We start from the raw sequence: 57,671 nt of genomic DNA on the forward strand, positions 1-57,671 counted from the left end.
AGGCTGATAATAATAAGCTATATGTAGGTACAGAAGCTGGGCTTTATATAATGGATATAGCCGACGAAACTTTCGAAAAAGTGGAGAATACAACTGTCGATAATTTTAAAATCACTTATACTGTAACCACCATTTTTAAAGATAATAGAGGAAATATATGGATAGGAACTAATTCGCAAGGTATTTATACTTATAATCCCGAAAAGAATGAGTTGAAGAGGGTGCGGGTAAATGGATACGATTTTGACTCCAACATAGTATGGTCTATATACGGAGATGCCTCTGATAATATTTGGGTTGGTACAAGGCTTGGATTGCTCAGGTATAATTCAAATACTGGTTTTTTTGATCCGGTAGAAGGGTTATATAGCCTCTATGATAGCTCCGAGCATGAGACACAAACAATCGTCGAAGATGTAAATGGTGATCTATGGCTTGGAACATGGGGTAAAGGTCTGCGTTTATATAAAAAACAGTCAAATGTATATACCACTTTTCTGGGTTCAAATAAAGAACCTTCTGCCGTAACACGTATTATGGCTATTTGCCAATATCGGGACAATGCTCTTCTTGTAGGGTCAGACAATGGATTGTATATGTTCGATATTGAGAATAGAACATCCAAGAGAATCGATGTTCCTAATGCTTACCATAGTTTGAGTGATCAGGCTATCGGTTCAATCTACAAAGATAGGGAAGGAGGAATATGGATTGGTACTTATTCGGGGGGAGTAAATTACTTAAGTCCAAGTGCATTCTGCATAGAAACATATTATCCCGACATCTTATCTGGATCTTTATCGGGAAAAACAGTCAGGCAATTTTGTGAAGATGAAAATGAGAATCTATGGATAGCTACGGAGAATGGAGGCGTGAATTATTTTAATACGAAAGATCAAACTATCACTCAGCCGATAAAAGAATTGTATCATAACGCACATGCCTTATTGCTCGACGGAGATAACCTGTGGATAGGTACCTATGCAAGAGGTATTCATGTCTATAATACTAAAACAAAGTCTCTATCTGTATTCAAGCGTAGTCCTGATGGAAAGAACAGCATTAACGATGATGGTATATATGCCTTATATAAAACTAAAAAAGGAGATATTTATGTAGGAACTCATGCAGGATTGAATAAGTATGACAGAGATAAAAATATATTCATTAACATCGAACAAGCTTCGAAATTTATATACGATATAAAAGAAGATGACTTTGGTAATCTATGGTTGGCCACTTACGGTTCAGGAGTAATAAGATATCATATGCCGACTAATGAATGGATCTGTTACGATTCAATATACACTGATTGTAATCCATTAAAAGAAAGTAAATTAACCAATATTTATATTGATTCTAAAAAAAGATTACTATTTGCAAGCGAAGGGCAAGGTGTTTTCATTTACGACTATAAAACTGATAGTTTTAAGAATATATCTGAAACCGATGGTTTGCCTAACGGAGTAATATATGGTATCTTGGACGATCCGCAAGGCAATTGGTGGATGAGCTCTAATAAGGGAATCATCCAGATGAATACATCAGACCTGCACAATATAAAACTATATACAAGGGACGATGGATTGCAGAGTAACCAGTTTAATTATAAATCAAGCTATAAGGCCTTAAATGGAAAATTTTACTTTGGAGGAATCAATGGATTTAGTTCATTTTATCCCCAAGATCTCAATAAAAACAAAAATACCGTCTTACCATCAATAGAAATAACCCAGATTGATATTCTAGGTAACAGAGATAGGAAACTGAGTGAAGCCATACAGCAAAAATTAAACAAGCAACAAAAGATAATATTGCCCTATAACAAATCTTCTTTTTCCATATCTTATACAAGCTTAAGTTATATAGCACACTCGAAAAATAAATATGCATATAAGCTGGAAAGAACGGATACTGAGTGGAATTATGTCGGAAATAAACAAAGCGTGACTTATGTAAACTTATCTCCCGGCAAATATTTATTCAGAGTGAAAGGCTCTAACAATGATGAATTGTGGAATGAAGAAGGGGCAAAAGTAGAGATAGAGATATTACCCCCGTTTTGGTTATCTATTCCAGCCAAGGTTATATATTTGGCTTTGATTTTGGTTATGGCCTATTTAATTATCTCATTTTACATAAAGAAAAGTAGAGCAAAGCAAGAGAAACAACTGGAAGCATTCAAAACGGAGCAGGAAAAGTTATCTTTTAAATCGAAAATAGATTTCTTCACTACCATAGCTCACGAAATTAGAACTCCGCTGAGCTTAATCTCTGCGCCTTTGGAGGAGGTTGTTAATTCAGGAGAAGGAAGCCCTGAGACTAAAGAGAATATATTGATAATCGAAAAGAATTGTGACAGGCTGACTGAATTGATTAATCAGTTACTGGATTTTAGAAAAATGGATTCAACTCAGTATATTATAAATCCGACAAGAGTAGATCTGCGCCATCTTTTAACTGAATTGTACGGACGTATTAGTAAAACAGCTCAGAAACAGCATATTGATTTTATTCTCCAGCTTCCTCAAGATGAGCTTATAGTAAATTCAGATACAGATGCATTGATCAAAATAATAGGGAATTTGCTTACAAATTCGCTGAAATATACGAAAGATAAAATAGTCTTATCTCTCATAAAGAATGAGAATGCAACTTATTCTGTGTTTGTCGAAGATAATGGAAATGGTGTCTCTGATACCTATAAAAAACTGATATTTGACCCTTTTTATCAGGTGCAAAATGATAATGGGAAGATGGGGACTGGCTTAGGATTATCTTTAGCTAAAAAACTCGCTGAGATGTTAAACGGCAATATTACTGTAAAAGACAATGAAACTGGGGGAGCTACATTTGTATTTAATTTTTCAGATTTGCCTCTTTTATATCAACATAAATCAGAGTTTGATAGCATTGCTGCTGAAAAGGAAATCATAAAAAACAGAAGTACGCCGGAAAACAAAAACAGTATACTTGTTGTCGAAGATAATGTCGAAATGGCTTCATTTATAAAAAACTCTTTGAACAAAGACTATGTTGCTGATACCGCTTTCAATGCTGAGGAAGCCATGCTGTTATTAGAAGAGAACAGCTATGATATTATAATCTCGGATATTATGATGCCTGGGATAGATGGTATCTCATTTACAAAGAAATTGAAGTCGGACCTCAATTATAACCATATCCCTATCATACTACTTTCGGCTAAAACTGAAAATGCAGTAAAGATAGAAGGATTGCACTCAGGTGCAGATGTTTTCATCGAAAAGCCGTTCTCCGTTTCATATCTGAAGGCGCAAATCATGAGTTTACTTGAAAATCGGAGAACTGTGCTTGAGGCTTTTAATCGTTCCCCTTTTATTTCTTACTCTGCATTAGTCACTAGTAAAAATGATGAGCTATTTTTGAGCCAGTTAAATGAAGAAATTGAGAGGCATATCTCAGACGAAAATTTCTCTGTAGAGTCACTAACCGATATTTTCAACATCAGCCGCTCTCACCTGCAAAGAAAGCTCAAAGCAATAGCTGGTGCTACACCAGGTGATTATTTAAGGAATTACCGTCTGAGAAAAGCCTGTCAATTATTGTTGGAGACTGATATGAGGGTAAATGAGGTTGCATATAGTGTTGGCTTTAGTACAGCTTCCTATTTTACACGTGTGTTTCAGAAAACTTATGGCATTTTACCTAAGGAGTTTATAGCCCAACATACGAATAAAGCAAAGAAGTAATCACGGAGGATTCCGGGGGGGCACCGAGAATGGCACCGAATTGTTGTTAGTATTTTTTGGATGACCAGCGAAGAGGACACAAAAAAGCCCCTAAAATGTCCGTTTTAGGGGCTTTTTAACTGTAAATACAGTGTAGTTTGTGCGGATGATAGGACTCGAACCTACACGCCTCACGGCACCAGATCCTAAGTCTGGCGCGGCTACCAATTACGCCACATCCGCATGTGTAGCTTTTTTTGTTTAGCGGTGCAAAGATAGGAAGATTTTCTGATTTGGCAAATAATTCGACAATAAAGTTATTCACTTAAGATTTCGAATGCCTTTTCAATCAGTGGATCTTTCTTCTGTGATTCTATGTCGCCTTGCTCTATCCCTTCTTCCAGAATCTTATCCATATTTACGTATACATCAGGTTTTATTCCATCCTCCAATGACTTTCCATATTTATCAAAGTGGGGGCTGGCAGAGAAGCGGACGCTCCAACCATTGGGTAATTCTGATGAAAATGGTAGCCCTGATCCACCACCAGTCTGGTCGCCCAGCTGGATGATTCTTTTATCTTCGTTATCATTGTTTAAGCTGCGCATTACGTTAACAAAATCATTTGTGGCACTATAACATCGACGATTGGTTAGTATCACGACCTTTTTTTGCCAACGAATACTGTTGGAGGGTTCTAAATAAATGGGCTCCATCTCTGAGAAATCATTGTGTCCCGGACCTGTCTTATGTTGGATATATCCTGTTAATGCCAGTTTATCAGTGAACCGGGCGGCTATGCGTGAAGAATTGGTTAGATTACCTCCTCCGTTATCACGGACATCGATAATTAATCCATTGCAGATTTGTAGATAGTAAAGGACCTCATCCAAATTGCCGTCTCCAACTCCAGCACTGAAACTTTCATAACGTATGTATCCTATGTTATTGTCGAATATTTTATATTTAAGACCGGCGGATGTGCGATAGCCTGAATTGGCACTACCCAGATAATAGTTATAAAGAATATCTTCTCTATAATTCCAAGGGTAGCCCTGATACCATGCGTCGTAATAAGAAATACGACTGGCAGAAGATAGATTGACATGCCCGTCTTTCAAGATATAAAGCATTTGGCTTAGGATGTCGAACAGGTCATCATTGGACATCGACGGAATAATCAGTTTGCTGTACTCGTTATGAACAGCATCCCAATCAATGCCTTTTGTATCCAAGAAACAATACTGTTCGTCAATGATTTTCCATAGTTGTTCGAAATTACCTCTGGGATCATTGGCGTAGTCATCTTCCCCAATGCAACCGGTCAGCACCGGAAGGCAGCAGAACAGCCAAAGTATTTGTCTAATCTTATTTCTCATTATTAATTGATCTCTCACTTGAAGTTTCAACATTAAATTTTGTTCTCTTAGTATGCTCCAACCGATGAAGGAAGAGCAGTTCCTTTTTTATTTCGGATACGGTATAGGTCTTTCACAAATCCTACCATGAATACGTGTGAGTAGGTATGTGTCTTGATATTGTTAACGTTGGATTGCTGCAAATCAGCCAGGTAGCTGAAGCGCATTTTGGTATATCCTATCGGCAGGTCGACGGAGAGCATCTGTCGCAACGAAGGTTGATTGTGCAGGGAGGTAAATTTTATCACTCCACTCGAATTTCCCAGAGAAAATATTTCGTAATAAGATTGTCCGTAGTGGGGGGAGAACATCACTCCCATAACCGGCAGATTGACCTGATAGCGCAGTACTATCGGGTAACGTTTGATTTTTAGGTGCCAAATGGCCATTCCGGAGGCATCCAGATTGACGTATGCCCGTGCGGATGCCGGATTGTTGGTATTTCGGAGATTATAGACAAAGCCTCCGTTGACATCTATCAATCCTCCGGCCAATAATTTGAAATTCTCCGTCAGGCGAAACTGGTAGTGTAATCCATAGTTCCAGTTGACTAATCCGGAGAAGGTGTTATTGTTATCGGCGCGGTTGTGCGTATAGCCGATGTCGGCTTGAAAGAAGTTCTGCACAGACACATTTCCATCAAATAACTTGGTCATCCGAATCAGCTCACGGGAAACACGGAAGTCGATTCCTTTGTATTCCTGCGGTGAAAGATAGGTGTCGAAAACGTTCGTAAATCCGACACCATACATGGTGGCACGTGTTACATACCGATGGGGTTGCAGACTGTCGATCTGCGCTTGTAATCTTGTGCTAAGGGCGAACAGGATGAAACCTGTCAGCCCCAGGTATATTAGTCTTTTCTTCATCAGAATAATTTCATCTGCCCGGTGATCTCATCGATAATATCGCCTTCGCTCTTGTCGCTGTCTGGGTCCAGGTTTTCCGGTTCCTCTTCAGGAACTTCCTGTTGCTCTTGTGAGGGTTCGGGGAAGCGAGTTGGTTCAAGCTCATTGATCGTCTCCACTGCATAGGTCGTGATACGTTTTCCTTTAGCTTTGAAACCTTTTACAGCAATGAATTCATCTGCATCGATATTCAGTGGTTCCCGGAAACTGTCGTGTCCGCCAAATATTACTTCCAGGCGAGGATAGTACTCGTCGGTCAATAGGATCAGACGGTTGTTCTTATTTTCTCCCAAGTAGTTCTGTTTACGGTTGGAGGACTCAAAACAGAAACGTTTCAGATACGGATAATTCTGCTGGTCGGCATCGTAAAGCGCGGCAGTCCATATCTTGTTAGGATCGAACTTCTCCACGATGCTTACATTATCTTCATAGTGGTTGCTCAAGTCGAAGTTGGTAGTATAGAAATCACCGTTGTTCAGAACAATCAATATGCTGTCGTCGCTTTGGAATTCACCCAGATATTCACCTCGTCCGTCATAGTTGAGGCGGAGTATGTCACGGTCAAACCATACTTTACGTCCACCGAGCGTGGAACCTCCTTTTTGTTTCAGGGATATCTTATGTACCGGCAAGCGGGTAAGAATCACGCCTCGTGCCTGACGTCCCTTGATACTGACCTCACTGAAGTCATGCTCGAAAATGATACGGCGTACACGCGGATTCGGTTTCAATGTCACCTTGATGATTTCGGCTTCTCCATTCGGGTTGGCACTGAAATAGGTAATCCGTGATTCGGGAGTTCCCAGGGTGACATCATATTCGCGGTCGCGAACTACAGAGGTCACGGCGAAACGTTTTACGTATGTCGTTCCTTCTTTTCCGTCGCGGTAAGCTATATTGTAGATCGTACGTTTATCGTTCTTCTTGAATACATTGACATAGAGAACGTTTTTGCCGACGAATTTCTTGTCGGCAACAGGAGTAACGATATACTTACCGTCGCGGAAGAAGATAATGACATCATCGATATCCGAACAACATGCAACGAACTCGTCTTTTTTCAAGGCTGTTCCGATAAATCCTTCTTCGCGGTTGATATAAAGTTTTTCGTTTGCTTCTACTACTTTGGCAGCTTCGATGGTGTCGAAGTTACGTAGTTCCGTACGGCGCGGGAAGTTCTTGCCGTATTTGTTCTTCAACATCTGATACCAGTTGACAGTATAATCTACGATGTGATCCAGATGATTATCAATCTCGGCCACTTCTTCTTTCATTCTGGCAATCAGTTCATCCGCTTTGTCCGAGTTGAATTTCAAAATACGTCCCATTTTGATTTCCATCAGTTTGAGAATATCCTCTTTGGTTACTTCGCGGATAAATTTCGGATAGTAAGGCGTCAGGCGTTCGTCAATATGTGCACAGGCTGCGTCCATATCTTTGGATTGTTCGAACTCTTTGTCCTTATAGATGCGTTCTTCGATAAATATCTTTTCGAGCGAAGCAAAGTGCAACGCTTCCAATATTTCGTTTTTCTTGATTTCCAGTTCCTGTTTTAGCAGATCCAGCGTGTTGTCTGCCGACTTTCTCAGAACTTTGCTGACAGTGAGGAAATGAGGTTTGCTGTCATCAATCACGCAGCAGTTGGGTGAGATACTTACTTCGCAATCGGTGAATGCGTACAATGCATCGATTGTTTTGTCCGATGATGTACCAGGTGCCAAATGCACTAATATTTCTACGTTGGCAGCTGTGTTGTCGTCTACCTTGCGAATTTTGATTTTTCCTTTATCAACTGCTTTCAGGATAGAATCGATTACTGTTGAAGTGGTCTTCCCATAAGGGATCTCTGTAATTGCAAGTGTTTTGTTATCAATCTTGTTGATCTTGGCACGTATTTTCACTGCTCCGCCACGTTCTCCGTCGTTGTATTTGGCTACGTCGATTGAGCCACCTGTCTGGAAATCGGGATACAATTGGAATTCTTCCCCACGTAGATAGCTGATGGAAGCATCACAAAGTTCGTTGAAGTTATGCGGCAATATCTTGGAAGAAAGTCCGACAGCGATACCTTCCACTCCCTGTGCCAGTAACAATGGGAATTTCACAGGAAGAGTGACTGGTTCCTTATTTCGTCCGTCATAAGACAATTTCCATTCGGTAGTTTTGGGATTGAAGACAACATCTAGCGCAAACTTGGATAAACGTGCCTCGATATAACGGGGAGCAGCAGCACCGTCTCCGGTGAGAATATTACCCCAGTTACCCTGACAGTCAATCAACAGGTCTTTCTGTCCCAACTGTACCAGGGCATCCCCGATAGAAGCATCCCCATGAGGGTGGAACTGCATGGTGTGTCCCACAATATTTGCCACTTTATTATACCGTCCGTCATCCAGACGTTTCATAGAATGCAGGATACGACGTTGTACAGGCTTTAAACCGTCATTGATGTGAGGTACGGCACGTTCCAGAATAACATATGAAGCATAGTCCAGAAACCAATTCTGGTACATGCCTGTTAACTGATGTTTTACGCTTTCGTCCCGCGCGTCCGTCGGTTTGTAGTCTGAATGTTCTTCCGTTATCTCGTTGATTTCGTCACTCATAAAATTCGTATATACTATAATTTTAACGCATACGCACGCAAAAATACAAAAATAAAAGAGATTTCGATGAAAAACGATGAATATTCCGTGTGTTAAAAGGGTATAAATCAGCTTTACGGAAGGAAAACAGAAAGGCATATCTTATCAAAGACATGCCTTTCTGTAAAATTATAACCTGATGAAAAAACGAGAAATGGGGACATGATTTAAACCCGTATTTCCCAACCTTTTTCGTACTCTCTTCCCCAAAGCTTATTGGCTTCCAAATCGTTAAGAATTCGTCCGCTTCCCGGATCAATCTGTAATGAATGTCCAACACGTTGGGCAATGTTACCTAATTGTACTAACTGGGTACTGATACAGGCGTCTACAATTCCGGAATTTAACTTTGTTCCTTTACGAATGGCATCAAACCAGTTTCGGAAGTGGAAGGCATCCAACTTTTCGGATGGATTCAACAGATTGCCGGTCTCAAATTTTAAATCACTTTTTACCTCTTTAATTGTTTTCCCTTTTATATCTGCAATTTTATATTCATTGCCACCGCCAATGAAGAGAGTTCCGGTTTCTCCATAAAATGCGGTTCCTACTCCATATCCGTCTACCGGCATCGTATTACAACTACGTCCTTCCCATGAAAAAGATGCTTCGTCGCCAAATTGGAAGGTGATAAGTTGTGTGTCAGGAGTTTGCCAGTCGTCTTGAAAACGATACCGACCTCCGATAGAATCAACCTTTGTAGGATAATCCACACCTACCCCCCAACGGAGCATATCAACAAAGTGAGTTCCATTGTTGAGTGCTTCACCTGTTCCCCAGTTCCAAAACCAATGCCAGTTATAATGGATGAAATTATCTTTGAAATCTGCAACACGTGGGGCAGGACCTTGCCATAAATCCCAATCCAGATAATCAGGTACAGGAACAACTTTCCCTGTTCCAATGGAAGGGCGATTATTGACATACCAAGATTTGGCATATCTCACTTTTCCGATAGAACCGGATTTTATTTCTTCCATAGCTTTAATTACATTGGGAAAGGAACGGCGTTGGTTACCCACTTGAACAATCCGGTTATATTTCAAAGTGGCTCGAACCAACATTTCATTTTCTGCCGGATTATGACTGGTCGGTTTTTCCAGATAAACATGCTTTCCAGCCTGCATAGCCATAATGGCTGCTTTGGCATGCCAATGGTCAGGGGTAGCAATCACCACTGCTTCAAAATCGTTTGACTCTAACATTTTACGAATGTCTTTTTCTCCTTTGGGAGTACGTCCGGTAATTTTGTGGATAGCAGCCTGACATTTTTCTAATGCTCTTGAGTCTACATCACAGATGTAAGTAACTTCACAATCTGGTAGTTTGGCAAATCCTTGCGCCAAGGCCTTACCTCTCGAATTCACTCCAATGACTCCGATGCGTATTTTTTCGTTAGCTCCCAGAATATCTTGATAACGGCTTGAACCGAATCCTGGAAGTATGCTTCCTAATGAAAGCGCAGCTGTACCTGCTACTGTTTTTTTGATGAAATCTCTTCTTGTTGTCATAGTATCTATTTTTCTCCAAAATTAGGTTATTATTAGAATATGTGAATGAGTATTTCCGTCAATTCTCCTTCAAAAAACGTCAATCTCTTATTTTTTTCTTCGGAAAAGGTGGATTGAGAATGTTATGATTCCTCGGGGAATCCATAATATAAGATAGATGAAAAAACTAATCACGATGACATATCCGATTTGGGATACTATTTCAATCCATGGGCGGGAATAGACAATGATTGCAATAACATTGATGACAAATGCAAGCAGGAAACTTAGAAGGTAGATGTTCCTTTCTTGTTTTAACTTTTTTGATGTGATAATAATATCTTTCATGGTTTAGAATTTCATATAAGGTATTTTATATTCGTCGGGGAAGAGGATGTGACGTTGCTCATCCATTGCCTGATTTCCAAGTAAGCAAAGGACTGTAGAACAGTAAGCCTCTTCTACTATATTCTGTGCTTTCTCTCCAGTAATGCACGATTGACAGAAGGAGGACAGAATGATATCTGAACCGTCTTTATCTGCTCCGATCATACTTAATCCACTGTTAACGTGAATATCTCCGTCAATAATGAAATGTGGAGTGTATTCCATTTTCGTTTCCGGTCGCCAGCTGGGGCCTGCCGTTGGGATGGCGGCAAAAACTTTGTCTTTTACCTGATCGATTAATTGGCGGATACCCGAAGTAGAATGATCTTCTTCCAGGTAATAAATACCTTTAGCCATTTCCATCGTACCTTTGTGACCTAGAATCTGATCTTCCATACCATTGAACTTATTGGAAATCAAAGATTCATAGGCAATCTTGGTTCCATCGGAATATCGGTAAGTCACATTTACACTATCGTATACTTCACGACCGTCTTTCCAGTAAACAATATCACCCATTCCCATGATACTTACCGGTATTCTTTTAGCTGCCCAGTTACATACTTCCAATTGATGGCAAGCCAGTTCAGTCATTAGTCCACCCGAACTTTCTTTATATAATCTCCAATTGATTTTGCGCTCCAATTCCGGTGAAGGTACAGGACGACGCCAGTCTGCATTTCTGAACCAATGGCAGCGCATTCCTACCACATCTCCGATCAGTCCGGAATGAATCATTTGCATCCCTTTGATATACTTCTCGTCATACATTCGTTGCATACAAAAGTAGAGGACTTGATTGGTCTCTTGATATGCATCGTAAATTGCCTTGCATTCTTCTAAAGTACGTGCCATTGCTTTTTCGCAGAAAACATGTTTGCCTGCAGCCAAAGCATCCAGTACAATGGGGGCGTGCCAGTTTAGTGGTGTGGATATGATGACTCCATCGATATCTTTCGATTCCAGCAGCTTACGGTAGTCTGTATAGGACTTGGCATCCGGGCAAAGCTCCAATGCCTGCTGAAGATTGGGAGCATAATTATCACATACGGCAACAATTTGCGCGTGTGGAATTTCTTTGAGGTTATGAATGTGGTATTGTCCTCTGGAACCAGTGCCAATTAAAGCGATTCGTGCTTTTTCATGCTTGATCTCTTTTAGCTTTTCAGGGGTACAGGAAGTAAGCCAGGGAGTGGTCGCTAATAAAGCGGTCCCTCCGGCAACATATCCCAGGCTTTTTATAAATTGTCTGAGTCCTAAGTCTACTCCTTTTTCTTTATGTTCTTTCATATTATAAGTCATATATGGTTGCTTGTATATTTTTAAAATTCTCAGTGAGTAATAGTTGTTGTTCTTTATTCGCGATCATCCATACGGTACTTAGAATTTCAGCCTCTAACGGATCTGTAGATATGATAGAGCTTGCTTTTCGTTGTTCATTTAATAGACCCGTAAGTGGATTCATAATGTGTCCGGTATATTGAAGCGTATTACCGGAAGTGGATAATGTTGTATTTTTAAGATCGAATTCATTTAAAAGAGACTGATTATAAGGATTCAGAAAACTTACTCTCCAACTGTCTCCATAAGGATGATGTCCCATGCCCAAAATGGAGCTATTACCGAAATTGACAAATGCATGGTTGATGTTCTCTTGTTCTATGAGTTTTTTGATTTTCTTCAAAGCATACCCTTTGGCAAAACCTCCAAAGTCGAGTGAAATATCAGGAGATATAAAGGAGATACATGAATGTTCATGAAGTTGTATTTTGGAGAAGTCTTTTAATGTAATGTCGAATAAGTGTGAAGTGGTCTCATAATAGTATGAGCAAAGCTGTAAGATTGATTCCATCTCTTTGCTGATTTGAATCTTGCTTTGATAAGTATGACTATTAATCTTGGAAACTTCACTATGAGGATCAAAACGATTTAATATCTTATCCAATCGCTCCAGCTCATTGATGATATGAGTCCAAAGTCCGTTTAAACGTTCTGCATTAGAATGAATAAGCAAAATATCGAATCGTGTCCCCATGATATGAGGAATGAAGCCATGAAACATGGCTTCATCTTTATAATATTTACATCCTGTTTCTAACACCTATTATTTTATTTATTTTCTTTCTTTTCTTTCTTTGCCATTTCTACAGCAGTTGTAGTAATGTAATATTTGGTTAATGTATTTTCGTTCTCCCATTTCGGGATGTTTTTGTTACGTATATAATGCAGAAAAGCTTTTGCTACTTTACTGAAATGCTCTTCATGTCCTAGTCTGTATTCCTGTGGAATATCAATAAGGTAAGTTCCATTCTTTTTGTTTTTGACAGATAAGAACGGATAAGTTATTTGAAGTTGCTCCACTGTTTTTTGTAATTGAACTTCAAATGTCCGATTGTCAATGTCCGGTTCTTTCTGTATATATAGCTCTTTTACAAATCCATTCTTTTCATCTTGAACGATTTTTAAAGTGGCTTTGCTCCCTTTTTTTATGGAAGTAAATGTGTCTCCTCCGTTAGTGGGTGGAGTATAATTCCATGTGACTTTCATTCCTATGTGAATGCCTTTAATTGTAAAATTTAATGTTCCATTTGCTAATACTTCCAATTTGTTATTCTTTATATGTTTATCAAGATAAGAAGGAAAAGAATTCATTTGAGTTGATTGGCTGAACTCTGGTAGTGTGATTGAAGTGGGCCAGTGTGTAGCTTTAGTTACTTTTACATCCGACAAATAGTGGATAGCTTTGTCCGGAAAACACTGCCATTGTACCAGATCAATAAGGTGAGTGGTTACATCAGCAATACCTTCACCCTGTTGCGCTGTATCGTAATACCAGGCTGGTCTGATCAAAGGTTTACCGGATACATTTTTGAAGAAGTGATGAACGCTTTCCATAGTGATAGAAGGATTTTCCGGTGAACCTTGTAACAGTTCACCGAACAGCTCCTTTTTTTGTAATAGTTCTTTTTCTATGATGTTGAGAATATCATATCGTTCTGTCATCAAATCATATAAAAGAAGATCTTTTTCTTTTGCCAATAGGTAAGCCTCAACCAGTAAGTTGAAATCTTGTTGAGTGATAGCTAAAGGCTTGTCCGAAAGAACATTGTATCCTGCTTTGATAGACTCTATTATATAGTGTGTCTTTTTTTGATTGTTTCCTGCTAGAACAACAACACCCCCTCTCTGTTCGGCGAGCATTCGGGAAAAATAATCATCTCCTTTATGTACCTGACATACCCACGAGGTGGGGGCCTCTGCACGCTGATTGTAAGAATTGATACTTTCCATATATTGGTTAAGACCTGTTCCTTCAGGAGCATATATGTAAATTGTATCACTGATATCTTTCAGCGTGTCTTTTTGGAGTAAGCTGGCGTGAAAATGTCCCGGATCGAGAACGGTTAATTTTATTTTGTGAGCTCTGTTGGTGTCTGCTTCATTGACAGTCCGTTTTTTAGATAAAGAGCATGAAGCAACCGCCAATGAAAGCACTAAAAAAACGATGTTGTTGTATATGAGTTTCATTCTTTATTCTTACTTGTAAGCTTTAATTAACTTCTGTGCATCTTTCCAACCTTTTTGGTAAGCCTCTTTCAATGTAATAATTTTTCCATCTTGCTCTTTACTCATATTAGAAGCTTTCATAAAAGTGAATATTTCAATTGTTTCTTCTTTTGAAATAGGTGCAACTCTGGTTTGGAAGAATGTTAGGATTTGTTTAAGGAGTGCTTTATATCCTTGATATCCTCCAACGGTTACCGTACCTTTAGACGTAAAGGCTGTACCTCCATAAATCTGCGGTCCTTTGGTGATTCCCCGGAATGTGCCGATTCTTCCATCTTTCCAGCATCCCACTACAACATCTCCTCTGTCGGATGACATACGGTTGACAGATTTACATCCTGTACCCATAATAGTGTACAGAGTTTCGACCCCATGGATTCCATAAAAACCGAAATCTGGATGAGTAGGTTCCACTTTATGTGGGGAATAACAGTCTGCTCCTAAGATTTTACCTAATTCATCATTCCTCAATTTTTGATTTTGAGGGGTAAAACGCAGGGCAGAGGATGAAAAGATTGGTATGTTATATTTTTCTGCCATCTCATAGATAGCGATAGCCTCTCCTAATGTAGCTCCGATAGGTTTGTCTATGTAACAAATCTTGCCAGCCTTGAAGACTTCTATAGCCTGTTCAAGATGAAGCCGTCCGTCATTTGTTTCCAGAAGCACGCAATCTACTTTATCCAATAAGTCTGCTATAGAAGAGACGATTTCTACTCCATGAGCCTTAACTTTTTCAATATATTCGGGAATACGTTTATAGCTGGATTGAATTGTTTTAGAACCATACGGGTAAGCGGCTACTACCCGGAACCCTTTAGAAAAAGTCTCGTCTGAGCCGCTATTGATCAATTCTGTAAAAGCGGTAGAATGGGAAGTGTCCAAACCGATAATCCCTATTTTCATGTTTTTTTGTGCGTATATACTGGTACTGATTATCAGTAATACAAAGAAAAAAGTAATTTTGTTTTTCATGATTGGTTATAGATTTATTTGTTCTGCACTTTCGGCGTCCAAATATAATGAAGATTTTTCTTTTCTTCGTAATATACTTGCCGGACATTTTTTTGAAATTTCACCATAAATAGCTTGATATACTGCATGGGCCTTATTTTTAAAAGGTACAATACAAAACATCCATTCAGCTTCTAGCAAGGCAGGGATTGTTAGTGTCAATGCTTCTTTGGGTACTAAATCCAGTCTTTCGAAGCATTTCTCGTTGACTTGCTGTTGACGGCATATTGGATCGAGTTTCACGATTTTTACCAGTTTGGGATCATTGAAATCTGCTACATCCGGATCATTGAAGGCAATGTGTCCATTTTCTCCGATACCCAGACAGACAATGTCTACCGGATATTTGGTAAGTAGATTAGCATATCGTTTACATTCTTCTTCAAGACTTTTTGCACGCCCATTCAGGTAGTTTACTTTCTTGAAAGGAACTTTGTCAAAGATACGGTCACGGAGGAAATGACCGAAACTTTGTGGTGCGTCCGGATGAATACCGATGTATTCATCCATGTGGAAGGCATTAATTTTTGTCCAGTCGATTCGTTTATCCTGAACTAGATGATTTAAGAATTCATTTTGTGAGGGAGCGGCAGCAAAAACCATATTGATTTCAGCCTTTTCTTCCAAGAGTTTACAGATTCTATCAGCTACTTCTTTTGCCGCTTCGCTACCCATCTGTTGAAGAGTGGGATAAATCTTAACGGTCAGCAGTTCTTGTTGAAATACTTTGGTTGCTGATTCATTTACTATAGATAACATGACCTTCTGATATTGTGTTAATAATATGAATTTGATTGTCGAAAATGACGATATCGGCATCTTTGCCTACTTCTAGGGAACCTTTTGATGAATCTATGCGTAAGATACGGGCGGGGGTAAGTGTTATCATGCGAATAGCGTCGGTGAGGGGGACGTCAGCTAATTGTATCATAGTTCTGACCAAACGGTCGGTAGTGGCTACACTACCTGCAAAAGCTGAACGGTCCGGCATTTTTGCAACTCCGTCTTCAATTATCACTTTCTGACCATTAGTCAGACTTCCTAGAATGGATTCTCCATCCGGCATTCCTGCCCCTCGCATCGCGTCGGTGCAAAGTGCAGTTTTATCGGGTCCTTTGAATTTATAAACAAACTGAAGAAGCGGTTTGGGGAGATGTATACCGTCAGCGATGATTTCGACTGTTATATCATCAATCAAATAGGCAGCTTCCACTACTCCTGCATATCGAAAAGCATTTCTGCGTGTTACAGATGACATGGCCGAATATAAGTGAGTAACATGGGTATATCCGGCTTTGTATGCTTTTTCCACTTCTTCATAGATTGCGTTGGTGTGTGCGATGGAAGGGAGAATATGCTGCTTTTGCAACTCTTCCCCCATTTCAATAGACCCTTCTAGTTCTGGAGCAACGCTCCAACGTACAATATCCTGTGAAGTATTTATAATTTGCTTATATTCCTTCGGACATGGTTTTTTGAGATAATTAGGATCTTGTGCTCCACATTGGGAGGGTGAAAAATAGGGACCTTCAAGATGTAGCCCTATGAATTTAGCACCTTTATTGTTGAGGCTTTTTGCTTTTTGGTAAGTGATAAAAGTGTTCATTAACTCTTCATCACTACAAGTCAACGTTGTAGGTACCATAGCTGTTGTTCCGTACTTCGCATGAGCTTCTGCGATTTTTAGAAATGCTTCCACTGTTCCGTCCATAAAGTCATGTCCACCTCCCCCGTGAATATGCATATCAATAAAACCGGGAGATACATATTGCTGTTTCGCATCTATTATTTGATCGTCCGGGTTTATCTCGAGCATTTTATTGGTAACGATTTGTTCAATCTTTCCATTTATGCAGATCAATGCTTTACCGGTTTCTATACGGTCAGGAAAGATGAGTTGTCCATTTATAATGATTAATCTCTTCATTTTATGTTGTTTGAGGTTTATTCATTTGTTTTTTATTTCCATGAAGTAATCTTGTGTCCTTTAACTGCGAAGAATACAAGATAAAGGAAGCAGGGGATTAATACCCAGTAACCGATACGTAAATCGTATATTTCAGCAAAATGGCCGTAAACTAACGGTAGGATCGCATTTCCACAAAGTCCCATGATTAGTAGTGAAGAACCTGTTTTGGTAAATTTTCCTAATCCATGAATGGATAATGGCCAGATACCTGCATAAATTAGTGCATTGGGAAAGCCTAGTGCATTGAGAAAAAAAATGGAGGCATTGGCTTGGTGTCCGAAAAGAGTTACATTAAAGTCGGCCAATACAACTCCGAGTGAAAGGAATAATCCTGATATTGTACATATAATCAGTGCATTCTTCTGTGAGATATATTTCGGGATTACAATGATTCCCAATATATAACCAATCATTGTACATGCCAAAGTATATGAGGGAAATGCTTTTGCTTCCAGTAAATCCATACCCATAGAATTGGCATAATTGATAATCGTGTCAATGGCTATAACTTGTGTTCCTACGTGAAAGAAGATAGCTAGTGCCCCTAAGATGAGGTATGGAAAACCAAAAATGTTTTTCTGACTACTATGTCCGCTGTCTTTGTCGGCTGTTGCATTCTGTTTATCCGTATTAATTTCCGGTAAGACAGAATAACGGATACCGATTCCGGCTAATAAAAGTAGTACTCCTAGTATGGCGTACGGAACGATGACACGCTGTATCAGTTCGTCAAGCATGGCATTTTGGGTAGTTGCATCCAATGTGCCAGATTCTATCAGAGCAAAAAAATCACTGTCATCTGCTTTTAGAATCAGTGCTGCGAAAATGAGAGGAGAGATGATTCCGGCAAATTTATTACATATACCCATGATGCTGATACGTCGGGCAGCACTGTCAATCGGACCGATAATTGTCACGTACGGATTAGCTGCTGTTTGCAGGATTGCCAGACCTGTTCCTATGGAGAACAAACCGATCAGAAAGATTTCGAATTGTCGGGCTAAAGCAGCCGGAACGAATATGAAAGCTCCCAATGCGGTTAACATAAAGCCGTACATAATTCCTCGTTTGAAGCCTACTTTCTTTAACAATATTCCTGAAGGAACTGCCATTACAAAATAGGCAATGTAGAAAGCAAATGCTACAAAGTAGGATTCGAAATGTGTAAGTTCACAAGATATACGGAAATAAGGAATGAGTATGGAGTTGACCCAAGATATAAATCCAAAAATAAAGAACATTCCGGCAAGAATGCCTATTGAGATGTAGTAGGTCTTTTTATTTGAGGTATTATTGTTTTCCATTATTATAGATAAATTAGTTTACAGGTTTTTCTTATTTTCTATTTGCAAAGTTAGGAATGTAGAAGTGATGTTTTTAGAAGAAAAGCGAAAAGCTATATTCAAAAAACGTATTCTTATTGAAACAATTTCTCATTTTTTTAATTGACTATTTAAAAAATATATGATGTCATTGATATAATTAGTGGCAATATAATTATATTGTGCATGTCCTTTGCCTTCCAATATTTGGAGTTTGGAAATTGTGTCACCTATATTTTTCATCCGTTGTTGGATGGCATGTCCGTATTCAACACTGATAACATCATCACAGTCTCCATGAAATGTGAGAATAGGAGGTGTGTGGGGGGAGATCATATTTGGATTTTCCATAGCTCCCCAAAGATTAATAACTCCTTTTATCTTAATGAATGTAGGACATTCTACATAGGTTGTATGAAGAGCGGTTATTGCCCCAGCAGAGCCACCGCAAAGAAACACAGAATGAATATTCAGGTTGTATTTCGTGGCATTTGTTTTCAGCCATTCCAATGCACTTATTGCATCCAAAGAAGCGTTCTTTATAGATTGTCTGATAAGTGGATGAAATTTGTAATTGACAGGTATTCCGTTTTTCATTTGCGATTCACATGATATCCCTTTACGATGATGATATTTCATTGTGAGATAATAGTTTATTGAGATAACGGCAAATCCTCTTTGAACAATAGCTTTGCAAATAGGATTAAGCCCGTTAACTTCCACTTTATCTCCTCCAGTAAATCCTCCTCCATGTATGAATACAAAAACGGGGAATCCTTTTTCTGGTTTTTTTTTATCGGGTAGGTAAAGATCTAACAGTCTGTCGGAAGAATGGTCGTTGGGAGAAAACTTTTTTCTTTGCAGGCCGTAGCGGACATCTTTGATGACTGTATAAGTTTGAGGTGTTCCCTGCTGTTTTTCCGGTACTTCAGCTTTTGCCATAGACAAAAATGCCAATAAAAAACTGAATATACATAATATTGCTTTTAAATAGCGATTCATAATGGATTTGTTAATATAATCTTGATTTACTGTTTTTCTAGCGTGAAATTTTTCTGTAATCTAATATCGCGGGAAGATGCTCCAATCTGTATTGTAAAAGTGCCGGGATCTGCTTTCCAGCCTTTATTCTTAATATCATAATATTGTAGTGCGCGCTTAGTTAGTTTTATCGTTACTCTTTGAGATTCTCCGGGTTGTAACGCCACTTTTTCAAATCCTTTTAATTCTTTGACCGGACGTTGAACACTACATTCCGGTTGATGTACATATAGCTGTGCAATTTCCTGACCATATCGCTTACCGGCGTTGCTGACAGTGAAAGAAACTTTGAATGTCTCATCTGCTTCATTCCATATCGGGCTCATTTCCAGATTTGAATATTCGAATGAAGTGTAAGATAGACCGAAACCGAATTCAAATTGGGGTTGTATTTGGTATGTATCAAAGTAACGGTATCCTACCATGATTCCTTCTTTGAACCGGACGGTGTCTTTTTTTCCAGGATATTCTCCAAAAATATGATCTGGCATATCTTCTAGTTTTTTACACCAAGTTGTGGTCAGTTTGCCGGAAGGATTAACTTCTCCTAATAAATTGCGTGCTAGTGCATTTCCACCTTCCATTCCTGTAAAGCTGCTGTAAAGTAATGCTGGAACTCGTTTTTGCCATTCCCCAAGCTCTATTGGACTTCCACTCGTTAATATCACTATTGTATTAGGATTCACTTCAGTAATTCCATTTATCAGTTTATCCTGTTGGTATGGTAATTTAAGATTGGGTTTGTCGTAGCCTTCACAGTCTGAACCATTCTCGTGATTAAGTCCTCCTACATAAATGACTAGATCTGCATTAGAAGCAACAGAAATAGCTTCTTTGTATAGAATCGGGTCGAATTCATCAAATTCGTTGGTAAACCAGTGACCTATAGGATATACTTTATGGTTGAGTTTATAGCCGGGAGCGTATTCAAGCTCGACTTTTCCATTGAAATGTTTGCGTATTCCTTCTAAAGGAGTAATCTCATATTTCGGCTTTAATTTGGTACTTCCACCACCACCAGCGAATTTTTCTGTGGCATTGGCTCCTATGACTGCAACCTTCTTGTAAAGTGAAAGATTCAGAGGTAATATATTATTGGAATTTTGCAATAGAATATATGATTCATCTGCTATTTTTAAAGCTGCTTTCCGGTGGGCAGGAGTAGCAAGTTTGGCCGCCATACCAGTAGTGTCATGGGAGGCTTTTCCTATGATATTTAACCGAAGCATTAATTTTAATATATTACGAACCTTTTGATTAATAGCTTCTTCTGGAACTTCTCTGTTTTTTACTTTCTCCAATAAAGGGTTGGCTAGATAATATTCTTCAAAAGCATATTTTTTATTTCGCTTGATTTCTGTTCCCATTTCAACATCCATTCCGCACATTGCTGTATGAACTGTGCTATGCACGGCGTTCCAGTCGGATACTACCATTCCGTCAAAACCAAGTTCCTTCCGTAGTATAGTATCGAGTAGGTAGGGATTTTCCGTACACCATAGTCCACGTACTTTATTGTAAGCTGCCATTACAGATAGAGCACCTCCTTTTTGAATGGCTGCTTCAAAAGCTGGTAGATAAATTTCGTGTAGAGCTCGTTCGCCTACTTCGGCACTGACTTTATACTGGTTGAACGCCTGACTGTTGAGCGCAAAATGTTTAACGCAAGAAGCTACCCCTTGCGATTGTACTCCTTGTATATATGGAATAGCAAGTTCACCGCTTAAAAAAGGATCTTCACTGAAATATTCCCAGTTCCTTCCATTTTGCAAAGAGCGGTGGATGTTTACTCCGGGAGCCAGGCTTACATGTTTGCCGCGTGCTTTACACTCTGCTCCAAGAACTTCTCCGTATAGTTTTGCCAGGTCCCGATTCCACGTGGAGGCTAATGCTGTAAGAGCTGGTAGGTAAGTACATGAATCATTATTCCATTCTGCAGAAGTCCATCCGTTGGGAATAACTTCGTGACGTACTCCATGCGGACCGTCGGAATATTGAAGGTCAGGAATTCCTAGTCGGGGCACTCCACCGCTTGAGAACATTGTATTGCCATGTAACATTCCTATTTTTTCTTCTAAGGTCATAGTTGATAAAAGATTCTCGACTTGTTTATTCTCACAGGAAGATTTACTTCCTGTGAGACATGATGACAAAAAAACGAGAATACATAAACTATATGGAATTGATTTTTTCATTTTGCCAGATTTATGTTTCAGTGACTTCTATCTTATTTTCTGCTTTCGAATTCTTGATATACTTCTGTTGGGATAGCATCTAGCCAATATGGGTCCTGTACTAATTGCTTATATAATTCTAGTGCTTCGGGATCACTTTGGAGTCGTCGGTCTGAATTTTCAGTACCTGTGTTTTCATGATTTTCCCAGATAACAGCCTTTACTCTCGGATATGCGGTTTTTATCTCGAACCATTCCCTTATCCATCGCTTGCGGTCACAACTGCCGGAATAGCCTCCTTCACTAATCATGATTGGCTTATCCGGAGAAATGGTATGGATATCCTTCATTAAAGTTAATGGATAACGTTTTTCTTCAGGGAAGGTTTCGCTTAATGAAGGAGGGTAGCAGCTGACCCCCAACCAATCTACATAAATGTCGCCCGGATAGTAATCTTTCATTTGGTTATCTGCGGTATTAGGCATGCTGACACTGTTGGGAGACCAGACAAATACATTATATGCAGTTAACCCGAGTTGTTCGGCAATGTTGTACATACGTCTCCAAGCACGTACATAGTTTTTGGTATCTCTGAAATAAGATATCCATCCACCGTTCATTTCATTCATAGGACGAAACCATATAGGGCCCATGTCCTTCACAGACTGTGCTGTGACTTCAGTGAAGTAAGCTTTGAAAAAATCGTCCAGACTACCTTGGGCAATAGGAGCTGATTTGGTAGGGGGAGTCCATCCATAAAGGAAGATACGTGATTTTCCATTGAAGTTTTTACTCCAGTATTTTTCTCTTGCATCTTGCATTTCTGCAAAATTTCGTCCTTGCTCCATATTCTGATACCATAACATAATGGATAGCTGTTTCCCGACCATTTTTTCGAATAAGGTTACCGCACATGCATCAGTAATTCCTTCTCTGTCTTCTGGATCATAAGCATATAATGGGCAGAAAGCACCATGGTAACAACCGTTTTTGGGAACGTATTTAGGATCTGTTTTATATTCTCCCATAACTTTGATTTCATCAATAGCTATTATAACTCTTTCTCCAGAAGGAGGGACTAGAACTACTTTTACATATCTGCATTCTGCTTTATTTACAGGGATAGAACTCCAAACATGTTCTGTAGGTTCAGTAGAAGTAAAGGTCGTACTGTTAGGGGCTTTTGTCCATGATTGATTATCTTTGCTGTAAGCTAAGGTGGCTTGTGAGGGTAGTTTCATACTGTAAAGTTGGTCTGCGACGGCATGTATGGCAACTTCTTCGATTGTTCTTAAAGAGCCAAGATCTATCACTACCTCTACTGTTTGATTTTCCCAACTAACAATGCAATCTTTAGGACTAGTTCCGCCAATCTCTTCATCTGTCAGTTTACTTCCGGTGCTCCAAGGAGTAATCGGGTATTGATCTTGAAAGTTTTTGTGTGCCGTAGCATTCACTTTATAAAATTTACCGGCAGCGAAGTTGACTTTAGTTTGTACAATGGGCTCATCCGGTTGATCAGGATTAAAGGTTACTTCTCCTGATTGGTAATCTTCAGCGTTGCAGGAAGCTAACGAGAGAATAAAAGCTGTAAAAATTATATTTTTGAGTCTCATATTTCTTGTTTTTCTGATTAATAATTACTGGTCAATGCAATCATATTGTTTGCAAGCGACATATCCGTTAGCAAACATAAAGTAGGCATATAGGTAATAACCGTCTTTGGAGGCTCTGAGAACTACATCACTGGCTCCTTCTATATTCTGACCGTCATTTGCTATTCCACCGTATATTTTTGTTTCACAGATTTCGATAGGGGTGGCTAGAGACTGCGTACTTAAATCATACATATAGGCGATGTCACTTCCTGTTACAGCCCATGTGAAACCATTGACTATTGTATGGGCAACGTATGGAATATTGTTAAATTCAATGTAATCTACAGCAGTGACAGGCCCGTTAATTGAAGACGGTATTTCTTTTTTGGCTTTTATTGTATTGTCAGCGCCATTAAACCAGAGAAAATAACGTTTTTGATCTACATCATATTTGGCATAGCTAGCCAAAAAGTAATCGCTTTCTGTATTGCTTGGATTGGTGTAGATAACATCTGCTTGTTTGAACCAGGTACTGTTAACAAGAGATTTCATTTCAATAAATGTCGGAATTTGAGATTGCAGTACGCCGTTTACTACCTGCCAACGTGCGAATTGAACTTTGCTATCTTTGTAAAATACGGGGGTTGTAATGAGTGCGTCTTTATCCAGGTTACCTTGGATTGAGATGGACCATCCGAATCTTTCAGATCCTGCCGTGACAGCTTTATAATCGATATATTTTTGAAATTGTCCGTTGATACCATTGGCTTTCCATACAGTAAACATCGTTGTACCATTAGGGGTATAATTACAAATAAGTATATTATTTGCATTGTCTGATGTCATGTAATAATTTCCAAAATCTCCTGTAACGGTGGTACTTATATCCATTTTACCAACAACTTCTCCTGATTGATTATTTAGGCAGATGGCTTCCCCATTGCCTCTTTCATTGATAATGACATAATCGTCAAGAATACCTAAACTAGTTACTTTATTTTTACTTGTAATTCCAATTTCAGATAATTTCTTTGCCCATAATAACTTACCACTGTTGGCACGAATGCCGGCTGCAATCTTATCAGGAACATTTTTTTTAATTGTATAGGTCAGGAAATCTTTTCCGTTTTGGGCTACTACTTTTACAGTTTGTTCTTGATCGTAATTTAAAGCCATATTTTGAAGATCGGGAGTACAAGTTGCTCCATGTGCTAATGTTATCTCAGCCACCTGTTCTCCAATGTCTGCTATAGAAATAATAGAAATAATATGGTTCTTTTCATCAATTACCCCAGTAAGTCCTTTTGACGGAATGCTAAAGCGGTCTATAGTACATGCGTCGTTTTTCCGGATTTCAGCTATGATTTTATATTTTTGGCTGGTATTTGTTGTTTGATTTTTTACTGTAATATAGCAATCTTTTGTCAGGTCGAAATATCCCATTGCTGGAGATATAATGACATTATTATCTACTTTAGCACTTAACTTTACTTTTTGTAGACATTCATATGGTAATATATTATCTGATAACTTTGGATAATTATACGGAAAGACAATAGTTATAATTTGATTGGCATAGTCAATCTCACCGGGAAAATTATTTTCCGTACTATACTCATAAGGGAACGAAGCTGTGACACTATTGATTCCGTAACGTTTTTCTGTATTGCTCGTTTCTTCGGGGCTATGGCAGGCACTGATTCCTGCGAAGAAAAGGATCAGAACGATAAATGATATTATATTGTTTCTCATAATTATACTATTTGGGTTATTTCCATTCGTCATATTGTTGAATCAGAGGATTGTCTTTTAATTCTGCTGCCGGAACTGGCAATACGTATTGTTTTTTTATAAATTTTCGGTCTTCTCCATCGCAATCTACGTATTCGTAGGTATTGGAACTTCCGGTAATTTTCAATCCATGTACACGATAATTATTATACTCTATATGAGCAAGTTCCCAACGGCGCATATCCCAAAATAGGTGTCCTTCGTAGGCTAGTTCTATTTTGCGCTCATTTCTATAATCTTTAAACCATTCTTCTCCTGTTGATAATTTCTTTGGCAGATTGACACTTTTACGTTTTCGTACTTCATTCATAGCAGATTGTGCCTCTCCAATTTTATTTAGTCGATAGGCTGCTTCCGCTTTGTTTAATAAAATTTCGGCATATCGGATTTCCACCCAGGGTTGAGAACTTTTGGTGTTTTCAATATCTGTTAATTTTTCATCCATAAGTTTTCTTAAGAAATATCCGGTTGTTGTTTTTCCATAAGTGTACACTTGCTCCCTATACGGAATGAAAACCCCGTTAGTTCCGTCAATGCTGCAATCCATAGTTTTACCTTTCCATACAGAACCGCGATAAATAATAGTTGCATGAAAGCGTGGTTCCAGTTTATCATAGGGTGGCGTTTCTGTTGTAGAACCGTGCCATGTCGACCAGTCTACTTTTTTCCCATCTTTGGTTTCATACGCTTCCACCATTTCCTGAGTTGGAGTTCCCGGTGAGGCCTTTTCATAGCCATCACATGCCGGTACATAAAATTGGTCAAAGGTGTGATTAGGACCGTTTTGCTTGTTATAATCAAACTCTAGGATTGCTTCCTTATTGTTTCCTTTCCAAGCATCTTTGTAGTCATCCATTAAATCGTATATATTTAACTTGATAACTTCATTCGCTGCATCGTAAGCATCTTGCCAGCGTTTGGCATACAACATTGCTCTTGATTTAAAAGCATAAGCAGCTCCTTTGGTTATGCGGCCTTGATTATTGCTGTTCCATTCTTCGGGAAGATATTTAGCAGCGAAATCTAAGTCATCAGCTATAAATTGCCAAGTCTCTTCGGCACTGCTGCGGGCTTTGCCGCCAACCGTCGGTAATGCATCGTATAGTATTACTCCTCCGTGACGTTTAGCTAACTGAAAATATATAAATGCTCGGAAAAAACGAGCTTGTGCTTCCCAAATGTTATTTTGGTCATTAGAGAAAGTAGAATATTCTTTTTGCATTGTTAGAAATTGATTTACAAGGCGTATATGTTCGTAAGCAGATCCGGAAACACCTGCCCATATGCTGTATGAACAGCTTTCTGGAGAGATCATATTGGGATCCAATACATAATTATTCGGAATTCCGGCTCTGGCACCTATGGCATAGGAACCGTATTTTAGTGTTTCAGTCAGACTTTCAGTCAAACTTCCGGCGAACTGAACGTCACCAAATTGTCCATATTGGTGTAGGTATGGATAGAAGCTATTGATGTATTTGTCAACTGAAGCTTCGTCTTGCCAAACGATTTCGTCACTGACTGTTGATGTCTGTTTTACTCCGTCAAGCCAATCATTGCAGGAACATAGAGTAAAAGCTGACATTAGCATTAAGTATGTATATGTTGATAATCTTTTCATATGAGTGTTTTTAGAAAGTTACTTTTAATCCCAATGTGTAAGTTCTTTGTTGTGGATAATAACCATTGTTGACAGCAGGAGATTCTGGATCAATATTGTACTTGGATACCGCACTCCAAGTGAATAAGTTATATCCTTCTATATAAATTCGGAGTGCCTCTATTCCAGCTGGAATTAACCATTTTTTAGGGAAGTTATAACCTATTTGTGCTGTTTTTAGCCTTGCGTAATTACCGTTGCGATACCAAAAAGTGGAAGATATACTATTATTGGTACTGCTAGGAGTAACTTCAAGACGTGGGAAGTCGGCATTCGGGTTTTCCGGTGTCCAAGCATTAGCTACCAGAAAAAGAGGTGAATTTCCTCCTTGATAGAATGGACGGCTGAAAGAAGTGGCACCTTGTACCCATTTGGAGCCTTCGGCCGTATACACTCCTGTCAAAGCGACACTACTTCCAAGTCCCCACGAAAACAATAAGTCAAAATCAAATCCTTTCCAATTGCCGAATAAATTAAATGAACCGGTATGTGTTGGTCTGGAACTTTTCCCAAAATATCCTTGGTCTTGTTCAAGAGTAATGATACCATCTCCATTTAAGTCTTTGTATTTGATATAACCGGGAATCGCTTTGCGATCTGGAAAAGTAGGAGAATCTTCGATTTCTCTTTCACTTTGAAAGAGGCCTTCAGATATACACCCGAGTTTAGTCCCGATTTGTTTTCCGGTTAATCTTTTATATTCTGGGGCATTTTCTGCATCACCTGCATATTTAAGCCATCTGCCATACGCATAAGACCAGATAAGTTTTGCTCCATAATTAAATGAACCTATTTTGTTGTAGTGCGTCAATGTCAAGTCAAATCCTTTATAATCTGCTTTGTCCACATTCCCTGTAGAAAAATAGTATTTACCCATAGAGAGAGGATAAGAACCAGTGGTTTTTGATAATTTGTCATATTCATATTTGTAGAATACATCTACTTCCACACCTAACAGTCCATTCCATAAAGTAGCATCTAGTCCAATGTTATAATTTAAACATTGTGCCCAAGTCAAATTGGGATTACCCAATACAGATGGATAGATGGATGATTGACTGGCTCCACCAATGACGACTGAGTTTGCGTTTACAGCCATTGTGTTTCTCCATTGAAATGCACTGATACCGCTAGTTGCTGTTTTGCCGATACCAGCTCTTAATTTTAAATTGGTAATCCAAGGGATGTGGAACCAGTTTTCATTACTCATTCTCCAAGCCAATGAGACACCTGGCAGGGTTACCCAACGTTTATTCATTCCTCCAAACAAATAACTGCCGTCATATCGTAATGAAGTTTCCAAATAATACTTGTCAGCGTAATTATAATTAATGCGCCCGACAAAACCGGCAACGCGGGACTGACCGCTTGCTCCATCTATTGTTGGAGCTTTATTTTCACCGTCACCTGTCAAATTGGTGATTTTTCCCAATTCATCCAACTGTAAATAATCTAATCCGTATCCGGTGGCATTAATTGAATTCGTCTTTCGTTCCCGGGTCTCGGCAAGTAACATGATACCTACTGTGTGTTTTCCGAACTGGTTGTTATAATTAACACTTGTTTGAGTTGTGATATCATATCTTTTGGATGCAGCTTCTGCCAAACTTGCCGTATTTTTTAGTACTCCATAACTTTTCTTGTAGGTAAGGTTGGTGGTGGTTGCATCAGGCATATTCATAAGCATCACTTCATAAGGTTTACTAAGCATTTTACTCATCATGTGCACCATATCATATGCGCCTTGGAATTTGATACTTAATCCTTTTAACCAAGGAGCGTCGTATGTTAAACTGAAATTGGATTGTATGTACGAATAATTTTTCTTATTATATCCGGAATCATAGATGGAACCTAGTGGAGATACTGCAGAACCTGCCGCCAAACTAGCTACATTATATTCTTTCCCTTCAAAAGTGTATGTTTCTGGCATATAGGGTACTGCCCAGATTAGTTGAAGCGGTACATTCATATAAGCGTCCGGATCTGCAGAGAAACGAGGCTCGTCTTTATCTTCTATGCGACCGGATATTCCCAAGGATAGGCTTAACCCTTTTGCAATTTTTGCATGAATGTTAGACCGAAGGTTATATCTTCTATAATTATATTTGTCGATATTACCTTTCTCTTCTAAATATCCGATTGAAGTAAAAAAGTGTATTTTATCATTACCTCCGGAAGCTGATAGATTGTGATGTTGCCGAGTACCTGTACCACACACTTTGTCATACCAATTTGTGTTTCCCCATCCATCGACACCCTCTCTCATCTTGCGAACCATTTCGGTAGTGAATATCTCACTATCTCCTTGCATAACGCGTGCTTTGTTATACCAATAAGCATACTCGGGACCATCCAGCCACCTCTGTTGTTCTGCATTTTGACTGAAACCAATAGTTCCGGTATAGGTAATAGAAACTTTTTCTGATTTTCCTTTTTTGGTTGTGACAATAAAAGCACCATTGGCATCTAAACCGTAGACTGCAACAGAAGAAGCATCTTTTAAAACAGAGATGGATTCTATTTCATTCGGGTCAATTCCATTGAAATCTTCTGCGGTTCTTCTAATGCCGTCAATTACATATACAATTCCGCTTTGGCCGCGTACGGTAAGTGCTGCTTGGTCTGAACCTGGTTGCCCGCTTGCTTGTACTGCTGCAATACCAGACACACGGGAGCCTACCATATTGCTGACACTCATCGTCGGTGCTTTAAGTATTTCTTTGCTTGAAACACTGGAGACCGCACTAGTGAGATCGGCTCGTCGTTGTGTGCCATAACCTACCACCACCACTTCTTCAAGAGAGGCAACATCATCTTTCATGGTGATATTGATTTCTCGTTTATTACTAATTTTAATTTCTTGTGTTAGCATTCCGATATAAGAAAAAATGAGTGTCTGATTATGATTGGCATTGATTGTGTATTTACCATCAATATCGGTAATTGTACCAACGTTAGTTATCCCTTTAATAGATACAGACACACCAGGTAAGGGCTCGTCGTTACCATCTTTCACAAAACCTTTTATTACATTTTGCGCATAACTGTTAGTAATACACAAGAAGTATGTAATAATTAATAAGGCTAGTAACCTTGGGTTCCATCTGATTTTCTTCATTGCATGATAAGTTTTTAGATATTAGATTTTTAATTTAAAAGATTTTTCCTCACAGTGATTCTTCTTTCGCTAATTAACGAAAACAAAGGTATGTCCTTTTAATAAGAGACTTAAGAGGAAAAACGAAAATTAATCTTCAAAAAGCGAAAGCTATAGCGAATTGGTCTTCTTTTGGCGATATTCCAGAGGTGAACAACCTTTATATTTTTTAAAGACACGCGAGATATTATTATAATCTTTGAACCCCACCTCTATTGCTAAATCGGCCAATGGACGATCTGTCGTGAGTAATAAATCTGCCAGATGGTTACAACGACAATTCAGGATATACTGATATATAGAGGTGTTCAGTGCATTCTTGAATTTCACCTCAAAGTTTCTGCGGGATAACGGAATGTTGGCAAGCAAAGATTCTATCGTCAGGTCGGAACTGTAATGTGAATCTATATATTTCACCACTTCGAGAATATAAGGGTCTTTAATATTGTGTTTCTCTGTTGATTGGCGTAGTTCGATGCGGATGGGGTTGATAACAATATTGAAAGTACCTTCATGTTCCTTCTTTATTTGCTGGTGGATGAGCCTGCCGATAGAATAGCCTCCTCTTTCTACTTCAAGCTCTATGGATGAGATAGGCGGGTCGGAAATATTACACATTAGTTCGTCGTTATCTACACCCAATAGAGCGATTTCTTCCGGGATATGAATGTTGTTCATCCGGCAAGTTTCAGAAATGAACAGGGCGTGCGCATCGTCACAACAAAACAGAGCGACAGGCTTGGGAAGTTCCTGTAACCACTGGCTTACTTCCATTCTTATCTCGTCTTCCTGCTTATCCGATTCGAAACTGAAAAATTCGCCTCCGATACGTTTTACCTCCTGCCGATAACCTTCGCAGCGTTCGTCAGACCATACGACTCCTTTAACACCGAAATAAGCAAAATTGCGAAACATTCTTTTGGCAAAAAACTGGGCTGCCATTCTTCCTGTACCTTTATAATCACCTGTCAGGTTGGAGTAAGTAACACTTCGGTGATGATAGTTTTGTAGCACTACCGGAATATTCAACTCTTTCTGCAAATCGATCGTGTCGTTATTCCATTGACCAATAATGGCATCCGCTTTCCATTCTTTCGCCCATTTCAGAATACCTTGTTCCCCATACATCGCGCTATAATAGGAAGGTAGCCGATAAAAGAGCCAGGGGCCGTTTTCTTTGGAGTATTGGACAAGTCCCCGTAGCAGTTTCCTGTCAAATTCGCTTGAATAGTCTATCAATAGAAGAATCTTAATCATAGTTCTATGTTTTTCTTTAGTATAATGTAGGGATGCACAAATATAGAAGAATTCTTTTGTTCTCTCGCAATAAAGACTTAATTTTGTTGCAGCCAACACTTATCTGACACCCGGGTCTCATGAGCACTGACACCCGGGTGTTGGTATGTTTGACACCCGGGTCTCAATGGTGTTGACACCCGGGTGTCAGATAGAACACGAGTATAAACGAAAAAAGAAAGGAGTATAGACGATGGCAGTGCCTTATGTAGTGAGAAAAAAAGCCGATTTAACATCGGGAGAAAGAAAAGAATTATGGTATGGTGTACCCAAAAAACTGATAGATCCGATTCGGAATAGAGAATTTGCTGAGTACATGGAAAAACGGAGTGGATTTCATCGCGGGCAGATAGATGGTATATTGACGGAAATGGTTGATGCTATCCGTAGTCTGTTGTCTATCGGACAGCCGGTTACTATCGAAGGACTTGGCACATTCCATACGTCACTGACCAGTCCGGGATTTGAACGCCCCGAACAGGTAACTCCGGGAAAGGTGTCCGTTTCACGTGTCTATTTCGTGGCTTGTCCTGAATTTAGCCGGGAAGTGAAAAAGATGAAATGCATGCGTATTCCTTTTAATCTATATATGCCCGAAGAGATGCTGACCAAAGAAATGAAGAAAGCGGACCGGGAGCAGGAGCGGGAAGAATATGACCGTATGGTGGCACCGGAAATCGATGAAGAAGTTCAGGAATAAGATAAATTAATACCCTCCCTGTCTTATTTATGAGATAAATCCCTATCTTTGTGGCACTTTTTACGAAAAAAGCAAATTCAAATTAATAGATATAGAAAAGAAAATGGCACAAGAAGACGTTTTTAAGAAGCTTGTATCGCATTGCAAAGAGTATGGTTTCGTATTCCCTTCGAGCGATATCTACGACGGACTAGGCGCTGTGTATGACTACGGTCAGATGGGCGTTGAATTGAAAAATAACATCAAGAAATACTGGTGGGACAGCATGGTGCTGTTGCACGAGAACATTGTCGGTATCGACTCTGCCATCTTTATGCATCCTACTATCTGGAAGGCTTCCGGACACGTAGACGCATTCAATGACCCTTTGATTGACAATAGAGACTCTAAGAAACGTTATCGTGCTGACGTGTTGATCGAAGATCAGCTGGCAAAGTATGACGATAAAATCAATAAAGAAGTAGCGAAAGCTGCCAAGAGATTCGGCGAATCTTTTGATGAGGCTCAATTCCGTTCTACCAACGGACGTGTATTGGAGCATCAGGCAAAACGTGACGCACTTCATACTCGCTTTGCTAAAGCTCTGAACGACGGTAATCTGGAAGAATTGCGTCAGATCATTATTGATGAAGAAATCGTATGCCCGATCTCCGGTACAAAGAACTGGACAGAAGTTCGTCAGTTCAATCTGATGTTCTCTACTGAAATGGGTTCTACTTCCGACGGAGCCATGAAAATTTATCTTCGTCCGGAAACTGCACAGGGTATTTTTGTAAACTACCTCAATGTACAGAAAACGGGTCGTATGAAAGTTCCTTTCGGTATCGCACAGATTGGTAAGGCTTTCCGTAACGAGATCGTTGCCCGTCAGTTCATCTTCCGTATGCGTGAGTTCGAACAGATGGAAATGCAGTTCTTTGTAAAACCGGGAACTGAACTTGACTGGTTCAAGAAATGGAAAGAAATCCGTCTGAAATGGCATAAAGCTCTTGGATTCGGCGATGCAAGCTATCGTTATCACGACCACGATAAACTGGCTCACTACGCAAATGCAGCTACTGATATTGAGTTCCTGATGCCGTTCGGATTCAAAGAAGTGGAAGGTATCCACTCTCGTACTAACTTCGACTTGTCTCAACATGAGAAGTTCTCCGGCAAGAGCATCAAATACTTCGATCCGGAACTGAACGAATCTTATACTCCGTACGTAATCGAAACTTCTATCGGTGTTGACCGTATGTTCCTTAGCATCATGAGCGCGTCTTATTGCGAAGAACAGCTGGAAAATGGTGAAAGCCGTGTGGTTTTGAAATTGCCTGCTGCTTTGGCTCCGGTGAAACTGGCAGTTATGCCGTTGGTAAAGAAAGACGGTCTGCCTGAAAAAGCCCGTGAAGTTATTGACAGCCTGAAGTTCCACTTCCATTGCCAATATGACGAAAAGGATAGTATCGGTAAGCGTTATCGCCGTCAGGATGCTATTGGTACTCCGTACTGTGTGACAGTCGATCATCAAACATTAGAAGATAACTGCGTGACATTGCGTAACCGTGATACCATGCAACAAGAGCGTGTAGCTATCTCTGAACTGAATAATATCATCGCAGACAGAGTAAGCATCACTTCTCTATTGAAAACTTTACAATAAACCTTTGACGAATGAGTAAAAAGATCTATTTATTCTCCTTAGTATTGCTGGCTCTTGCGTTCACTGCTTGCAGTGAAACGGAAGAGACTAGCCGTTATGATAATTGGCAGGCACGTAGTGTGGCTTTTATAGACTCGATCGCCAGTGTGTATGATAGTCCTGAAAATCAAACTTTAGCTAATGATGATCCGGAAAAACTTCATCGTTATAAAGATGAAGTAACAGGTCAATGGATATATGTTAAGAAGGTAAAAAATGGGACAGGCAAAGAGTTGCCTCAATATACTTCTACAGTAAGTGCACATTATCGTATGTCTTATTTCAATGGAGATGTAGTTCAACAGACTTATACAGGAACAGAGCCTACAGAGTTTGATTCTCCGGCAAATTTTACATTGAATGGTGTTATTTCCGGTTGGTCTTATACGTTGATTCATATGGTAGCTGGTGATTTTTGGACTTTGTATATTCCTTATCAAAGTGGATATGGTTCAAGCACTAATGATGGTAACCTGCAAGCTTATTCTGCATTAGTATATAATGTTAGGTTAGAGAAGATTGTAGAGAGATAATCTTATAACAATATAATAAATATGAATATAGGTGTTGGGTCTAAATGATACAACACCTATATTTTTTCATAATAATAACGGAATTGCCTTCTTAGAGATTATGCAATATCGTTTTTCTAAAAGTATATAAGGAATTATTCCTTTTGTTTTGTTCCTTCTTGCTTATATTACAGAAGATTACATTTTTGATTTTTTTATACTACTCTCCCTAATCTGCAAATGTGTCGGAATGGTCACCTGCTTGATTGTCTTATCTCCTTTTATCTGATCTATTAATAGTTGGCAGGCAGTTTCTCCCATTTTATAAGTCTGATGTGACACTGCAGATAATTTCGGCTCTACATAATTAGCGTGCTGCTCGTCCGTATACCCGATGATTGCCACATCATCCGGAATCCGGAGGCCATGTTTTTTGATAACTTCCATTGCTGCGAAAGCCAATGTGTCATTCATGGCAAGAATAGCATCCGGAGGCTGTGGAAGTGACAGTAAAGTTTCTGTGGCAATCTTGCCTTCCTCATAATCGATCTTCCGGCAGACTACCACCTCTTTTTCGATGGGAATACGATTCTCACGCAAGGCTTCCAGATAGCCATGTTTTCTTCTCTTTACAATATCCAGATGATTGGCTCCTCCGATAAAAGCTACCCGTTTACTTCCATTATCCAGAAGATGCTGTGTAGCCATCTGTGCGGATTGGGCCCCATCTGCTATCACCGATGAAAATTGGTCAGTCAGGCAAACACGGTCGAACAGGATCAGTGGCATATTGATGTCTTTCAAGGCGGAGATGTGGGAGAAATCGGTTGTTTCTTGAGACAGACAGGCGATGATACCTTCTACGCGCATATTGACCAGATTCTCAATATTTCTTTTTTCGTGCTCGTAAGACTCATGCGAGGTCGTGATAATCACGAAATATCCGTTGGCAATAGCCATATTCTCTATTCCATTCAGAATCGATGCAAAGAAATGAGTGACAATATCCGGGACGATCACTCCGATGATACGTGGCGCATTTTTCCGCAGGCTCATGGCAAAAGGGTTGGGGCGGTAGTTCATTTCTTTGGCCAGTGCCTTTGCTCTGGCGCAAAGTTCACGGCTGATTTCCGGACTATCTTTTAGTGCCCTGGATACAGTAGGAATCGACACCCCCAATGCTTGGGCGAGATCTTTGAGTGAAGTATGTTTCCGGTTTTCCATTTGAAAGTCTGCAACTTAGATTCTTTTTACAAAGAAAGCACATTCCCGGAAAATTAAAAGCATCTGAAGCAATATTTTTTACGTAAACCGTTACGTTGGTTTTTCGACCGCTCTCTGCTGCACTGAAACTATTACTGACCTATTTTTGCCGCATACAAAATGATTTAAAACCTAAAAGTATGCAATACCATGAAATCGGAAAGACAGGGATGAAAGTATCATCTCTTAGTTTTGGAGCTTCTTCTTTAGGAGGAGTTTTCCATGATTTGAAAGAAAAAGAAGGCATCCAGGCTGTGTTTACTGCTGTTGAGGCAGGAATGAACTTTATCGATGTGTCTCCTTATTACGGACATTATAAAGCGGAAACTGTTTTAGGAAAGGCACTCAAAGATCTTCCTCGCGACCGTTATTATCTTTCTACCAAAGTGGGACGTTATGGGAAAGATGGAGTGAACCTGTGGGATTACTCTGCAAAACGTGCGACAGAAAGTGTGTATGAGAGCATGGAACGTCTGAATATAGATTTTATCGACCTGATTAATGTGCACGATGTGGAGTTTGCCGATTTGAATCAGGTTGTAAGTGAAACTCTGCCGGCTTTAGTCGAGCTGCGTGAAAAAGGAGTGGTAGGACACGTTGGAATTACCGACTTGCAACTCGAAAACCTGAAATGGGTAATCGACCATTCACCAAGCGGTACGGTTGAATCTGTGCTTAGCTTCTGCCATTATTGCCTGTGTGATGATAAATTAGCAGACTTCCTGGACTACTTCGAATCCAAAGAAATCGGCGTGATTAATGCTTCTCCCCTTTCAATGGGGCTGTTGAGTGAACGTGGTGTTCCTGCTTGGCATCCGGCTCCCAAACCTTTGGTAGAGGCTTGCCGTAAAGCAATGGAACATTGCAAAGCTAAGAATTATCCGATTGAGAAACTGGCTATGCAGTTCTCCGTCAGCAATCCCCGTATAGCAACGACTTTATTTAGTACGACTAATCCGGAGAATGTGAAAAAGAACATCTCTTTCATCGAAGAACCTATTGACTGGGAACTCGTTCGGGAAGTGCAGGAGATCATCGGAGAGCAGAAACGTGTAAGTTGGGCAAACTCATAAAACAGAGTCATTCGTATGGACTATACAATTATTGATGCACACGCCCATCTGTGGTTACGGCAGGATACTGTTGTGGACGGATTGCCTATCCGGACTTTGGAAAATGGCCGTTCGGAATTTATGGGAGAAATCCGGCAAATGGTTCCGCCCTTTATGGTAGACGGTGTGAATAGCGCGGAAGTTTTTCTTTCGAATATGGACTATGCGCAAGTGGCTGCGGCTGTTATTACCCAAGAGTTTATTGACGGTATTCAGAATGATTATCTGTCGGAAGTCGTTTCCCATTATCCCAACCGTTTTTTTGTTTGCGGAATGTGTGAGTTTCGCAAACCTGGATTTTTGGAGCAGGCGAAAGAGCTTATTGCCAAAGGTTTTAAGGCTATAAAAATACCTGCCCAACGCTTGTTGTTAAAAGAGGGACGGGTAATGCTGAATAGTGAAGAAATGATGCAGATGTTTCATCATATGGAAGAACGGAATGTCATGCTCTCCATCGATTTGGCTGACGGAGCAACACAGGTTTCCGAGATGGAAGAGGTTATTCAGGAATGTCCGAATTTGCGGATAGCGATCGGACACTTCGGAATGGTCACACGTCCGGACTGGAAAAAACAAATCAGCCTGGCACGTCATTCCAATGTGATGATTGAATCCGGCGGAATCACCTGGCTTTTCAATGATGAGTTTTATCCTTTCAAAGGAGCAGTGAAAGCCATTCGGGAAGCGGCGGATTTAGTTGGCATGGAGAAACTGATGTGGGGATCGGACTATCCGCGCACCATTACAGCAATCACCTACAAGATGTCATACGATTTTGTGGTGAAGTCTTCCGAGTTGACGGAAGAGGACAAAAGACTCTTTTTGGGAGAAAATGCCCGGAACTTCTATGGATTTACAGATCTCCCCGTACTTCCTTACATCAAGAACATGTCCGAATGATGGAGAAAACAACCTTATCGTAAAACTGGATTTATACCATGAAAAAGAATACATATACAATACCTTTAGCGTTAGTTTTCTGCCTTTTCTTTCTGTGGGCGATAAGCAGCAATCTGCTTCCCACGATGATCCGGCAATTGATGAAGACATGTGAACTGAATACCTTTGAAGCCTCCTTTACCGAGACTGCCTACTGGTTGGCTTATTTTATTTTCCCAATCCCCATAGCTATGTTTATGAAACGTTACAGCTATAAGGCAGGAATTATTTTCGGATTGGTATTAGCTGCAATCGGAGGCCTGCTTTTCTTTCCCGCCGCCATTTTAAAAGAATATTGGGCTTACCTCTGTATCTTCTTTATTATTGCTACGGGAATGTGCTTCCTGGAGACAGCTGCCAATCCGTATGTGACGGTTTTAGGAGCACCCGAAACCGCTCCCCGCCGATTGAACCTGGCGCAGTCTTTCAATGGACTCGGAGCTTTTATCGCTGCCATGTTTTTGAGTAAGCTCATTCTTAGCGGAACTCATTACACGCGAGATACCCTTCCTGTAGATTATCCGGGAGGCTGGCAGGCCTATATCCAACTGGAAACGGATGCAATGAAACTTCCTTATCTGATATTGGCTATACTGTTGATTGGCATAGCTGTCATCTTCGTCTTTTCAAAATTGCCGAAGATTGGGGACGAAGGAGAAGCGGCTTCTTCCGGTAAAACGATTTCTTCGGGTAAAACGAAAGACGGCAGCCGGAAAGAGAAACTGATAGACTTCAGTGTATTGAGGCACTCACACTTGCGGTGGGGAGTGATCGCGCAATTCTTCTATAACGGCGGACAGACGGCGATAAACAGTCTGTTCCTGGTTTACTGTTGTGCTTATGCCGGATTGCCGGAAGATACAGCGACTACCTTCTTCGGATTGTATATGCTCGCATTTCTTCTGGGGCGTTGGATCGGTACCGGATTGATGGTGAAATTCCGTCCACAGGATATGCTGCTGGTTTACGCCTTGATGAATATTCTTTTGTGCGGGGTAGTGATGATATGGGGAGGTATGATCGGGCTATACGCGATGTTGGCCATCTCTTTCTTTATGTCTATTATGTATCCTACGCAGTTCTCATTGGCGTTAAAAGGACTGGGGAATCAGACAAAGAGCGGTTCGGCATTTCTGGTAATGGCTATTGTCGGCAATGCCTGCCTGCCACAGTTGACGGCTTATTTCATGCATGCCAATGAGCATATCTATTATATGGCCTATTGTGTACCGATGATTTGCTTTGTCTTCTGTGCATATTATGGCTGGAAAGGTTATAAAGTAATCGATTAATAAACTTATTTATCAAACATATCCAATGAAAGCAGTTCAAATTGTCAATCCCTCCGAAATGAAGGTGGTTGAACTGGAAAAACCGACCGTTGGTGCCGGTGAAGTATTAGTAAGAATCAAGTATGTTGGTTTCTGTGGCTCTGACCTGAATACCTTTTTGGGACGTAACCCGATGGTGAAGTTACCGGTAATCCCCGGGCATGAGGTAGGAGCAGTGATTGAGGAAATTGGTCCGGATGTTCCGGCTGGCTTCGAAAAAGGGATGAACGTGACATTGAATCCATATACCAATTGTGGTAAATGTGCTTCCTGTCGTAATGGTCGTGTCAATGCCTGTGAGCATAATGAAACGTTAGGGGTACAGCGCAATGGAGTGATGTGCGAATATGCAGTTTTACCTTGGACGAAGATTATTCCGGCTGGTAATATCTCTCCTCGCGATTGTGCGTTGATTGAACCGATGAGTGTCGGATTCCATGCGGTATCTCGTGCGCAGGTAATCGACAATGAGTTTGTGATGGTTATTGGCTGCGGCATGATTGGTATCGGTGCCATTGTGCGTGCTGCTTTGAGAGGTGCAACGGTCATTGCTGTCGACTTGGATGACGAGAAACTGGAACTGGCGAGAAAGGTCGGTGCTTCTCATGTGATTAACTCCAAGACAGAAAATGTACACGAACGGATGCAACAGATAACGGAGGGATTCGGTGCCGATGTGGTGATTGAAGCTGTCGGCAGCCCTGTCACTTACGTGATGGCAGTGGATGAAGTCGGTTTTACAGGACGTGTGGTTTGCATTGGTTATGCCAAGAGCGAAGTAGCTTTCCAAACGAAATATTTCGTTCAGAAAGAACTGGATATCCGTGGTTCCAGAAATGCGTTACCTGCCGATTTCCGTGCAGTTATCAATTATATGAAAGAAGGGAACTGTCCGGTAGAAGAACTGATTTCGAAGATTGCCAAACCGGAAGGAGCTTTGGAAGCTATGCAGGAATGGACGGCTAATCCGGGAAAGGTGTTCCGCATACTGGTTGAGTTCTGATAAGTTCTTGTAATAAGAATAGTTGTTGATACCTGTTGTTTCGGGTATGTAATAAGTGAGAGGAGGCTGAATACAGTCTCCTCTCTTTGGGAGATAGGGTGATGTAACATGAGTAAATATAGATGTAACATTCTTCATTCGATATGTAGCATCACAAAGAAATCATGTAGCATACTTTGGGCAATATATCTGTTTGCATTTTCTATTTTTGTGATGTGGAAGATAACAAGGAACATTTTAAATAATTAGCTTTCAAATAATAGATAATGTAGCCAGTTAATAAAAAACGATGATTATGCTGAAAACAAAAATCAACACTATTTTACTGTGTACTCTTTTTACATTGTTCTTCCCGCTATCAGCCGGAGCACAATACCGTAATCCTATTCTTTATGCTGACGTACCCGATATGTCGGTGTGTCGCGCAGGTGATTACTTTTACATGGTTTCCACTACTATGCACCTGATGCCGGGAGCGCCTATCATGCGTTCGCCGGACATGAAACATTGGGAAACTATCAGCTACGTATTTCCTCGCATTGACGATGGCCCCCGTTATGATCTGCTCGAAGGCACTGCTTACGGGCAAGGACAATGGGCATCATCTATCCGCTATCATGACGGTAAATTCTATGTATGGTTTACAGCCAATGGCGCGCCCGGACGTGGGTTTGTCTATACTGCGACAGATCCGGCCGGTCCCTGGAAACTTCTTTCGCGTCCCCCGCATTTTCATGACGGTTCGCTTCTGTTTGATGATGACGGGCGGGTGTATCTCTTTCACAGTACAGGACAGCTTACGGAGTTGAAACCCGATTTGACCGATGTACTTCCCGGTGGCATCAATCAGCAAATATTTGAACGGGATGCTGACGAACAAGGTCTGTTGGAAGGTAGTTCCGTCATCAAGCATAATGGGAAATATTATTTGCTGATGATTTCTATGGATTGGAGTATTCCCGGCCGTCTGCGTCGTGAAGTGTGCTATCGTGCCGATAAGATAACCGGACCTTACGAAAAGCGTGTCATTCTTGAAACGGAGTTTGACGGGCATGGCGGTGTTGGTCAGGGATGCATCGTAGACGGGAAAAACGGAGAATGGTACGGACTCATTTTCCAAGATCGTGGTGGCGTAGGGCGTGTGCCGTGTCTCATGCCTTGTACATGGACGGAAGATGGTTGGCCTATGCTGGGAGACAAGGACGGGCACATTCCGAATGATACCACTTTATCGTATATGTCAATGGATGGTATCTGCGGTTCGGATGATTTTTCCGCTTCCGGGCTTTCCCTCTATTGGCAGTGGAATCATAACCCCGTCGATCAGGCATGGAGTCTTACCGACCGTCCCGGATTTCTGCGTTTGAAAACCTCTCGTGTGGTAGATAACCTGTTTGTTGCTCCCAATACGTTGACTCAACGTATGGTAGGACCGAAATGCATGGGCACTGTCAGTCTCTCTCTGGGGGGGATGAAAGATGGTGACCGTGCAGGATTATCGGCTTTTAATGGTGACAGCGGTGTGCTTACGATTGAAAAGAACGGAAATAAACTGTCTCTTGTGATGAGTGAACAGAAAAGTGTGTTTGAGAAAACGAAGCGTGCCATTAGCCGTGTGGATATGACCGAACAAGCCCGTATACCTCTTAACAAAGAGCTTGTCTACTTGCGTGTGGAAGGTGACTTTACCAATGGACGGGATGAGGCTCGTTTTTCTTATAGTCTTGATGGGAAAACATGGCTACCTGTCGGTCTGCCTATTAAGATGAAATTTGACTACACCCGTATGTTCATGGGCAGTAAGTTTGCCATATTTAACTATGCTACACGTTCCGTGGGCGGTTATGTGGATGTGGACTCTTTTGATTATTCGTTCTGTGATGCGTCAATGTAACACACAAATATGTATTTGTAACCAATGAAACATTGTTTTATTAGGAAATAGGCTATTTTTGTTTCCAAATTAATCATAACTAATAAGTATAATATTATGAAAAGAGGTTGGATACCGATTATGGGTGTTTGTTTGGTGTTATCGTTTTCGGCATGTAAGCAATTGCTGCCTTACCAGGACACTTCTTTAACGGCGGAACAACGGGCGGAGGATTTGTTGCCCCGGTTGACTTTGGAAGAAAAAGTATCAATCATGCAAAATGCGTCACCTGCTATCCCCCGACTGGGAATTAAAGAATATGAGTGGTGGAATGAGGCGTTGCACGGTGTGGGACGTGCCGGATTGGCTACTGTTTTTCCCCAGTCTATCGGTATGGGAGCTTCTTTTAATGATTCATTATTATATGAAGTGTTCAATGCCACTTCCGATGAGGCTCGCGTAAAATCGCGTATTTTCGGTGAAAGCGGCGTGCTGAAACGCTATCAGGGATTAACATTCTGGACACCGAATGTCAATATATTCCGTGACCCTCGTTGGGGACGTGGTCAAGAAACATATGGGGAAGACCCTTATTTGACAGGACAAATGGGAATGGCTGTAGTCCGTGGCTTGCAAGGACCGGAAGATGCCGGATATGATAAGCTGCACGCATGTGCCAAGCACTTTGCCGTTCATTCAGGACCGGAGTGGAACCGGCATAGTTTTGATGCGGAGAATATAAATCCCCGGGATTTATGGGAAACCTATCTGCCTGCTTTTAAAGATTTGGTACAGAAAGCGCATGTAAAGGAAGTGATGTGTGCCTACAATCGTTTTGAGGGAGAGCCTTGTTGTGGCAGTAATCGCCTGTTGATGCAAATATTGCGGGATGAATGGGGATACAAAGGCATTGTAGTCTCTGACTGTGGAGCGATTTCCGATTTCTATAGACCGGGAACGCATGGGACTCACCCGGACAAGGAACACGCTTCGGCCGCTGCTGTGCGGGCAGGCACAGACCTTGAATGTGGAAGTGAATATGCTTCACTGGCGGATGCTGTAAAAGCCGGTTTGATTGACGAAAAAGAAATAGATATTTCATTGAAACGTTTGTTGACAGCACGTTTTGAACTGGGAGAAATGGACGACCAACCGGCTTGGTCGGAAATTCCAGCCTCTGTGTTGAATAGTAAGGAACATCAGGCATTGGCTTTGCGTATGGCCCGTGAATCATTGGTGCTCTTGCAGAATAAAAACAACATCCTGCCTCTGAATACCCATCTGAAAGTAGCCGTTATGGGACCTAATGCCAATGACTCCGTGATGCAGTGGGGAAATTATAACGGAATTCCGGCACATACGGTTACCTTATTGGAAGCTGTCCGTGCCAAACTACCGGAAGGACAAATCATATACGAACCGGGTTGTGACCGTGTGGACGGAAAGACACTCCAAAGCCTGTTTGATGAATGTAGCATAAATGGTAAACCCGGTTTCTTGGCAGAATATTGGAATAATCGTGATCGTGAAGGGGAAGTGGCTGCTACTGACCAGATTTCCACTCCGTTCCATTTTGCAACAACAGGGGCTACTACATTTGCGCCCGGTGTGGAAATTACTAATTTCTCGGCTCGTTATGAATCTGTCTTTCGTCCTTCGCAGTCCGGTGATGTTGCTTTCCGTTTCCAACTGGATGGTGAAGTGACTCTTATTATAAATGGTGAGCAAGTGGCCCAGAAAATATATGTTAAGAATCCGACGAACCTCTATACGTTACAGGCGAAAGCTGGAAAAGAGTATCATATCGAGATTTTATTCAAACAACGGAATGAAAGGGCTACACTTGATTTTGATCTGGGCAAAGAGGTCGGGATCGACTTGAACCTTGCAGTGAAGAAAGTAATGGATGCTGATGTGATTCTTTTTGCAGGTGGAATTTCTCCAAGTCTGGAAGGTGAGGAAATGCCGGTAGAAGTTCCCGGATTTAAGGGTGGTGACCGTACGGATATTGAACTTCCGGACGTTCAACGTGATTTGTTGAAAGCTTTGAAGAAGGCTGGTAAAAAGGTTGTCTTTATCAATTATTCCGGTTCAGCTATCGGACTAGTGCCCGAAACGACTACTTGTGAAGCGATTCTGCAGGCATGGTATCCGGGACAGGCGGGTGGTACAGCTATCGTTGATGCTCTTTGGGGAGAGTATAATCCCGGTGGACGCCTGCCGGTCACTTTCTATAAGGATGTGAATCAATTGCCGGACTTTGAAGACTATTCCATGAAGGGGCGTACCTATCGATATATGCAACAGCAACCACTTTTCCCATTCGGTCATGGGTTGAGTTATACTACGTTTACTTATGGTGAGGCTGATCTAAGTAAGAATACGATTGGAAATGGAGAAACTGTTATGTTGACTGTTCCGGTGAGTAATGTAGGGCAGCGAGACGGGGATGAAGTGGTTCAGGTTTATCTGCGATCTCCGGCAGATAAAGACGGTCCCCGTTATACCTTGCGTGCTTTCAAGCGTGTCCACATTCCTGCCGGGCAAACTAAATCAGTAACCATTCCTCTTACACATGAGAGTTTCGAATGGTTTGATGAGGCGACTAATACCATGCATCCGGTGACAGGTACTTATGAATTACTGTATGGAGGAACTTCTGATAGAAATAAGTTGAAAACGATTGTAATGAACGTACAGTAATACCGCTTTGGAATTTTGTTTATTTTTACAGATAGACAATCCGGATTTATTTATTGAATGAATAAAGAAAGAACGACCTTGTTCCTTTAAAAGGAACGGGTCGTTTCTTTTAAACCAAGCCCCCGTTTCTTTTAAACCAACGGGGGCTTTCTTTTAAAGGAAAATGAATATTTGCTAATGCTTGATATTCAGTCTTTTACATGATGGAGATAAAAGTGCTGAAATAATAGGTAATGTAGTCATTTATCTTACCATTTTTCTGTTTTGGGGCTTTTTGTTACATCAGAAAAGAATCATGTTACATGTCTGTGATAAATGTAACCTGTATATAGATGCCTGTATCATGATTGTACATATATGATAAAACCGAATCGATACATTTGCAAACACTACTATGGAACAGAAAATTATAGAAAATAAAAAGTGATAATATGAGAACATTAAGATTGATTTTGTCGGGCTGGCAATCCGTGGGGCTTGTCGTATTTATTATGTTGTTTTTTAATATGGAGGTGAGTGGTAAGGGTAAAATAACGAAAAATGCTCCTGTCTTTACGCAATTTATTTATCAGGGGGAGGATGCTATTTATCAAAACAATCCTTTAAAGCCGGGTGAGTTCTATAATCCTATTTTGCAGGGTTGCTATCCCGATCCGAGTATAACACGGAAAGGGAATGATTATTATTTGGTGTGCTCATCTTTTGCCATGTTTCCCGGGGTACCTATTTTCCATTCTAATGATCTGGTCAACTGGAAACAAATCGGTCATGTGCTGGACAGAACGTCACAATTAAAGGTTGAAGATTGTGGTATTAGTGCAGGTGTATATGCTCCTGCTATAAGATATAATCCCAATAATGATACGTTTTATATGATAACCACTCAATTTTCAGGTGGCTTTGGAAATATGGTGGTAAAGACAAAGAATCCGGAGAATGGCTGGAGTGATCCGATCAAACTACAATTTGAAGGCATTGATCCTTCTCTTTTCTTTGATGATAATGGCAAGGCATACGTGGTACATAATGATGCTCCTGCTAAAGCAAACGAGCGTTACTCGGGACACCGTGTCATAAAAATATGGGATTATGATGTGGAGAATGATAAAGTGGTTCCGGGAACGGACCGGATCATAGTAAACGGTGGCGTCAATATAGAAGAAAAGCCGATATGGATTGAAGCTCCTCATATCTATAAGAAAGATGGACGTTATTATTTAATGTGTGCCGAAGGAGGAACCGGAGGCTGGCATAGCGAAGTCATTTTTGTAAGTGATCATCCGAAAGGACCTTATCTCCCGGCAAATAATAATCCTATTTTAACTCAACGTTATTTTCCTGCAAACCGGGCGGATAAAGTAGACTGGGCCGGTCATGCAGACTTAGTGGAGGGACCCGATGGAAAATATTATGGTGTATTTTTAGGAATACGCCCCAATGAGAAGAACAGAGTGAATACCGGACGCGAAACTTTTATTCTTCCGGTGGACTGGAGCGGAACATTTCCCGTTTTCGAGAATGGGCTTATCCCTATGAAACCTACATTGAAGATGCCTTCGGGAGTTGAGAACCAAACAGGGAAAAACGGTTATTTGCCTAGTGGCAACTTTGTCTTTAAGGATGATTTCTCCGATAAGACATTAGACTTTAGATGGATCGGTCTTAGAGGTCCTCGTGAAGATTTCGTTGATATGACCGATAAAGGGTTGCGGATCATCCCTTTTACCTCAAATATCAATGAAGTGAAACCTACTTCTACTTTGTTCTACCGTCAGCAGCATAATCAATTTACAGCGGCAGCGACCATGGAGTACAAACCGAAAAACGAGAAAGATTTTGCCGGTATAACATGTTATCAAAATGAAAGATATCACTATGTTTTCGGTATCACTAAAAAGGGAAAAGACTATTATCTGATACTGCAAAGAACTGAAAAAGGTCAAACAAGTGTTCTAGGAGAGGTAAAGATAGAGGTAGAGAGACCTGTGACACTGCAAGTAACAGCCAATGGAGATCATTATCGTTTTAATTATTCGACTGATGGAAAGAGTTTTATAAATTTAGGAGGAACCGTTTCCGGTGATATTCTTTCTACAAACGTAGCAGAGGGATTTACAGGAGCAATGATTGGCTTGTATGCAACATCAGCTGGTAATTAATTAGAAACCTTGTCATTCTATAATTATGAAAATACATCATCTATTTTGGGGCATATGTTTATGCTTCAACACAAATATTTTATTCGCACAAAACTATCAGAAAACATCGTCCGGTATCAAGACTACTGTGAATGCAGTGGATATAGAAGTACAATTCTTTGCGCCTGCTGTGGCGAGAGTAATAAAGTCTCCGGAAGGTGTTGCCTATGAAAAACAGAGTCTTTCTGTAATTGCCAAACCTGAAAAGGTGAGTTTCAAAGCTGACATACAAGATAATAAGATTGTATTGAACACCAGCGAACTAAGTGTCAGTGTGGACGCCGGGACGGGAATTGTTTCTTATTTCTCAAAGGATGGCAAGTCGTTATTGGTAGAGAAATCCGGTATGCAGTTTATCGATTTCGATGATGCAGGGACAAAAACTTATCAGGTTTATCAACCTTTTGTATTAGATAAGGAGGAAGCCATCTATGGTTTGGGGCAATTGCAAAATGGAAAGATGATTCAGCGGAACATGACTAAAAATCTGATACAGGGAAATGTTGAAGATGTGTCACCTTTCTTCCAGTCTACTAAAGGATATGGTGTGTTTTGGGATAACTATTCGCCGACTCTTTTTACAGATAACGAAACTGAAACATCTTTCCGCTCTGAAGTAGGTGACTGTGTGGACTATTATTTCATGTATGGGAAGAATGCCGATGGTGTAATAGCACAGGTACGCAGCTTGACCGGACAAGCACCGATGTTTCCTTTATGGACTTATGGTTACTGGCAAAGTAAAGAAAGATATAAGAGCCAGGAGGAAGTGGTAGACGTTGTTCGTAAATATCGTGAATTGGGTATTCCCTTGGATGGCATTATTCAGGACTGGCAATATTGGGGGCATAACTATTTGTGGAATGCGATGGATTTTCAGAATCCGGCTTTCAATAATCCTCAAAAGATGATTGAGGATGTCCATGCGATGAACGCACACATGGCTATATCTATCTGGTCGTCATTCGGACCGATGACCAAACCTTATAGAGAATTGGACAAAAAAGGGATGTTGTTTAGCTTCACTACCTGGCCGCAATCGGGATTGGAGTCATGGCCCCCCAACATGGAATATCCTTCCGGTGTAAGGGTGTATGATGCTTACAATCCCGAAGCGCGTGATATTTATTGGAAATATCTGAATGATGGAATTTTCAAGTTGGGAATGGATGCCTGGTGGATGGACTCTACCGAACCCGATCATTTGGACTGGAAGCCGGAGGATATGGATACCAAAACCTATTTGGGCTCGTTCCGTAAGGTGCGCAATGCTTATCCGTTGATGACTGTCGGAGGGGTTTACGACCATCAGCGTGCAGTGACTTCGGACAAACGTGTGTTTATTTTAACCCGTTCCGGATTCTTGGGGCAGCAACGTTATGGTGCAAATGTATGGAGTGGTGATGTCGCTTCCACCTGGGAGAGTTTTAGAAATCAGATTCCTGCCGGATTAAACTTTTCTTTGTGTGGTATGCCTCACTGGAATAGTGATATTGGTGGCTTTTTTGCAGGACATTATAATAAAAGCTGGAATGATGATAGTGCTTCGAAAAATCCATTGTATCAGGAGCTTTATGTGCGTTGGTTGCAGTTTGGAACGTTCAATCCGATGATGCGTTCGCACGGGACGGATGTTTATAGGGAAATCTATAAGTTCGGAAAGAAGGGTGAGCCTGTATATGATGCTATCGAGAAGATGATAGGTTTACGTTACTCTCTGTTGCCTTATATTTATTCTACTTCTAGGGAGGTGAGCAATCGCCAATCGAGTTTTATGCGCGCTTTGATGATGGATTTTGTAGATGACAGAAAGGTGTGGGATATCAATGACGAATATATGTTTGGAAAATCGCTCCTTGTGGCTCCGATTGCTCATGCACAATATACACCGGAAGCTGTGGTAAAAGTCTCCGAAGAAGAAGGATGGAACAGAGATGGGGCGAAAAAAACAAAAACTGACGCTGTTGTGGATTTCATGGAAACGAAATCTACCAAAATATACTTACCGGCAGGAACGCTATGGTATGACTTCTGGACGAACGAGAAACACGAAGGCGGAAAGGAAATTACCAAAGAGACTACACTGGATGTTATTCCATTGTATGTAAAAGCGGGTAGTATTATTCCTGTCGGTCCACAAGTTCAGTATGCAACTGAAAAACCGTGGGATCATCTTGAATTGAAGGTGTATGCGGGTGCGAATGGAAACTTCATTTTATATGAAGATGAATTTGATAATTACAATTACGAAAAAGGAGCTTATACGGAAATTCCAATCTCTTGGAATAATGCATCTCGTAAATTGACGATAGGGGCAAGAAAAGGTGCGTATGAGGGAATGTTGAAGAACCGTAAGTTTACTGTAACTCTTCAGGACGGGACTCAAAAAAACGTCGATTATAATGGGAAGGCAATTTCTGTAAAGTTTTGATTGTAATAGAATGTGTGATTATGTCAGTAGAAAAGAATCTAAAAAGTAGAAATATGATGAAGTTTTTTATAGTAATGGCTATGCTATTGGGTAGTAGCGTTGCAAGTGCAGAAAATAAACAGATAACAAGTCCTGATGGAAAGTTGGTAGTAACAGTCGCAGATATGGATGGAAGACCCTCTTATTCTGTTAGTTATGACAATGTTCTCTTTTTGAAGCCATCTCCATTAGGGATTATAGCAAATATAGGAGATTTTTCATCGGGGATGTCGCTGGAGAAAAATGTTTCAACAAATAAAATAGATGAAACATACAAGTTGGCTTCTATTAAGCAGAGCAAGGTTCGTTATGTGGCAAATGAAGCTGTATTTTCGTTTACACAACAAGGGAAAACAATTTATGATGTTATATTCCGCATAAGTAATAACGATGTTGCTTTTAAATATAAGATGTATCCGCAAGGTGAGACACTAAGTTGCGTGGTTAAGCAAGAAGTCACAGGATTTGCATTTCCTGACGGAATCACCACTTTCCTTTGTCCGCAAAGTAAACCGATGGGAGGATTTGCCCGTACTTCTCCAAGTTATGAGACGTCTTATACGGCAGATGATGTCGCAGGGAAAAATGGCTGGGGAGAAGGATATACATTTCCCTGTTTGTTCCGTAATGGAGATAACGGTTGGGCGCTTGTTTCCGAAACGGGAGTAAATGGCGGATATTGTGCGAGCCGTCTGTTGGGACAAGAAGTAGGGACATATACCATTGGATTTCCGCAAGAAGGTGAAGCAAATGGGAATGGTACGGTTTCTCCGGGGATAGCATTACCGGGCGAGACGCCTTGGCGTACTATTACTGTGGGCAAGACTTTGGCTCCAATAGTGGAGACAACGGTTCCTTTTGATGTTGTAAAACCGCTTTATCCTGCAAAAGGAGAGTATACGTATGGCAGGGGTTCATGGAGCTGGATTATCGGTATGGATGGAAGTACTAATTACAAAGAGCAACTCCGGTATATTGATTTCTCGGCAGCAATGGGGTATCAGTCTGTGTTGGTGGATGCCTTGTGGGATAAACAAATAGGACGTGATAAAATTGAAGAATTGGCTAAATATGGGAAGGACAAAGGGGTAGCTCTTTATTTGTGGTATAATTCGAATGGGTATTGGAATGATGCTCCGCAAACTCCGAGAGGTATTATGGATAATGCGATAGCCAGACGTAAGGAGATGAAATGGATGCAAAGCATTGGTATCCGTGGAATAAAAGTTGACTTTTTCGGAGGTGACAAGCAAATGACCATGCAGTTGTATGAGGATATCTTGTCGGATGCAAACGAGTACGGTCTTTTAGTTATTTTCCATGGATGTACTTTGCCTCGTGGCTGGGAACGTATGTATCCTAACTTCGCATCGAGTGAGGCTGTATTGGCTAGTGAAAATCTTCATTTCTCTCAAGGCAGCTGTGATCATGAGGCTTTTAATGCCACCCTGCATCCGTTTATCCGTAACACTGTAGGTAGCATGGATTTTGGCGGTAGTGCATTGAACAAATATTATAATGCGGATAATGCTCCACGGGGAAGCCGGCGGGTGACATCAGATGTCTACGCACTGGCTACGGCGGTTCTATTTCAGAGTCCGGTACAGCATTTTGCTCTGGCACCGAATAACCTGACCGATGCTCCGTCGTGGGCTATTGATTTTATGAAAGAGGCTCCAACGACTTGGGACGAGGTACGTTTCATTGACGGTTATCCTGGTAAATACGTTATTCTTGCCCGTCGTCATGGCGACAAATGGTATATTGCCGGAGTAAATGCGCAGAAGGAAACACTGAAACTTAAAGTTAATTTGCCGATGTTCTCCAATGGAGAAAAGGTGAGACTATTTAGTGATGATAAGGCATTGCAGGGTAGCGTAAAACAAATAGGAATAGGAAAGAAACAAGAATTGCAACTATCTATTCCTTGCAATGGTGGAGTATTAATAACCAAATAACTGTTTAAACTGATAGAATATGAAAAACTTGAATTTTTGGGGTGTATTACTCCTGTTGGCAATGACTACCGCTACTTTAGGAGTGGCACAAAATCCTATTATCCAGACAAAATATACCGCTGATCCGGCTCCGATGGTATATAATGATACCGTTTTCCTTTATACAACTCATGATGAGGATGATGCCGAAGGATTCAAAATGTTGGACTGGTTACTTTATACTTCCACCGATATGGTCAATTGGACCGATCATGGAGCGGTCGCTTCTCTGAAGAGTTTTGATTGGGTGAAACGTGATAACGGTGCCTGGGCAGAACAAGTCATCGAACGTAATGGCAAATTTTATATGTATTGTCCGATTCACGGTAATGGTATTGGCGTATTGGTTTCCGACTCTCCTTACGGTCCTTTTAAAGACCCATTGAACAAACCGTTGGTTTGGCAGAAGGAGCATTGGTACGACATTGACCCGACCGTATTTATTGATGATGACGGACAAGCGTATATGTATTGGGGCAATCCGAATGTTTATTATGTGAAACTGAATGAGGATATGATTTCATATTCGGGGGAAATTGTACAAGTAGAAAATAAACCGGAACATTATCAGGAAGGTCCGTGGGTGTATAAACGGAACGGGCATTATTACATGGCTTTCGCTTCAACTTGTTGCCCGGAAGGGATTGGCTATGCCATGAGCGACAAAGCTACCGGACCATGGAGTACAAAAGGATATATTATGCGTCCAACAGAGCGGAGTAGAGGAAATCATCCTGGAATTATCGATTATAAAGGTAGCTCTTATGTATTTGGCCTAAATTATGATTTGCTTCATTTGGAAACATTGGATCATAAGGAACGTCGTTCCACGTCTGTTGCAAAAATGCATTATAATCCGGATGGAACTATTCAGGAAGTTCCTTATTGGCAGGAGACGAAACTGGAACAGATTGAAAACTTTAATCCTTACCGTAGAGTGGAAGCTGAAACGATGGCTTGGGGATATGGTCTTAAAGCTGAAAATCATAAGAATGGTGGTTTGTATATAACCGATATCGATGATAATGAATATCTGTGTGTGCGTGGTGTCGACTTTGGCAAGAAGGGAGCAAAAAAATTCAGTGTAAGCGCAGCTTGTGTTGAAAAAGGCGGAATGATAGAAATTCGTCTGGACAGCACAGAAGGTCCGGTAATAGGCAGTGTCAGTATATCACCGACAGGAGGACTGGATATATATAAACAGATGTCATGCCGGATAAAGAATGCAAAGGGTGTACATGATCTTTATTTCTGCTTTAAAGGAGAGAAAGGAAACAAACTTTTCAATCTGGATTATTGGGGATTTGAATAGCTTTTTATAAAAAAAAGTAAGATTGTAATATATTGATAATCAGTGTGATTGTTTGGGCGCGCTACAAGAGGAAAGATAGATGTAACATTGAAAATGAAGATGTTATTTGGGAAAAGAAGCCCGTAACATAATTATGTCTGTAGTTTTATGAGCTGGCATATCTTTGCAGGAAAGAACAGTAATTCATATTTGATTATAAAGAAAATAAGAAGTATTATGAAGAATACACGGGTTATACAATCAATGTCAATCGTTTGGCTCTCCATATTTATGTTGGGGATAGCAATGATGTCATGTAACTCAAAGAAAGAACAACAATTACCGACTATTGGAAAATCTGTGGCTCTCTTTGATTATTTTTCTTATAAAGGAAATGATGATTTTTATATTTCCAATCCTCTATCAGGTGAAGATTATTTTTATAATCCTATTTTGCCGGGATGGTATTCCGATCCTAGTGTTTGCACAAATGGAGAAGGTGATTATTTCCTGGTAACATCTACATTCACTTATTTCCCCGGTGTTCCTATTTTTCACAGCAAGGACTTGGTGAATTGGAAACAGATAGGGCATGTGTTGAACCGTGCTTCGCAATTAGTGAATATGGAAGGACAGAAAGTGAGTGGCGGTATTTTTGCTCCGGCTATTTCCTATAATCCGCATAATAAGACCTACTATATGGTGACTACCAATGTGGGAGCCGGGAATTTCTTTGTTAAGACACAAGATCCGTTTGGTGAATGGTCAGAGCCTGTCATGTTGCCGGAAGTCGGAGGAATTGATCCTTCTTTCTTTTTTGATGAAGATGGTAAGGCATATATTGTTAATAATGATGAGGCTCCGGATAATAAGCCTGAATATAGTGGGCATCGTACCATACGTATACAAGAGTTTGATGTGAAGACGGATAAGACGATCGGTCCCCGTAAAATCCTAGTAAACAAAGGAGCTCAACCGGCAGACAAACCAATTTGGATAGAAGGCCCTCATTTATATAAGATAAATGGAAAGTATTTCTTGATGTCCGCCGAAGGTGGAACAGGGAACTGGCATTCGGAAGTGATTTTCTGTGGTGATTCTCCGATGGGTAAATTTCTTCCATGGGAAAATAATCCGATCCTGACGCAAAGACATTTAAATTCTGATCGTCCGAATTCGGTAACTTGTGCTGGTCATGCAGACTTGATTCAAACAAAAGAGGGAGATTGGTGGGCTGTTTTTCTGGCTTGTCGCCCTATCAATAATCAGTTTGAGAATTTGGGACGTGAAACATTTATGATGCCGGTGAAATGGAGTGAAGACGGGTTCCCGTACATGACACAAGGCGATGATTTAGTACCTATGATTATAAGACGTGAAGGGGTGAAACGAGATACGACAGTTACTTATGGTAATTTCGAGTTAATAGAGAACTTTGATTCTCCTATACTCGACATGACTTGGATGACTTTAAGAGCTTCTGCTTCCGATTTATATTCATTGACGGAAACGCCCGGATATCTGACCTTGAAGTGTGCAAATATTAGCGCTACGGAAAAGAAGACTCCGGCATTTGTCTGCCATCGGTTACAACATCATAAATTTGAATGTGCTACCCGTATGTTGTTCAATCCTTCTAACGATAAGGAAACAGCCGGAATGCTGTTGTTTAAAGATGAGACGCATCAATATTTCTTCTGCTTGAATAAAGTGGGTGAGAATAAAAATATTTCTCTGAAACAAATTGGTGAAAAGGAACAGACATTGGCTTCAGATGAAATAGACGCAGATACAAATGAAGTATATTTGAAATTAGTATCTCAAGGAATTGGTTACGATTTCTATTATTCTATTGATGGTGAGAAAAGCTGGAAACTGCTTTGTAAAGATGTAGATCCTAGTTATCTCTCTACTACAACGGCTGGTGGATTTACCGGTACTACAATTGGATTATACGCTACTTGCAAATAATTATTTTTTTTATATAAATATAATGCTAGTAATTATGAGTGATATTTATAATGATGGCTAACGCACTTAAAAAAAGAATGATGATTAGAAAACAATGTAGTTAATTAACATCTTAAACTAATGGTAATGAAAAATGTAACGAAGAAAATTCAAAAGATTCCTTACTTGTTTCTCCTTATGTTGTTTAGTTTTGTAACAGCATCAGCACAGAAAGGGATAACGGTGAGGGGAACGGTTCTTGACAGTAATGGTGAGACAATCATTGGAGCCTCAGTAGTTTTAAAGGGTAATAATTCAATAGGTACGATTTCAGATATAGATGGAAATTTTGTATTGACCGTACCCAATGAGAAGTCTACCCTTATTGTTTCGTATGTAGGAATGAAACCACAGGAGGTAAAAGTGGTTTCCAAAGGTCTTTTTAAAGTGGTGTTGGAAGATGATACTAAACAACTGGAAGAAGTAGTAGTTGTAGGTTACGGACAACAGAAGAAAGCGAGTGTGGTAGGTGCTATCACGCAGACCACTGGAAAAGTATTGGAACGGGCGGCTGGTATTTCTGATATTGGTGCGGCGTTAACCGGTAACCTGCCGGGGGTTATAACGACTCAAAGTTCCGGTATGCCAGGTGAAGAAGAACCGAAAATCACAATACGTGGGACTAGTTCATGGAATAATAGTGACCCGTTGGTACTGGTGGATGGCATAGAACGTCCGATGAGCAGTGTGGATATTGCTTCTGTACAATCTATTTCTGTCTTGAAGGATGCTTCTGCAACTGCTGTTTATGGTGTGAAAGGTGCAAATGGTGTCATTTTGGTAACGACTAAACGCGGAACTGAGGGAGCTGCCCAAATAAACATAGCAGCCAATGCCACGATGAAGATACCTTCCAAGCTTCCTAACAAGTTGGATTCTTATGATGCTTTGATGGCACGCAATATGGCTATTGAGCATGAGTTGAGCTTGTATCCAGATTCATGGTCGTACATAAAGCCGCAGTCAATAATTAATAAGTATCGTAATCCGGCAAATTTGGAAGAAGCGGAACGCTATCCGAATGTGGACTGGCAGGATGTATTGTTCAAAGACTATGCGATGTCCTACAATGCAAATGTGAATGTCAGCGGTGGAACTCGGTTTGTAAAATATTTCGCTTCTGTCGATTATGTGCATGAGGGGGACTTGTTCGATGTATTTGATAATGGGCGTGATTATAATTCCGGTTATGGATATGACAGAATTAATGTACGTAGTAATTTGGATTTTCAGATAACCAAGAGTACTGTTTTTAAGGTTAATGTAGCGGGCTCTAATGGATACAAGAAAACTCCTTATAATAATTCCAATTATGATAGCTCGGCCGACTGGTCGATTGCCCAGCAGTGGGCGGGGGCGTATAATATTGCTCCGGATGTATTTCTTCCAAAATATTCGGATGGTTCATGGGGATATTATCCGAATATTTCGAATGTTACCAATTCTGCAGAAAATGTTTCATTGGGAGGTACGATGACTACCACTACTACACAGATAACAACTGACTTTGCATTGGAACAGGATTTGAGCTTTATAACGAAAGGATTGAGTGCAAGGGCTATGGTTTCTTGGGATAATACTTTTGTAGAATGGAAACGCGGTATCAATGACCTATATAACGACGCACAACATAAATGGATTAATCCGGATACAGGGGAGGTCAGTTATAAAAAGTCGTATGACAACAATACAGGTTTTGATTTTATGCAGGGTGTAATGTGGAATACGGAAGGTGGTGAAGTCAAGAATTGGGCGACACAGCGTAACCTTAATTATCAGGCACAGTTAAATTGGGCCCGTAGTTTTGGAAAGCATAATGTTACCCTTATGGGATTGTTCAGTCGTCAAGAAACGGCTACAGGAAGTGAAATTCCTCACTATCGTGAAGACTGGGCATTCCGTACTACTTATAATTGGGCGGATCGGTATTTTATTGAATATAATGGTGCTTATAATGGTTCCGAGAAGTTCAGCAAAGAAAATCGTTTTGCATTCTTTAATTCCGGTGCTATCGGATGGATGGTTAGTGAAGAACCGTTTATGAAATTCTTGAAAGAACGCAGAATTTTGGATATGTTGAAAATTCGTGCTTCTTATGGTGAAATCGGTGATGATAATGTAAAAACACGTTGGTTGTATATGAATCAATGGGCTTACGGCGGAACCTCGTCTTTGGATGTAGATCGTGGTGAAAGTCCATATACTTGGTATCGTGAATCAGCAGTAGGTAATTCTGATGTGCATTGGGAGAAAGTAAAGAAATTGAATTTTGGTATTGATTACTCTTTTTGGGATGGTTTGTTTGCAGGTAGCGTGGAAGTCTTTCGTGATAAACGTACTGATATTCTGGTGGGTGGAAGCGATCGGGCTATTCCTTCTTATTTTGGTACTACAGCAGTTACTGCTAACTTAGGTAAGGTTAGAACCAAAGGTTATGAGTTGGAACTTCGTATCAACAAGACATTTTCCAATAAGATGCGCGTTTGGGCTAATATGAGCATGACCCATGCGGAAAATAAGATACTTGAAAAAGACGATGCTCCATTGTTGGCTGGGTATCAAAAGGTGGCTGGTTATGCCATTGGTCAGAATAAGGCATATATTGATAATGGATATTTGAATTCTTATGACGATGTGATTGGTAGCCCGCAGCATGATACAAACAATTCACAACGTCTTCCCGGAGACTATTATATTGTCGATTTCAATGGGGATGGTGTCGTCGACAGCAAGGACCAAGCTCCTTACGGTTACTCTGATACTCCACAGAACACATATAATGCTACTCTTGGCTTTGAGTGGAAGGGATTTAGTGCTTTTGTTCAGTTCTATGGTGTAAACAATGTGACTCGTGTCGTTCAGTTGACCAGTTTTGGCAGTCAGATGAATACGGTGTATGATCAGGGTAGCTGGTGGTCTGAGGCTGGCGATGCGGCCGATGTTGTAACTCCGCGCTGGTTGTCAAAGGTGAGCGGTTACAGTAATGGTACGCAATACTATTATGACGGTTCTTATATTCGTCTGAAAAATGCAGAGATAGCCTATACCTTTACAGATGGATGGGTGCGAAAACTCGGGGTGAAAAATTTGAAGATTTACTTAAATGGAAACAACTTATGGGTATGGTCTAAGATGCCGGACGACCGTGAATCAAATTTTGCAGGTTCGGGTAATCAAGGGGCGTATCCTACGGTGAAACGTTTCAACTTAGGTGTTAAATTTACATTATAATCAAAGTACTATGAGAAAAATATATAGAACTCTTTTATGCGGTAGCTTATTGCTCTTCTCGTTGGGATTTTCATCTTGTGAGGACTATCTAGACAAGGAAGCTGACTCTACTGTATCTGAAGAAGAAGCATTTAAGAACTTTAGGAATTTTCAGGGGTTTATCGAGGAAATATACAACTGTATTCCTGATAAGGAGAAGAACAA

Annotated in this window: 37 protein-coding genes and 1 tRNA gene (2 of these 38 cut by a window edge); 17 read left to right on the forward strand and 21 right to left on the reverse strand. The window is 40.5% G+C overall.

Features of this window, described 5'->3' with window-relative positions; genetic code table 11:
• Positions 1–3,731: the 3' portion of a hybrid sensor histidine kinase/response regulator transcription factor gene (locus GD631_RS06695; protein WP_143256912.1), read on the forward strand. The gene continues 277 nt to the left of window position 1, outside the view; 3,731 of the gene's 4,008 nt are visible here — the last part of the coding sequence; its start codon lies beyond the left edge, outside the window; its stop codon occupies positions 3,729–3,731.
• 140 nt (positions 3,732–3,871) lie between these two features.
• Here the strand turns inward: GD631_RS06695 and GD631_RS06700 are convergent.
• The 20 genes from GD631_RS06700 to GD631_RS06790 form a co-directional block, all read right to left on the reverse strand.
• Positions 3,872–3,953, reverse strand: a tRNA-Leu gene (locus GD631_RS06700).
• A 74-nt stretch (positions 3,954–4,027) separates the two neighbouring features.
• Complete coding sequence (locus GD631_RS06705; RefSeq protein WP_143256913.1) at positions 4,028–5,089, reverse strand: S41 family peptidase; 1,062 nt, start codon at positions 5,087–5,089, stop codon at positions 4,028–4,030.
• A 47-nt stretch (positions 5,090–5,136) separates the two neighbouring features.
• Positions 5,137–5,997 (reverse strand): DUF3316 domain-containing protein, encoded by an 861-nt coding sequence (locus GD631_RS06710; RefSeq protein ID WP_143256914.1) that lies wholly within the window; start codon positions 5,995–5,997, stop codon positions 5,137–5,139.
• Positions 5,997–8,642, reverse strand: a complete 2,646-nt coding sequence (locus GD631_RS06715) for a DNA gyrase/topoisomerase IV subunit A (RefSeq protein WP_143256915.1) — start codon at positions 8,640–8,642, stop codon at positions 5,997–5,999. Before GD631_RS06715 ends, GD631_RS06710 begins: the two co-directional genes overlap by 1 nt.
• 206 nt (positions 8,643–8,848) lie before the next feature.
• Entirely contained in the window at positions 8,849–10,192 is a 1,344-nt protein-coding gene (locus tag GD631_RS06720; RefSeq protein ID WP_143256916.1) for a Gfo/Idh/MocA family oxidoreductase, read from the reverse strand.
• A gap of 87 nt (positions 10,193–10,279) precedes the next feature.
• Complete coding sequence (locus tag GD631_RS22320) at positions 10,280–10,519, reverse strand: hypothetical protein (protein WP_074909940.1); 240 nt, start codon at positions 10,517–10,519, stop codon at positions 10,280–10,282.
• A gap of 3 nt (positions 10,520–10,522) precedes the next feature.
• A complete protein-coding gene (locus tag GD631_RS06725; protein WP_143256917.1) occupies positions 10,523–11,848 on the reverse strand; it encodes a Gfo/Idh/MocA family protein in 1,326 nt (441 codons plus the stop codon).
• A gap of 1 nt (position 11,849) precedes the next feature.
• Positions 11,850–12,620 (reverse strand): FAD:protein FMN transferase, encoded by a 771-nt coding sequence (locus GD631_RS06730; RefSeq protein ID WP_143257107.1) that lies wholly within the window; start codon positions 12,618–12,620, stop codon positions 11,850–11,852.
• Between the two features lie 47 nt (positions 12,621–12,667).
• Positions 12,668–14,086: a putative oxidoreductase C-terminal domain-containing protein gene (locus GD631_RS06735; protein ID WP_143256918.1), complete on the reverse strand. Its 1,419-nt coding sequence runs from the start codon at positions 14,084–14,086 to the stop codon at positions 12,668–12,670.
• Between the two features lie 9 nt (positions 14,087–14,095).
• Positions 14,096–15,100: a Gfo/Idh/MocA family protein gene (locus GD631_RS06740; protein WP_074909933.1), complete on the reverse strand. Its 1,005-nt coding sequence runs from the start codon at positions 15,098–15,100 to the stop codon at positions 14,096–14,098.
• 6 nt (positions 15,101–15,106) lie between these two features.
• Complete coding sequence (locus tag GD631_RS06745) at positions 15,107–15,898, reverse strand: glucosamine-6-phosphate deaminase (RefSeq protein WP_074909930.1); 792 nt, start codon at positions 15,896–15,898, stop codon at positions 15,107–15,109.
• Positions 15,879–17,066 (reverse strand): N-acetylglucosamine-6-phosphate deacetylase, encoded by a 1,188-nt coding sequence (gene nagA, locus GD631_RS06750; RefSeq protein WP_074909927.1) that lies wholly within the window; start codon positions 17,064–17,066, stop codon positions 15,879–15,881. Before nagA ends, GD631_RS06745 begins: the two co-directional genes overlap by 20 nt.
• Positions 17,067–17,098: 32 nt before the next feature.
• Positions 17,099–18,412 (reverse strand): sugar MFS transporter, encoded by a 1,314-nt coding sequence (locus GD631_RS06755; RefSeq protein WP_074909922.1) that lies wholly within the window; start codon positions 18,410–18,412, stop codon positions 17,099–17,101.
• Positions 18,413–18,541: 129 nt separating this feature from the next.
• The gene (locus GD631_RS06760; RefSeq protein WP_143256919.1) at positions 18,542–19,432 is read right to left on the reverse strand and encodes an alpha/beta hydrolase; all 891 of its coding nucleotides are present in this window, start codon (positions 19,430–19,432) and stop codon (positions 18,542–18,544) included.
• A gap of 26 nt (positions 19,433–19,458) precedes the next feature.
• On the reverse strand, positions 19,459–21,666 hold the full coding sequence (locus tag GD631_RS06765) for a beta-glucosidase (RefSeq protein ID WP_143256920.1): 2,208 nt from the start codon (positions 21,664–21,666) through the stop codon (positions 19,459–19,461).
• Positions 21,667–21,698: 32 nt separating this feature from the next.
• On the reverse strand, positions 21,699–23,261 hold the full coding sequence (locus GD631_RS06770; RefSeq protein ID WP_143256921.1) for a glycosyl hydrolase: 1,563 nt from the start codon (positions 23,259–23,261) through the stop codon (positions 21,699–21,701).
• Between the two features lie 24 nt (positions 23,262–23,285).
• A complete protein-coding gene (locus GD631_RS06775; RefSeq protein WP_143256922.1) occupies positions 23,286–24,995 on the reverse strand; it encodes a DUF5018 domain-containing protein in 1,710 nt (569 codons plus the stop codon).
• Positions 24,996–25,011: 16 nt separating this feature from the next.
• Positions 25,012–26,655, reverse strand: coding sequence for a RagB/SusD family nutrient uptake outer membrane protein (locus tag GD631_RS06780; protein WP_074909911.1), 1,644 nt, complete (start codon positions 26,653–26,655; stop codon positions 25,012–25,014).
• A 10-nt stretch (positions 26,656–26,665) separates the two neighbouring features.
• On the reverse strand, positions 26,666–29,815 hold the full coding sequence (locus GD631_RS06785) for a SusC/RagA family TonB-linked outer membrane protein (protein WP_074909907.1): 3,150 nt from the start codon (positions 29,813–29,815) through the stop codon (positions 26,666–26,668).
• 150 nt (positions 29,816–29,965) lie between these two features.
• On the reverse strand, positions 29,966–31,111 hold the full coding sequence (locus GD631_RS06790; RefSeq protein ID WP_143256923.1) for a XylR family transcriptional regulator: 1,146 nt from the start codon (positions 31,109–31,111) through the stop codon (positions 29,966–29,968).
• Positions 31,112–31,343: 232 nt separating this feature from the next.
• Between GD631_RS06790 and GD631_RS06795 the strand changes: the two genes are divergently transcribed.
• The 3 genes from GD631_RS06795 to bamJ all read left to right on the forward strand — a co-directional run bounded on the left by GD631_RS06795 (position 31,344) and on the right by bamJ (position 34,067).
• Entirely contained in the window at positions 31,344–31,850 is a 507-nt protein-coding gene (locus tag GD631_RS06795) for an HU family DNA-binding protein (RefSeq protein ID WP_004299627.1), read from the forward strand.
• Positions 31,851–31,953: 103 nt separating this feature from the next.
• Positions 31,954–33,495 carry a glycine--tRNA ligase gene (locus GD631_RS06800; RefSeq protein ID WP_143256924.1) on the forward strand — a complete coding sequence of 514 codons (1,542 nt, stop codon included), beginning with the start codon at positions 31,954–31,956 and terminating at the stop codon, positions 33,493–33,495.
• Between the two features lie 11 nt (positions 33,496–33,506).
• Positions 33,507–34,067: a BamJ family beta-barrel-assembly machinery protein gene (gene bamJ, locus GD631_RS06805; RefSeq protein ID WP_074559047.1), complete on the forward strand. Its 561-nt coding sequence runs from the start codon at positions 33,507–33,509 to the stop codon at positions 34,065–34,067.
• A 177-nt stretch (positions 34,068–34,244) separates the two neighbouring features.
• Here the strand turns inward: bamJ and GD631_RS06810 are convergent, their stop codons facing one another.
• Positions 34,245–35,270, reverse strand: a complete 1,026-nt coding sequence (locus GD631_RS06810) for a LacI family DNA-binding transcriptional regulator (RefSeq protein ID WP_143256925.1) — start codon at positions 35,268–35,270, stop codon at positions 34,245–34,247.
• A 179-nt stretch (positions 35,271–35,449) separates the two neighbouring features.
• On the opposite strand from GD631_RS06810, the gene GD631_RS06815 reads away from it, so the two are divergent.
• From GD631_RS06815 to GD631_RS06875, 13 genes are all read left to right on the forward strand, one after another.
• Positions 35,450–36,382, forward strand: a complete 933-nt coding sequence (locus GD631_RS06815) for an aldo/keto reductase (RefSeq protein WP_143256926.1) — start codon at positions 35,450–35,452, stop codon at positions 36,380–36,382.
• A 15-nt stretch (positions 36,383–36,397) separates the two neighbouring features.
• Complete coding sequence (locus GD631_RS06820) at positions 36,398–37,321, forward strand: amidohydrolase family protein (RefSeq protein ID WP_143256927.1); 924 nt, start codon at positions 36,398–36,400, stop codon at positions 37,319–37,321.
• A gap of 38 nt (positions 37,322–37,359) precedes the next feature.
• Positions 37,360–38,652 (forward strand): L-fucose:H+ symporter permease, encoded by a 1,293-nt coding sequence (fucP, locus tag GD631_RS06825; RefSeq protein ID WP_143256928.1) that lies wholly within the window; start codon positions 37,360–37,362, stop codon positions 38,650–38,652.
• Between the two features lie 25 nt (positions 38,653–38,677).
• Positions 38,678–39,694, forward strand: coding sequence for a zinc-binding alcohol dehydrogenase family protein (locus GD631_RS06830; RefSeq protein WP_143256929.1), 1,017 nt, complete (start codon positions 38,678–38,680; stop codon positions 39,692–39,694).
• Positions 39,695–39,989: 295 nt separating this feature from the next.
• Complete coding sequence (locus GD631_RS06835; RefSeq protein WP_143256930.1) at positions 39,990–41,588, forward strand: glycoside hydrolase family 43 protein; 1,599 nt, start codon at positions 39,990–39,992, stop codon at positions 41,586–41,588.
• A gap of 96 nt (positions 41,589–41,684) precedes the next feature.
• The gene (xyl3A, locus tag GD631_RS06840; protein WP_143256931.1) at positions 41,685–44,270 is read left to right on the forward strand and encodes a xylan 1,4-beta-xylosidase; all 2,586 of its coding nucleotides are present in this window, start codon (positions 41,685–41,687) and stop codon (positions 44,268–44,270) included.
• 431 nt (positions 44,271–44,701) lie between these two features.
• A complete protein-coding gene (locus GD631_RS06845) occupies positions 44,702–46,429 on the forward strand; it encodes a glycoside hydrolase family 43 protein (protein WP_143256933.1) in 1,728 nt (575 codons plus the stop codon).
• A gap of 25 nt (positions 46,430–46,454) precedes the next feature.
• The gene (locus GD631_RS06850) at positions 46,455–48,899 is read left to right on the forward strand and encodes a glycoside hydrolase family 31 protein (protein ID WP_143256934.1); all 2,445 of its coding nucleotides are present in this window, start codon (positions 46,455–46,457) and stop codon (positions 48,897–48,899) included.
• A 20-nt stretch (positions 48,900–48,919) separates the two neighbouring features.
• On the forward strand, positions 48,920–50,896 hold the full coding sequence (locus GD631_RS06855; RefSeq protein ID WP_143256935.1) for a glycoside hydrolase family 97 protein: 1,977 nt from the start codon (positions 48,920–48,922) through the stop codon (positions 50,894–50,896).
• Positions 50,897–50,915: 19 nt separating this feature from the next.
• On the forward strand, positions 50,916–52,247 hold the full coding sequence (locus tag GD631_RS06860; protein WP_143256936.1) for a glycoside hydrolase family 43 protein: 1,332 nt from the start codon (positions 50,916–50,918) through the stop codon (positions 52,245–52,247).
• A gap of 216 nt (positions 52,248–52,463) precedes the next feature.
• Positions 52,464–54,197: a glycoside hydrolase family 43 protein gene (locus GD631_RS06865; RefSeq protein WP_143256937.1), complete on the forward strand. Its 1,734-nt coding sequence runs from the start codon at positions 52,464–52,466 to the stop codon at positions 54,195–54,197.
• Between the two features lie 120 nt (positions 54,198–54,317).
• Positions 54,318–57,467, forward strand: a complete 3,150-nt coding sequence (locus tag GD631_RS06870) for a SusC/RagA family TonB-linked outer membrane protein (RefSeq protein ID WP_185911594.1) — start codon at positions 54,318–54,320, stop codon at positions 57,465–57,467.
• A 10-nt stretch (positions 57,468–57,477) separates the two neighbouring features.
• Positions 57,478–57,671: the 5' portion of a RagB/SusD family nutrient uptake outer membrane protein gene (locus tag GD631_RS06875; protein ID WP_004324534.1), read on the forward strand. It continues 1,807 nt past the right edge of the window; the window shows 194 of its 2,001 coding nt (coding positions 1–194); its start codon is at positions 57,478–57,480; the stop codon falls past the right edge of the window.

The organism is Bacteroides luhongzhouii, assembly GCF_009193295.2.
Taxonomy (GTDB): Bacteria; Bacteroidota; Bacteroidia; order Bacteroidales; family Bacteroidaceae; genus Bacteroides; species Bacteroides luhongzhouii.

What these genes read in the sequence shown, in the direction of transcription:
- GD631_RS06810 (WP_143256925.1), bottom strand. Translation starts at nt 35,270, where the DNA reads ATGGAAAACCGGAAACATACTTCACTCAAAGATCTCGCCCAAGCATTG.
- GD631_RS06815 (WP_143256926.1), top strand. Translation starts at nt 35,450, where the DNA reads ATGCAATACCATGAAATCGGAAAGACAGGGATGAAAGTATCATCTCTT.
- GD631_RS06710 (WP_143256914.1), bottom strand. Translation starts at nt 5,997, where the DNA reads ATGAAGAAAAGACTAATATACCTGGGGCTGACAGGTTTCATCCTGTTC.
- GD631_RS06765 (WP_143256920.1), bottom strand. Translation starts at nt 21,666, where the DNA reads ATGAAAAAATCAATTCCATATAGTTTATGTATTCTCGTTTTTTTGTCA.
- xyl3A (WP_143256931.1), top strand. Translation starts at nt 41,685, where the DNA reads ATGAAAAGAGGTTGGATACCGATTATGGGTGTTTGTTTGGTGTTATCG.
- GD631_RS06715 (WP_143256915.1), bottom strand. Translation starts at nt 8,642, where the DNA reads ATGAGTGACGAAATCAACGAGATAACGGAAGAACATTCAGACTACAAA.
- GD631_RS06725 (WP_143256917.1), bottom strand. Translation starts at nt 11,848, where the DNA reads ATGAAAGAACATAAAGAAAAAGGAGTAGACTTAGGACTCAGACAATTT.
- GD631_RS06800 (WP_143256924.1), top strand. Translation starts at nt 31,954, where the DNA reads ATGGCACAAGAAGACGTTTTTAAGAAGCTTGTATCGCATTGCAAAGAG.
- GD631_RS06865 (WP_143256937.1), top strand. Translation starts at nt 52,464, where the DNA reads ATGAAGAATACACGGGTTATACAATCAATGTCAATCGTTTGGCTCTCC.
- GD631_RS06845 (WP_143256933.1), top strand. Translation starts at nt 44,702, where the DNA reads ATGAGAACATTAAGATTGATTTTGTCGGGCTGGCAATCCGTGGGGCTT.
- GD631_RS06730 (WP_143257107.1), bottom strand. Translation starts at nt 12,620, where the DNA reads ATGTTTCATGGCTTCATTCCTCATATCATGGGGACACGATTCGATATT.
- GD631_RS06785 (WP_074909907.1), bottom strand. Translation starts at nt 29,815, where the DNA reads ATGAAGAAAATCAGATGGAACCCAAGGTTACTAGCCTTATTAATTATT.
- GD631_RS06860 (WP_143256936.1), top strand. Translation starts at nt 50,916, where the DNA reads ATGAAAAACTTGAATTTTTGGGGTGTATTACTCCTGTTGGCAATGACT.
- fucP (WP_143256928.1), top strand. Translation starts at nt 37,360, where the DNA reads ATGAAAAAGAATACATATACAATACCTTTAGCGTTAGTTTTCTGCCTT.
- GD631_RS22320 (WP_074909940.1), bottom strand. Translation starts at nt 10,519, where the DNA reads ATGAAAGATATTATTATCACATCAAAAAAGTTAAAACAAGAAAGGAAC.
- GD631_RS06835 (WP_143256930.1), top strand. Translation starts at nt 39,990, where the DNA reads ATGCTGAAAACAAAAATCAACACTATTTTACTGTGTACTCTTTTTACA.
- GD631_RS06830 (WP_143256929.1), top strand. Translation starts at nt 38,678, where the DNA reads ATGAAAGCAGTTCAAATTGTCAATCCCTCCGAAATGAAGGTGGTTGAA.
- GD631_RS06720 (WP_143256916.1), bottom strand. Translation starts at nt 10,192, where the DNA reads ATGACAACAAGAAGAGATTTCATCAAAAAAACAGTAGCAGGTACAGCT.
- GD631_RS06705 (WP_143256913.1), bottom strand. Translation starts at nt 5,089, where the DNA reads ATGAGAAATAAGATTAGACAAATACTTTGGCTGTTCTGCTGCCTTCCG.
- GD631_RS06855 (WP_143256935.1), top strand. Translation starts at nt 48,920, where the DNA reads ATGTCAGTAGAAAAGAATCTAAAAAGTAGAAATATGATGAAGTTTTTT.
- GD631_RS06745 (WP_074909930.1), bottom strand. Translation starts at nt 15,898, where the DNA reads ATGTTATCTATAGTAAATGAATCAGCAACCAAAGTATTTCAACAAGAA.
- GD631_RS06740 (WP_074909933.1), bottom strand. Translation starts at nt 15,100, where the DNA reads ATGAAAAACAAAATTACTTTTTTCTTTGTATTACTGATAATCAGTACC.
- nagA (WP_074909927.1), bottom strand. Translation starts at nt 17,066, where the DNA reads ATGAAGAGATTAATCATTATAAATGGACAACTCATCTTTCCTGACCGT.
- GD631_RS06760 (WP_143256919.1), bottom strand. Translation starts at nt 19,432, where the DNA reads ATGAATCGCTATTTAAAAGCAATATTATGTATATTCAGTTTTTTATTG.
- GD631_RS06790 (WP_143256923.1), bottom strand. Translation starts at nt 31,111, where the DNA reads ATGATTAAGATTCTTCTATTGATAGACTATTCAAGCGAATTTGACAGG.
- GD631_RS06735 (WP_143256918.1), bottom strand. Translation starts at nt 14,086, where the DNA reads ATGAAACTCATATACAACAACATCGTTTTTTTAGTGCTTTCATTGGCG.
- GD631_RS06770 (WP_143256921.1), bottom strand. Translation starts at nt 23,261, where the DNA reads ATGAGACTCAAAAATATAATTTTTACAGCTTTTATTCTCTCGTTAGCT.
- GD631_RS06755 (WP_074909922.1), bottom strand. Translation starts at nt 18,412, where the DNA reads ATGGAAAACAATAATACCTCAAATAAAAAGACCTACTACATCTCAATA.
- GD631_RS06870 (WP_185911594.1), top strand. Translation starts at nt 54,318, where the DNA reads ATGGTAATGAAAAATGTAACGAAGAAAATTCAAAAGATTCCTTACTTG.
- bamJ (WP_074559047.1), top strand. Translation starts at nt 33,507, where the DNA reads ATGAGTAAAAAGATCTATTTATTCTCCTTAGTATTGCTGGCTCTTGCG.
- GD631_RS06775 (WP_143256922.1), bottom strand. Translation starts at nt 24,995, where the DNA reads ATGAGAAACAATATAATATCATTTATCGTTCTGATCCTTTTCTTCGCA.
- GD631_RS06820 (WP_143256927.1), top strand. Translation starts at nt 36,398, where the DNA reads ATGGACTATACAATTATTGATGCACACGCCCATCTGTGGTTACGGCAG.
- GD631_RS06795 (WP_004299627.1), top strand. Translation starts at nt 31,344, where the DNA reads ATGGCAGTGCCTTATGTAGTGAGAAAAAAAGCCGATTTAACATCGGGA.
- GD631_RS06780 (WP_074909911.1), bottom strand. Translation starts at nt 26,655, where the DNA reads ATGAAAAGATTATCAACATATACATACTTAATGCTAATGTCAGCTTTT.
- GD631_RS06850 (WP_143256934.1), top strand. Translation starts at nt 46,455, where the DNA reads ATGAAAATACATCATCTATTTTGGGGCATATGTTTATGCTTCAACACA.